Genomic DNA, 57,671 nt, shown 5'->3' with positions numbered 1-57,671 from the left:
GCAGACTGGTCCTTCGCACGTCAGAAAAGAGCATGCGCTGGAGTAAGAAAGGGAGACACTCGATTATCTACGAGGCGCAGTCGGGGTTCATCGGGTACGTGAGTGTCCCGGAGCTGGACATCCAGTCGTCCTACCGGGATCATATCTATGGCGAGTGCGTGCTCGAGGCGCTGGAGTCCTTTAAGCAGAATGATCGTGCACGGCTGGCCGACAGCCCCCTCAGCCGCGCCGTTGAGCGGTTCGTCTCTGAGCAAATACAAGCGTACGCGAAGGAATTCGAAGCGCGGGATCGAAGGCGTTACGATCAGGAGGAGAAATCGGCGCTCAGCAAGATGAATGAGGCTCTGGACCGCTGGAAGAATCGACTCCTCAATGAACTGCTAAGAGGACATTGGGGACCAGGAGACGGAGGGCCTCCCCCGCCTCCACCACCGCTCCCATCCGGAGCACCGGCCAGGATTGAGGTCAGCCTATCCCATCAGATGGCTGGCCTTGGTGTGGCGCTGAGGCCCACGATACGGTTCTTTGACAGAAACGGCGTGCGAATCCGACCCGTTCCATTCAGATGGGTGAGCGATGACACGAATGTGGCAATGGTCGATGAGGATCTGATGATCATTAACACATTCTCATATGGCGCGACCTCGATCTACGCCGAGATACTGAATAGCCGTTTGTGCTCCAACAAGGTCCCGCTGGAGGTAGTGCGCATCATCGGAGTACAGATTGTGCCCGAAGCCGTTGAAATCCCGGCAGGCAGCCGCCAGAAACTGGAGGCGGTTTGTCGGCTCGCGAACGGGCAGGAGACATCGTCGGTCCATTTGGTATGGACAGAGAATAACCCCAATGTGGCACGGGTCAGTTCATCAGGCCTCGTTTACGGTTTCGCCACGGGGGAAACCGAAGTGGTCGCGGGGGACGATTCGTGCACGGCCCTGAATCCCGCAGTCGTTCGCGTTATCCCTGGACGGGGGAAGGGACCGGGCGACCAACAAGGGGAGGGCTATCCCACGGTCAAGATCTCCGAGGTTGATCCCGATCCCGACACAGCCGAGCCTGTCGTCTTTAGTCACGATGACCCGCCCGTTTGGCAGAGACCGCAAGATGTCGATCGGAATATCTGGTGGATAAACAGTGCTGCACCCTTTGCCCGAATGTACTTGGACCAAGGTCGGGGCTACGGGTATGACTCACGGGAGTGGCGTATTTATCACTTGGAACGGTACATCGACATTATGATTCAAATCGCCCTGACGCAGAGCCCCACTGAGAAGGAGTCGCTTTCCGTTGAAGACTGGATCCTTAGGTGGGGAGAACAAGCGTCGGAAATCCAAGCCACTGCAGCGTCCGCCTTAGTGGACTTCATCGCTACCGGAGCACTTCCCGGAGAATAGGGCGAATGGCTATCAGATCAGGCCTGAGCGTCACTGACAAGCTCGTCTTGGCGGCCTCCGACTTGGAGAGGACAACGGGGCGCCCCTTCTCCGCAGAAGACCTTGTCGTTGCGGCTTGGCGCATGTTCCCCGACACATTCGGGCTGGCAGGCTACACAGCCGACAACGGGACTCTAAGCTATCCGGATTCGAACCGGGTGTTTGCGGAGATCATGGGCTCCAAGCCCATCCGCAAACGAGGATTCCTCACAAAGGTCGGCAGCAAGATGTATCAACTCACCGAATCTGGACAGATGCACGGCCGCCTGCTGCAAGGAGGTTCCGCAGTCGAGGGAGCACAGAAGGCTGGTCTATCACGGTCCCTCCAGCACGAGCTTCTGAGACTTCTTAACACTAAGGTCGTCCTGAAGTACAGGTCGGGGCGACGGGAAGAGATCACCTTCCATGATGCTTGCACGTATTGGGGCATCTCCCCTCGAACCTCGGCGATTGACTACAACGGTCGCATGGAGAACTTCAGAGGGATTGTTGACTCGGTTAGGGCAGCTCTCCAAGGTAGGGAGATGACCATTAAACATGGTGGTGCTACAATCAGTCTTACTGACGTCGACCAGCTCGTGGAAGCACACGAGTATCTTCTCGAGCGCTTTCACCACGAGATCGAGTTCATCTTAAGGCGCACTGACGAGAGACTCTAATGGAACCAATCTACCGCACGAAGCTCGGGAAGGCATATTGTACAGACTGCCTCACCTTCCTGCAAGGGATGCCTCGCAATTCGGTCGATCTGGTGATTACTTCGCCTCCGTTTGCGTTACGACGGAAGAAATCGTATGGAAACGTCTCTGCTGAGAATTACTGCGAGTGGTTTCTGCCGATTGCCCAAGAGATCTTCCGCGTACTCAAGAGGACCGGGAGCTTCGTGCTGGACATCGGCGGGTCCTGGAATAAGGGCGAAGCGACTCGCACCTTGTACCATTTTGATTTGTTGCTCCGACTCTGCGCTCCCCAGGGACCGTTTCGACTGGCTCAAGAGTTTTTCTGGTATAATCCAGCAAAAATGCCCGCGCCAGCTCAGTGGGTGAACATCGAGAGAACCAGAGTGAAGGACGCGGTGAACCCGATCTGGTGGATGTCGAAGACAACGACTCCCAAAGCCTCCAACCGCCGAGTACTGAAGCCGTACTCGAAGAGCATGGAGGACCTGTTGTCGAGGGGTTATAACGAGGGGCCAAGGCCGTCTGGACACGTAGTTTCTGGGAAATGGGGAAGGCGCCAGAATGGGGCGATCCCTTCAAACCTGATCGTCGCTGCGAATACAAAGAGTCATGATCCATACATTACTGCCTGCAAGGAGTTTGGTCTGGAAGTGCACCCGGCACGGTTTGTCAGAGCGGTCCCCGATTTCTTTGTGAGATTCCTTACCCTTCCGGGGGACCTGGTGCTCGATCCCTTCGCCGGAAGTAACGTCGTGGGCGAAGTCGCCGAATCTCTGGGGCGTGGGTGGTTGAGCGTTGAGGTCCGGGAGGAGTACGTCGCTGGATCTGCGTTTCGTTTCAACGGCACTCGCGCATTGCCACACACTCGCCCGCGTCGTACCCGGTTCACACGCTCGTGACTGGCCGATCATCGCTTGGTGAGGGTGGAAGGGATCGAACCTTCGACCACCTGCTTAAAAGGCAGATGCTCTACCACTGAGCTACACCCCCAGCCCCGCCGGATTATATTCCGCCACCCGGAGTGAGTCAAAGGCATTGTACGGGCCCGCCGTGACCGCCGCGCGGACGCCTTGACAACGCGTGCATCCGTCCGGTTCCTTGCGCGCGGGTCGAATCTTCTGGTCGCGACGGAAAGGACCATATGATGGAATACGATATCTGTGTGATCGGGGCGGGGCCGGGGGGATATGTCGCCGCCATCCGCGCCGCCCAACTGGGTCAGAAAACCGCGGTGATCGAACGCGCCAAGGCGGGGGGCATCTGCACGTCGTGGGGGTGCATCCCCTCCAAGACGCTCCTGCACGCCGCCGGACTTGTGACCAGCGCCAAACACGCCAGGGAATTCGGCATCGACTTCGGCGAACCGAAAATCGATCTGGCCAAGCTGCGCGGCAAGAAGGACCGCGTGGTCGACCGTCTGGTCAAAGGCGTCGAGTTCCTGCTCAAGAAGAACGGCGTGGAGTGGTTGCAAGGCGAGGCGCGATTCGTGGGGCCGCAGGAGCTGGTGGTCACCCATCCAGACGGGAAGTCCAATACCATCCGGGCGAAGAAGGTCATTATTGCCACCGGGGCGCGGCCGATTGAGCTGCCGCATCTGAAGCCGGATGGGAAGACGATCATCACCTATGTCGAGGCGCTGGAGATCGACGGGCCGCCGAAGGACTTTGTGGTGATCGGCGGCGGCGCCATCGGCTTGGAGATGGCGGAGGTGTATGCCACCTTCGGGTCGAAGGTCACGGTCGTGGAGATGATGCCGACATTGCTGCCCGGTTTCGACGCCGACCTCTGCAAGGCGGCGGCGGACAATCTGCGCAAATCGGGCGCGAATGTGATCACCGGCGCCAAGGTGTCAGCCGCATCGCAGGGCAAGGATGGACGTTGGACGCTCACGGTCGAGAAGGCCGATGGCGCCAAGGGCGATCCGCTCGTGCCCGACAAGGTGCTGGTCGCAGTCGGTCTGAAGCCGAATTCCGATGGCCTGGTCCTCGAGGCGGCGGGGGTCAAGACCGATCCGCGCGGCTACATCATCGTCGACGAGCAGATGCGGACAAACGTCCCGAACATCTTCGCCATCGGCGATGTGGTCGGCAAGAAACTGTTGGCGCACAAGGCATCGCGTGAGGCGCATGTCGCCGCCGAAGTGGCCGCCGGGCATCATGCGACAATGGACTATCGCGCCGTCCCCGGCACGGTCTTCCTGCATCCGGAAATCGCCACGGTCGGTCTGTCCGAGGAGGCTGCCAGACAGGCCGGGCATGAAGTCGCCATCGGCCGATTCCCCTTCGCCGCGCTGGGACGCGCGGTGGCCACCGGCGCAATGGAGGGCTTGGTGAAGATAGTGGTCGACAAGGCCACCGATCAGATTCTCGGCGTGCACATCGTCGCCCCGACCGCAGGCGACATGATCGGCGAGGCGGCGCTGGCCCTTGAGTTTGAGGCCACCGCCGAGGATTGGGCCTCGGTCATCCACGTGCACCCGACCTTCTCCGAGGCCCTGATGGAATCCGCCGCCGCCGCCCGCGGCGAGGCGGTGCATATTGCGCAGTGACGATGTTGAGCCGATCTTGATCGTTCAGGAGGGCAGACATTCTTGTCTGCCCAGGACAGACATGGCGAACCCGCGCCACAAAGGACACCATATGACGCCCGCTTTGGTGGGCAAACCAGTGGGGACGAGTCCAAGGCCCAAACTCCCCAATTGGGAAGTCGCTGTCTTCGTGGTACACCTCCTAGGAGGGGGGCTCCGCAAGGTCCCCACCGAAGACATCGCGTTGAAGTGCTACGAATTGGCGCCTGATTCATTCTCTTGGGTCAGATACCCGCAATACCCCGACAAGGATGTCGTGCGTTCTGCACTTGTCGACGCACGGAAGAAGAAGAATGGCATCCTGCTTCAAGGGCGGACCGGGAGAGGTAAGGGGCAATCACATAGGACGAACTCCGAGCCGGCATTGGATGGTTGGGCTCTTACTGAGGCGGGAGCGAAATGGGCGCAGGTGAACGAAATCCGGCTGACAACAGAACTGAGATACCATGAAGCAAGTAGCCATCGACAAGACCGACTCCAGAGGCTTACACGCCTTCGCGAGCATAGACTCTTCCGAAGTTATTCTGAGCAACTTGAGACGTTCAGCCCATCGCTGGGAGACCTCGCGGAGTTCTTCCGCTGCCGGGTGGATGCAGACCAGAAGACGTGGGAGAAGAGGTTACAGGCGGCAACGAACCTGGCCCAGTCGGCAAGTGATGAAGGCATGCTTGCATTCCTGAGACGGTGCAGAGTTGCGCTCGAAGCACAAGTTGAATGGCGTGGTGTCCCGAAGGTGTAGCCATGGCACAAGAGACGGGTGAGCCGCTTGATCTAAGTAATCCGCGCTACTGGCGGCAGAACGCCCAGATGGCTATTCGCGATATATACGATGCACTCGTTGAGATCGTCACGAACGCCGACGACCGCTACGTCTTTCTCAAGAGAAGAAGTGGGCGGATAGAGCTTGAAGTCGAGAGAAGAAGAAAGGGGACGCCAAATCTCATCAGAGTACGGGACTTCGCCGATGGGATGACACTGGAGGTAATGCGGACAAAGCTGAGGCGAGTCGGTGATCGCGTGAGCGGAATGGAGAAGGGAGAGAGGGTTCGAGGCACAAACTCGCGTGGTGCCAAGGACGTGGCTTGGCTGGGGGGAGTGGCATTCGAGTCGATTGCGGGTGACGGGATGTACCACAAGTGCGAAATCACTCCGCAGGGGCGCTTCATCCCTGATTCGACGTGCCCATGTGACCCTGACCCACATCGGGCGCGTCTGAAAATCGTCGACGGGACTGGAACAGTTGTAACGGTCCAGGTTGATTCTGAAGTCGTACGGGTTCCCCAACATGATACTCTTCGAGAGGATTTCAGTCGGCTGGTGGCCCTCCGCGACATTCTCAGCTCACCGGACCGGGAGATCGTTCTGTACGATAGCAACAACCCTGGCCGGAGCCATACCATCCGGGCGCCTATGGCCGAGGGCGCAGACAGGGTGAATGAACGATTCAAAGTGCCTGGCCACGGCGACGTCGAAGCCAAGCTCGTCATAAGGCGCGCCAAAGAACGCTTGGAGGATCAGCGCCCGAGATTCCGGCTCGGGGGGATCTTGGTCAAATCCAAGCATGCTATCCATGAAGCGACCCTATTCGCGCCCGATCTCGAGAGCGATCCGTACGCGAAGTGGTTCTACGGGCGGCTCACTTGCGAGCACATAGACGATTTGTGGAATGAGTATGACGACAGATTCGAAAAGGGATTGCCCCCCACGGAGGACAATCCGCGGCCCATTCTGGACCCGTTGCGCAAGGAGGGCTTGTCACGAGAGCACCCCTTTGTGGAAGCGCTATTTAGGGAGGCCCTGAAGCGGCTCAGGCCCCTCGTGGAAGCAGAACGGAAGCAGGCGGAGAGCCAAAGAGCGAGCATCGAGAGTGACGACACCCGCCGCCGGCTCCGCGCTCTTGAAAAAGCCGCAGCCAAGTTCATGAGTGAAAACCGCGAGGTTGACGAGATTGCGCGCGACGCTGACGACACACTGCCCGACAGTAGTTTCCAGAAGAGGGGATTCAGCCTCAACCCACCGTTCGCGCGTGTTCTGGTCGGCCGTAGTGTGCGTTTTTGGCTCAATGTGAGGCAGGACGCATTCCCTGAGCTTGCGCCGGGGGATACGGTGGAGATCGCATCCGCCACAGACGAGGTACGAGTAAGCAGGCCCTTCGTCGCACTGGAGTGCCATCCGAGACGGGAGGGAGTTCTCAGATGTGTTTGGACCGTTAAGGGCGAGCGCCCGTCGAACGCAACCGGAATCAAAGTGCGGGTTGGGAAGATCGTTGCGGACAGCACCATAGAGGTGCTGGAAAGCGAGAAGGATCTGTATCGCGACATCACGCGATTCTGCTTCAGTCGGAAGAGATACTCTGTTCAGGTCGATTCAAGGAGAACAGTCGTGCTCTATGCCCCCATCCCAGGAGTAGTCTCAAGGCCAACTTCGTTCGAAATCACATGCACGGACAAGGGTTTCAAGCTCGAAGGTGATCCCTGTCTGGTACCGAGGCCCAATGTCGGCATCGCCGAATGCCGCCTCAGGGTGTCTGCCAGCCAGGCCGGTCGTATCGCACAATTGAGGGCTGCGTTCGAGGCCCACACATGCGAGGCAGAGCTGGTTTCGGTGGACCCTCTCGGAGCGACGATTGAAATAGTGCTCGATCCGGGGGATTATGGGAATCAGAGGTCGTTTTGGCGCGGGAACGAGCTACACATCGCAACAAGACACCCGTCGGTGCGCCGCTATCTTGGGCCAGGACCGAAGTACCCCGGCCAAGAAGAGGTTTACTTTCGGGTACTGCTTGCCGAGATAGTTGCAGATGCGGTCTGTGCTCGCCTGCTTGGAAGGAATGAGACCATCCGCCCCGAGGAGTACACCGACTCTGATTGGGACGCCTACTACGCGGAATATACAGCGATGATGACGCGGTTCCTCCCCATTGCGCACGAGACCCAGGTCAAGATGTGAGCGGTGTAAGTCATCCGGTTCTTTCCACTGCCGCGCACGCGGCAAGCAATCTCAAGGGTGATGCCTCGGTCTCCCACACTGCCTGATCCGGCTCAATCGCAGAAACGCACCGTCCTCCTCGTCGCCACGCTGGCGGCGTTTGTGACGCCGTTCATGGGGTCGTCGATCAATGTGGCGCTGCCGTCGATTGGGAAGGAGTTCGCGCTCGATGCCATCACGCTCAGTTGGGTGTCGACGTCGTATTTGTTGACCGCGGCGATGTTCCTGGTGCCGTTCGGCAAGCTGGCGGACATCCATGGGCGGCGGCGGGTCTTCACTTACGGCGTCGCCACATATTCGCTGGCATCGCTGCTGTCGGCGTTGGCCCGATCGGATGCAATGCTGATCGGCGCGCGCATCGTGCAGGGAATCGGCGGCGCGATGCTCTTCGGGACCGGCATGGCGATTGTGACCTCGGTCTTCCCGGTCGGCGAACGCGGCAAGGCGCTGGGGATCAATGTCGCGGCCGTCTACCTGGGATTGTCATTGGGTCCGTTCGCCGGCGGCATCCTCACACAGCATCTCGGCTGGCGCAGCATCTTCTGGGTCAACACGCTCCTCGGAGCGGTGCTCGTCGTCCTCACGATGTGGGGACTCAAAGGCGAATGGGCCGAAGCCAAAGGCGAGAAGCTCGACTGGACCGGGTCGGTGATCTATGGCCTGACGTTGGTGGCGATCATGTATGGCCTGTCGCTCCTCCCGCTGTGGAGCGGGGCGGTCTTCATCGTCGTCGGCGTGCTGGCGGCGGTCGCCTTCGTATGGTGGGAGCTGCGCGCGAGACATCCGGTCCTGAACATGTCGCTGTTTCGCGGCAACATCGTCTTCGGCTTTTCCAATCTGGCGGCGCTGATCAACTACAGCGCGACTTTTGCCGTCGGCTTCTTCCTGAGTCTCTATCTGCAATACATCAAGGGGTACACGCCCGAAAGCGCCGGAACGATTCTGGTCTCGCAGCCGATCGTGATGGCGATCCTCTCCCCTTATGCCGGACGGCTGTCCGACCGCGTGGAGTCGCGCATCGTCGCCTCAGCCGGGATGGCGATCACAGTCGTGGGGCTCGTGCTCTTGGTCTTCCTCGGTCCGCAGACGCCAGTGCCGTACATCGTGACCGCGTTGATGGTTCTGGGGCTCGGCTTTGCCCTCTTCTCATCGCCCAACTCCAATGCCGTCATGAGCGCGGTGGAGAAGCGCTACTACGGCGTCGCGTCTGCGACATTGGGGACAATGCGTCTGGTGGGCCAGATGCTCAGCATGGGCGTCGCCATGCTGATCTTCTCGATCTTCGTGGGCAAGGTGGAGATCACCCCCGAGTACTACGGTCCCTTCCTGCACAGCATCAAGGTCGCCTATGGCGTTTTCGCGGCGTGGTGTTTCGTCGGGGTCTTCGTTTCGCTGGCGCGGGGGAACGTGCGGGGGACGCCCAACGCGTCAGGAGCGCGGTTCGACCTTGCTCACCGCAAGCAGGGCTCCTGACCTACGGAATCGACTGGAAGTTGAAGGTCCCGGCCGAAGAGGGAGCCCCCCTGTCCTCGATGTCTGTCGCGATTAACGGCGGGCAGAGCCCGCCCTACATTGTGGGGTAGGGGCACGGCGTGCCGTGCCCACCTGGACCCGCCCTACTTGGCGCCGCGCAGAAACCCCTCCGGCACATTCTCCAACATCGTGCTGACGATCAGGGCGGTGTTGCGGCCGCAGTCTCTCACTAGTCCCGGCAACATCTTCTGGATGACCGGGTCATCAGACTGATCGACCGGCGGCGCGCAGGCACGCAGGACGATGATCGGCAACCCGGCCGAGCGGGCCGTCTGCACCAAGGCGGCCGATTCGGTGTCGGAGATCTCCGCCCCCAACTGTTTGCGCAACTGCTCTCGCCGTGCCTTCGAGGTGACAACCGCGTTCCCGGAGAGGCCTACCCCCCCCAAGTGGAGTTCCGGCATACGGCGGTCGATGGTACGCATGCGGAAGGCCACGGTCTCGGCCGCGCGGCGCAACATGCGAGCCAACGCGGTGTCGACGGGCAGATCGAAGTGCCGCTCAAAGCCGACCGAATCTGTCCGTCCGATCGGAATCGAATCGGGCAAGAGCCCTTCGGCCCCCCAGCGGCCAAAGTCGAAGTTGACCCAGCGGTTGGGGATGACCAGATCGCCGGGCTGGTGGACGGGATTGACCGGTGTGCACAAGCCGGTCACGATGATGGCCACCGGGTCGTAGTGGTCGATCAGATGCTGGGCCGTGGCGACCGCGTTGGCGATGCCGGTCCCCGTCGTCGCAACGATGATCGGCTCGACGATCCACCCTCCCGAAATCGAACGCCCCTGCCACACTGTGTCCTTCTGCATCGAGCCGATCTTTCTCAGTTCGAGCGCATCGGCGGGATTGGCACACAACACCAGCCAGGGACGCGGCGGTTTGGCCGGCGCCGGAGATTGCACCGTTTGCTGGGGTGGCGGCGCCTCGGAACGGCACCCGGAAATGACCATGATCAGCAGGATCAGTGACAGAAAGACCGGGGCGTGGCGAATGTGTCGCGGACAGATTGGCTTCATCGGCATTCTCTGCGTATCAGTGTTGGCTGGATTCCGGACCCCCTGCGGCGGCGTTTGATTTTCGCGCCGCCACCGGGTAAATTGGCACTCCGGTTTCCGACCGGGACTTGGAGTCAGACCAGCGTGCGGGTACCCGCCCCGGGGTGGGGTGCTCACGCTAAGGAGCAGACGATGAACGGGGAAGACAAACGCAAATTTCCCGGCGGCCCAGCGGGGACCGACGAGGACAAGCGGAAGATCAAAATCGGCCTGGCCGAGATGCTCAAGGGCGGCGTCATCATGGATGTCACCACCGCCGAGCAGGCGCGCATCGCCGAGGACGCCGGGGCGGTGGCGGTGATGGCCTTGGAACGGGTCCCCGCCGATATCCGCGCCCAAGGCGGTGTGGCGCGCATGGCCGACCCGGCCCGAATCACCGCGATCAAGAAAGCGGTGTCGATCCCGGTGATGGCCAAATGCCGGATCGGGCATTTCGCCGAGGCGCAGATTCTGCAGGCCCTCGAAGTGGATTTCATCGACGAATCAGAGGTGTTGACCCCGGCCGATGAGGCCCACCACATTGACAAGGACCTATTCCGCATTCCCGTCGTGTGCGGCTGTCGCGACCTCGGCGAGGCGCTGCGGCGCATCGGCGAGGGCGCCGCGATGCTGCGTACCAAGGGCGAAGCGGGAACCGGGAACATCGTCGAAGCGGTTCGTCATATGCGCGCCGTGCAGGGCGGGATTCGCCGACTGACCGTGCTCCCACGCGAAGAACTGATGACCGAGGCCAAGAACCTCGGCGCACCGTATGATCTCGTGCTCTGGGTGGCCGAGCATGGCAAGCTGCCGGTGCCGAATTTTGCCGCCGGCGGCATCGCCACCCCCGCCGATGCCTCACTCATGATGCAACTGGGCGCCGAATCGGTCTTTGTCGGCTCGGGGATTTTCAAGTCGGAGGATCCGGCGGTGCGCGCCCGGGCGATCGTGATCGCCACCACGCACTACAACGACCCGCTGCGCCTCGCCGAGGTGTCGAAGGGACTGGGCGAGCCGATGCGCGGGCTGGAGATCAGCTCGATCCCGGTGGAACAATTGCTTCAGGTGCGGTAGGCACGCCATTGTCATCCCGAACGAAGTGAGGAATCCGCTGTTTGTCTTCCTGCCCGCGGCGATGGGAAAAGCAGATCCCTCCTTTCGCACCGCCCACTGGGCGGTGCTTCACTCGGGATGACAGTGGTTAGGTCCTTCTCCAATGACAAGGGAACGACGCCAACCCCCCATTGTCATCCCGAACGAAGTGAGGGATCTGCTGTTGCTGTTGTCTCTTTCCGCCTACCCGGAGTGATTCGAGCGCGTCGGAATGCACCCCGGTGAATGATGCAATGAACCGCCCCTTGACCGTCGGCCTTCTGGCCATCCAAGGCGACTTCGACCTCCATCGACGGGCGGTCGAACCGCTGGGTCATCGGAGTATGCCGGTGCGCACAGCAAGCGACTTGAACGGGATCGACGCGCTGATCATGCCCGGCGGCGAATCGACCACGATGCGCAAGCTGATGCTACTGGACGGACTGTTCGATGCGATCCTGGAGTTTGCGCGATCTTATCCGATCATGGGGACCTGCGCCGGGCTGATCCTGCTGGGCCGGCGGATTGTCGATGCTCCCGATGAACCGACCCTGAAGTTGATCGATTGCGATGTGGACCGGAACGCCTACGGCAGCCAGTATCATTCCTTTCGCCAGACGGGACACGTCCATCTCGAAAACGGCGCTCGTCCTCTGGAGATGGTGTTCATCCGGGCGCCGCGCCTGGTGCGCGTCGGCGACGGAGTACAGATCCTTGGGTGGTTGGAGGACGAACCGACCATGGTACGGCAGGGGAACATCCTGGCCATGACCTTTCACCCGGAGTTGGCCGGTGACCCGTCGGTGCATCGGTTCTTCCTGACCGAAATGGCGGAGCGCGCGTCGCAAACGGTCCATTGACACAGACTTGCAAGACCACCCGGAGCGAACTCGGACGGGCCCAAAGAACAGTCGCGGAAATCCGACTTATTCCGTACAGTATTTGCGATGGTCGAGCATCCAGCCCCAGAGACCGCGCGACATGCCGGTCCCAAACCGCCGTGGCTGAAGACCAAGGCGACCTTCACCCCCAACTATCTGAAGGTGAAAGGCGCCCTGCGCGCTAATGCCCTGCATTCGGTCTGCGAGGAGGCCAACTGCCCCAACATCCGCGAGTGCTTTTCTCACGGGACGGCGACCTTCATGATTCTGGGGAATGTCTGCACGCGGGGGTGCCGTTTCTGCGATGTGATCAAGGGGAAACCGCTGGGGTATGACACCGATGAGCCGCGTCGGCTGGCCGAAGGTGTCGCCCATCTCGGGCTCAAGCAAGTGGTGATCACCTCCGTGAACCGTGATGATCTTCCCGACGGCGGCGCCTGGGTCTTTGCCGAGACAATCCGACTGCTGCGCGAGCGCGATCCCCACGTCAACATCGAGGTGTTGATTCCGGACTTCGACGGCAACTTCGCGGCTTTGGAAACGGTATTGGCTGCGGCTCCGGATGTCCTCAATCACAATGTTGAGACGGTGCCGCGCCTGTACCGGCGCGTGCGTCCCAAGGCCGAGTTTGACCGGTCGCTGGAAATCCTCCGTCGCTCGTTCGCGCATCCCAACCATCCGATCGTGAAATCGGGACTGATGGTCGGCGTCGGCGAAACAGTGACTGAACTGCACGACTGCATGAGCCAGATCGCGGCCACCGGATGCCAGATTCTCACCATCGGCCAATATCTTTCACCTTCAGCGAACCATTTGCCGATCGAGCGGTACTACACGCCCGACGAGTTCGCGGACTTGGCGCGGGTCGGCCAAAAGATGGGCTTTGCCCATGTCGAATCGGGGCCTCTGGTGCGTTCGTCCTATCACGCCTTCGAGCAAGTGGCGAAGTTGGAGCGGACCACGACCGGAGTCAGGCGTGGCGACACGCCTGTGTAGGGGCATGGCGTGTCGCAAATCCCGAGCGGCGCCGAGGGGCCGTGCCCGCTTTGATGGGATGTGATGGCAGACGACGCAGCGCACATGGCGATGAGGGATTCTCAGGGTGATGGCCATTCCCTTGCCTGGGGGGTTCTTCCGCGTCACGCCACGCGCCGGGTGATGGTCGGTGGAGTCGCCATCGGGGGCGATGCCCCGGTGGCGGTGCAGTCGATGTGCGACACCGACACCCGTGATGTGGGCGCGACCGTGGCGCAAATCCACGCGATGGAACAGGCGGGGTGCGAGATCGTCCGCGTGGCTGTCCCCGACACCGAAGCGGCTTTCGCCCTCGCCCAAATCCGCCCACAGATCAACATCCCGCTGGTCGCCGACATCCACTTCGATTGGCGGCTGGCGATCCTATCGGCGAAACACGGCGCCGACAAGCTGCGGATCAATCCGGGGAACATCGGCGGCAGACAGAAGATCGCCGAAGTGGTGGCCTGCGCGAAAGATCACGGCCTGCCGATCCGCGTCGGCGTCAACCAGGGCTCGATTGAGAAAGACCTCTTGGATAAATACGGCGGCAACAACCCCGACTCGCTGGTCGAATCGGCGCTGCGCAATGCCGCGATTCTCGACGATCTGGGATTCCACAACATCATCCTCTCGCTCAAATCGTCGAGCGCCGGTGAGACGATCGCCGCCTACCGCTCGGTGTCGCAGCAGTGCGACTACCCCCTGCACCTGGGCGTAACCGAGGCCGGGCCGGTCAAGAGCGGCTCGCTGAAATCGGCGGTCGCCATGGGTACGCTGTTGGCCGAAGGGATCGGTGACACGATTCGCGTCTCGCTCACCGGCCCCAAGAACGAAGAAATGGAAGCGTGCTGGGGCATCCTGCAGGCGCTGGGATTGCGGCGCCGCGGCCCTGAGCTGGTCTCCTGTCCGTCGTGCGGACGCATCGAGGTCGACCTGCTCTCACTGGTCGACGAGGTGCAGGAAACACTCAAACAGGTCAAAACGCCGCTCAAAGTGGCGGTGATGGGGTGTGTCGTCAACGGTCCCGGCGAGGCGCGCGATGCCGACTGGGGGATCTTCGGCGGCAAGGGTGTCTACCTGCTCACGCGCAAAGGCGAAATCGTCGAGCGCCACACCGATCGCGACAGCGCCAAGGCGGCATTGACCCGCGCACTTCTGTCAGAGGGAGAAAGCTAATCTCTCCCTCCGGCTTGCCCCGAGCCGAGTCGAGGGGGAGAGGTCGATCCGCCGCCGGCGGATCGGGTGAGGGTGCTCTTCTCATGCGTCCGTCCCCATTAGACGACTTCAGAGTAGAAAGCCCTGAAGGGGCGACAGATGTTAGCCCACGGCATGAGCCGTGGGACGGTCATGAACCAATCGGAGAATCCCACCCTTCGGGTGGGGCACCAGAGCACGGTTGAAGGCGGGAGCAACGGATGGAACTGCTCGGTAGATCGCTGATCATCCTGGCGACGGCAGCAACGATTGCCACGTTACTCTTCTATCTGCGCGGCGACCGCGCTTCGAAACAAGCCCGCTGGGCCTTCCGTGTCGCGGCCGGGTCGTTGGTGGCTGCTTTGGCCCTGCTCTTGGTGCTCATTCTCACGCACCGCTATGAATTCGAGTATGTACGCAACTACTCCTCCTCGGACCTGCCGCTCTACTATCTGATCTCCTGCCTGTGGGGCGGGCAGGAAGGGACGCTTCTGCTTTGGATCTTCTATGTCGGTCTGCTGGGGCTGATCTTGATGCGGATGGCCCGGCGGCTGGAACGATGGGCCATGGCGGTCGTGAGTCTGTTTGTCCTCTCCGTGCTGGTGATCCTGCTGAAGCGCAGTCCCTTTGCGGCGACGCCGACCGGGCCGCCCGACGGCGCCGGTCTCAATCCGCTGTTGCAGGACTTCTGGATGACGATTCATCCGCCGGTGATGTTCCTGGGTTTCGCGCTGGCGCTCTTTCCCTTCGCCATCGCCGTCGCCGGCTGGATTCAGGGTGAATACAAGACCTGGGCGCCGAAGGCGTGGGTCTGGCTGATCGCCACCTGGTGCGTTTTGGGCACTGCCCTGGTCATGGGCGGATACTGGGCCTACAAAGTCCTCGGATGGGGCGGATACTGGGGTTGGGACCCGGTGGAGAACTCCTCGCTGATCCCATGGCTTCTTGCCTCCGGCGGGCTCCATTCGTTGGTGATGTTGCGCAAGAAGAACGCTCTCGGACGCTCGGCCTATTTGTTCTCCATTCTACCGTTCATCGCCGTTCTGTTCGGCTCCTTCCTGACACGCTCCGGTGTTCTGGGCGACTTCTCGGTACACTCCTTTCTCGACTTGGGGATCAACTCCTATCTGGTCGCCTCCCTTGTGGTCTTCACCGCCATCGGCGTCGGCGTTCTCGTGTGGCGGTCCCGCCGTGTCCGTTCCACCGTCGCCTATGGCGCGCTGCCGACGGTCGACTTCTTTATTTCCACCGGGGTGCTCTCGTTTCTGATCGCCGGCGCGTTGGTCGCCATCGGCATGTCGTCGCCGTTGTGGACCCGGCTGTTCGGACCCCCGTCCAATGTGACACTGCGTTACTACTTTCTGGCAACGACGCCCGTGGCGCTCATTCTTCTATTTGCTCTTTCCATCTTCCCGTTCGTACGTTGGATCAAGCCCGTCAAACCGTTCTTCACACGACCGGCCATGATTGTGTTTTCGCTGGCGATGCTGGCTGGAGTCGTCGCGATCCTGGCAGACGTTCTGGAGCCACTGTACATCATCCTGATCATGCTCGGCACGTCGGCGGTCGCCGCCAACTCATGGCTGATCATCTCCGGTGTGCGGAAGAAGCATCGCCTCCCCGGCGCTTATGTCGCCCATGTCGGGCTGGCACTCCTGCTGGTGGGTGCGGCCATCTCATCCGCCTATGAACACAAAGCGCAGGTGGCACTGCCGCTGGGTGAAGCCGTCGATAAGTTCGGCTGGGTGTTCACCTATCAGGGGAAGGACGCGGATGCCCCCGAAGGGAGGACACCGTTCCATGTCCTCGTGGAACGACCCGGCTCGCAGGAGGCCTTCATCGCCTCGCCGCGGCAGTTCGAGCTTCCCTACGGCAAGGGGACCATGCGAAAACCGGCGGTGAAGAAATTCTGGAACAAGGATCTCTACATCTCGCCGATCGATGAGACCGGCGGCAGCAGCGGGCAGGTCGCGACGCTGGTACGCGGCCAGACCATCGCACTCGGCGGATTCAACGCCACCCTTCTCGGGTTCGACATGGTCGGCCACGGCGAAGGCGGCATCGGCCGTGTCGACTGTCTCATCGAAATCCAAGGCGAGATGCTGATGGACACCGTCCGCCCCGCGCTGGCCGGCGTGACCCAGAGACTGACGGAAATCCCCGCGACGTTCGGCGACGGACGCTACACGCTCGCCGTCGAGAAAATGGACGCCTCAACCGGCGCCGTGCAGGTGCGCTTCAGCGATCGCGATGATCCCACCGCCGCCCAACCCGTATTCCATGTTGAGATTTCGGAAAAGCCCCTGATCAACCTCTTCTGGATGGGCACCACGATCATGGTCTTCGGCGGGCTTGTCGTCCTGCGTAAGCGGGTGAAGCAGGCGGCGGAGCCATCGGAGACGCCCATCGCCACGCCGCCTGTACGCGCGACCGCGGTCACCAATTCCTGAGTCCTTAGTAGTAGCGTGGGCTCCGCCCACCATCTTGCTTCCCGCACCCGATCCGACCTCCGGTCGGATCGACCTCTCCCCCTCGACTTCGCTCGGGGCATGCCGGAGGGAGAGGTTATCAATCTCCCCGTCTGTCTTCGGGAGGGCGAGCCGCCGCGGCGGACCGCCGCGCCGCAGTGCTCCAACAATGGCAGAAGGCGGCTCAACCCTCACGCTTCGCTCAGGGTAAACAGGAGCGTCGCCCTCCGGTGCGCACCGTGTCACTCCCACACGCCGGGAATCGCCGTGCCGCAGTCGGGGCATCGACCTGAGCGTAGGCGGTTGGCGAGGATCTGAAACCCCAGCCGGTGGATCAGGCGGGTGCGGCACTGCGGGCAGAAGGTCGACTCGCCGTCATCGCCGGGGATGTTGCCGGTATAGACAAATTTCAGACCGGCCTCGAAACCGATCTTGCGAGCGGTGCGTAGCGACTCCACTGACGTGCGCGGCAAATCGCGCATCTTGTAGTCGGGATGAAAAGCGGTCACATGCCAGGGGATATCGGTGCTGATGTCCGCGATGAATCCCGCCACCTGGCGCAACTCATCCGGGGAATCGTTCTTCGTCGGGACGACCAATGTCGTGACCTCCAGCCAAAAGCCAAGCTGGTGAATCAGCTTGATCGCTTCCAAGACCGGCTCCAGACGCGCCCCCAGCACCTTCTGATAATACTCCGGATTGAATCCCTTCAGATCGACGTTGTAGGCATGCACATAGGGGCGAATCTGCCCGAGCGGCTCCTGGCAGATGAAGCCATTGGACACAAACACACCGCGTATCCCCTCGGCGAAGGCAAGCTTGGCGCAGTCAAAGGCGTATTCATAGAAGATCGTCGGCTCGGAGTATGTGAAGGCAATCGTGCGCGAGCCGCTCTCCTTGGCCAACGCCACCACTTCCCCCGGCGCCACCTGACGACCGATGATGGCGCGCTTCTTCCCCTTGGCGATCTGCGAGATGTCGTGATTCTGGCAGAAGGGGCACTTGAAGCTGCACCCGACCGTGGCGATCGACAGCGAACGACTCGCGGGCAGGAAATGAAACAGCGGCTTCTTCTCGATCGGGTCGACATTGATCGCCGCCGCCAGACCGTAGATCAGCGTGTCGAGACGGCCGCCGTCATTCCGCCGCACGCCGCAGACGCCGTACAATCCCGTTCCAATGTGGCAGCGGTGCGGGCAGAGCGTGCAAACAACCGCCCCGTCCGATCGCGTCTCCCAGAACATCGCCGGGGCGGCGTGCTGCTTTGCCAGTATGTCGACGGCTTCACTCATCGCGTCGTCCAGGGCAGATTCGCGCCGCTCACGCGCCTTCCGTCGCCGGGGCCATCTGACCCAACGTGATACGTGCGACATCGGGGCGGTTGGTGATGATCGCATGCACGCCCAGGGCCGCCAACAAGACCATGCGCGTCGGATCATCGACCGTCCAGACCGCCAGATTCATGTGCGCCCGCGCCATCCGGGCGACCAGCGATGGGGTCACCCAACGCTCCTGCATATGGAGTGCCGCGAGATGGCGACGACGCGCCCAGCGGACCATGGCCCGACCATAGAACTGACGGACAATGGCGCTGCGCGGGTCGTCGAGGATCAGGGCGCGCTTCCAGGTCGGACGACGGCGGCTGATCGCGCGCAGGACCGATTTGCGAAAGGAGGAAAAGACCGGCGCCACCGGCAGCGCCGCCGCCTCGACCGCGGCGATCAGCTCATCGGCACCATCCGTGTCTTTGATGTCGAGTACAAGCGTCTGCCGGATCGTCTTGGCCCAGTCCAGCACCTCGATCAGCATCGGCAGCGGATCACCGTTCGCACCCACCCTGACGACGGCCGCCTCCTGCATCGTCATGTCCGCTATGCGCCGGCGTCTACCGCCGTTCAACACATGGGTATCATGGTGCACAACCCAGTGGCGGTCACCGGTCAAACGGAGGTCCAGTTCGATCCCATCGGCGCCATCGGCGACAGCCCGCGCGAAAGCCGCCATTGTGTTCTCGTGGCAGTCGTGCGAATTGCCGCGGTGGGCAATGATGCGGGGGATCATGATATGTGGAATATGGGCAGCCAGATCGCCGTCCTCGCACTATTCACTGCCTGAGACCGGTCCCGTTGTCCCATGGCGGCAGCAACCGCTTCATCACTGCGATCTGTCCCTTGTGATGCGCCTCATGCTCGATGATGTGATAGAGAATCCACTCGATCGTAAAACGGTGATCGGGGCTGCTCGAAGGGCCGGGGTCCAGCGGCGCGACCAGACGGCCAAGATCGTCGTCCGTCAACGACGCCAGATCGGCCTTGGTTTGCTCGCGCACGGCCCGTAACGTATTCAGGAAGAACGCCAATGGCTGGCCGGTCACTTGCGGAATGCCCAAGCGGATCGGCAGCGCGATCTTCCACTCATCCCCCATCGTGCGCCGCATGATGTCCTCACCGATCCAGGAGCATTCCACCGCGGCGATATGCAACAGCAGCGTGCCGATCGATTCCACGTTCGGTTGCGGATACCACGACAACTGCTCGGGCGTCAATCCCTCGACGTATTTCAGCGTTCGGCGACGGACATCCTCCATCTGGGCGAGGTACGATCCGATGCGCGGTGGGAATCCGGCGATGGGGTCGATGGTGAATGCACCTGCCATTCACGCCTCAGCGTACGGGATGCATCTGGCGATTCAAGACATTCATGCATACTCAAGAGATCATTGCGGACAGGGGGCTTTCAGCCCCCTGATGGTGGGTGCAAAGCACCCACCCTACGATTCCACCGTCGCCAGCAGCGCCCGCATGAATGCGGGTAGATCATCGGGCATCCGCGCCGTGATCAGATTTCCATCAACCACGCACTCGGCGTCGACCCACTGCGCCCCGGCGGCGATCATGTCGTCCTGGATCGCGACATACGAGGTTGCCCGTTTGCCGCGCAGAATCCCCGCGGAAACCAAAACCCACCCCGCATGGCAGATCGCTGCGACCGGTTTGCCGGCGGCATGCATCTGGCGCACGAGTTCAACAACCCCAGGGTATCGTCGCAGATGATCCGGCGCCCAGCCGCCGGGGATGACGATCGCATCAAGGTCTGAGGTATTCACTTCGTCGGCCACGCGCTCGGCCTTGATGGGGTAACCATTCTTGCTCAGGTAACTGCTCGCCGAGCCGGTGCCGATGACTACGACCCGATGGCCCGCTTCCCGCAGTCGATAAAGTGGGTACCAGACTTCCAGAGTCTGATAGTCGCTCTCGACCAATATCCCGACTGTCTTCATCTCATTCGACCCCGAGCCCCAACTCGCCACGCCATACGAAAGATCTTACAACTCACAACCACTCCTGCATGGTCCGGCATACAAGGGGCCTCAGCCCCTGGCCCACAGACAGAATCCCGTCGCGACCATTCTCCGCGAAGCATGCAACAGAATCTGAGTGGCACGTGGACCAATAACGCGAAGCCGAGGAACATCGTCAATCACACGAATCGCCCGAAGGGACAGGCCTTGCGGCGCAAGCCATGGCTGCGGTCGGGCTGCCAAGAGATTGCAAGGTCGACAAGGCGATTTCCTACAACTTTCTGCGGTTCATGGGAGTATCACAGGTGAGGGGGGTTGTACCGGCTTTGCGCAGCAGACGGGGCGGCACGGACCAACCGGGGCGTACGTAAGCGGTTCAGCCCAAAAAAAGATAGCATGATTGTCTCTGGCGTCGCCGCCGGAGGCAGAGGGAGCAGTGTCGCCCGGATGGGCATCATAACTCGCTGATGTAAAGTGAGTAGCGTCGACGTGGAAATCTCAAACAGACTCAGTCCTCGACGGGATTCTTGTTGACATTCATATCTCCTTGTTTGTATGATCGTTAGCCACAGTACTGCGTGATGCCATGCATCAACACCATTACCACTACCGCAGCGTCGTTACTCCACACCGACCGGGGGGACAGATCCCGGCTCACTTCCAGGGAGGTGGACAGTGGGCGATTCGAGGGTTGAGAAGCCAACCGCAAGGAAAGTGAAGGGAGAGAACGGAATAGCAGGCAAGTCAGCGGTCGCACGAAGTGCAACCGGGGTCGGTACCCCGGCAAGAGCGAAGAAGAAGCGAATGACCGAGCCTCTGGGGCAGAAGACAGTCATCAAAGTGGTTGCCACGAGCCGACGGGCTCCAGTCGGACCGGATGATGTTCCGGAAGGACTGCCCAAGAAATACTCGATCAAGAGCACATTCAACACGCATGACATCATGCATTCCCCGGTGGAGAAGACCTTGAAGATGCTCGACAAGATCCTTTCAGGGGAACGCCTCTTCACCATGTGAAGCACGGCACCAGCTTCGGGGCTTCCCAGACCCCGTCGACTTTGCAGACCCCGCTTCGGCGGGGTTTCTGTTCTGCAAAACCACTTGCCCAACGGTCGATCTGCCAGTAACTTACCGTGTGCCGGAGATCGGCGGAGGCGTTAATCGGTTAACTATCAATTAGTTACCCGTCGCCGACAAGGAATCGTGAACGATCGCTGGCTTGTTCTTGGAGGAACGATGGCGAAGAAGGCGGAACCAAGACGAGGCAAGGCGAAGGGCAACAAAGAGACTGTGGCACGTACTCGTGCCAAGTCGAAGGAAAGGTCCCCAAGAACAGCATCACGGATTGCCAAATCGCCAGCCGCTTCGCCCGTTGCGGCACCCGTGGCAGGTCATGCTCAGCCCCGGACTCGTATGACAATAGCAGCGAGAATCGCAGCATCGAAGTCAACGGCGTTGCCCAGCACGCCGTCACGAATTGATGAAAACGCCAAGTTGATCTACTCCTTCGTCCCCGGTGAAGTCGAAGCCGATGCCACGATGCGGGACCTGTTGGGCGGCAAGGGTGCCGGCTTGGCAGGCATGGCCAAGGCCGATCTCCCCGTACCGCCCGGGTTTACGATTACGACCGAGGCCTGCAATGTCTTCTATGCCAACCGCATGCGCATCCCGCCATCGTTGAAGCCGGGGCTCAAGGAGCACATGGCCAAAGTCGAGCGCGCCATGGGACGGCGTTTCGGCGGCGCCGAGAAACCGCTTCTGGTCTCGGTCCGATCCGGCGCCAAATTCTCCATGCCGGGCATGATGGACACCGTCCTCAATCTGGGGTTGAACGACAAAACGGTGAACGCGCTGATTGCCGAGACCGGCAATCCCCGATTCGTGTATGATTCGTACCGTCGCTTCATTCAGATGTTCTCCAATGTCGTCCTCGGCATGGACAAGGACGTCTTCGAGGAGATCATCGAGCAGCGCAAGAAAGCCAGCCGGGTCAAGCGCGATGCCTCTCTGTCGGTGGACAACCTGCGCGAGATCATCGCCGGCTACAAGAAGATCGTCCATCGCCACACGCAGGAGGCATTCCCTGACGAACCGTGGACACAGCTCATAATGGCCATCGAGGCCGTGTTCAAGTCGTGGAACAATCCGCGTGCCATCGCCTACCGTAAGCTGCACGACATACCCTCGGATCTGGGCACCGCCGTCAACATCCAGGCGATGGTCTTCGGCAACACCGGCGAGGAGTCCGCCACCGGCGTCGGTTTCACCCGCAATCCTTCGACCGGGGCGCGCGAGTTCTATGGGGAGTTCCTGACCAACGCGCAGGGTGAAGACGTTGTCGCCGGCATTCGCACCCCGCGACCGATCAGCGAATTGGCCGAGTTGATGCCGGATGTGTACCGGCAACTGAAGGAGATCACCTCCCATCTGGAGGCCCACTACCGCGACGTGCAGGATTTCGAGTTCACAATCCAGAACGGCACCTTGTTCATGTTGCAGACGCGAACCGGCAAGCGCACCGCGCAGGCGGCGGTCAAGATCGCCGTCGACATGGTCAAGGAGAAACTGATTACACAGGAAGAGGCGCTGCAACGCATCCGTCCCGAAGACCTCGACCAGTTGCTGCATCCGCGGCTCGATCCCGCGGCGACGGTGTCCCCGATCGTACGGGGACTGGCGGCATCGCCGGGAGCGGCCGCCGGCAAGGTCGTCTTTACCGCCGAGGATGCGGTGGCGATGGCCGCCAAGGGGGAAAAGGTCATTCTGGTCCGCTCCGAAACCAATCCGGATGATATCCAGGGGATGGCGGCGGCCGTCGGGATCCTGACCACACGGGGCGGCATGACCTCCCATGCCGCCGTCGTCGCCCGCGGCATGGGGAAGTGCTGCGTCGCCGGCGCCGAATCGGTCCGTGTCAACGAGGAACGCAAGACGTTCGCGGTCGGTCCGACCATCGTCCGCGAGAAACAGGTGATTACTCTGGACGGTTCGACCGGCGCAGTCATGCTGGGCGAAGTCCCGACCATCGAACCGGAGCTGTCGCCGGAGTTCGTCACGCTGATGTCATGGGCTGACGCCAAGCGGCATTTGGGCGTGCGCACGAATGCCGACACGCCCGAGGATGCCGAACGCGCGGTCCGGTTCGGCGCCGAGGGAATCGGCCTGTGCCGCACCGAGCATATGTTCTTCGCACCCGACCGTCTGGCGCACATTCAGAGGATGATTCTGGCGGACACGGCCGAGGATCGTCAGTTGGCCCTCAATCGTCTGCTCCCCTTCCAGCGCACGGACTTCAAGGGAATCTTCCGCGCCATGGCGGGGCGGCCGGTGACGATCCGCACGCTCGATCCACCCCTGCATGAGTTTCTGCCCCGGCGGGAGGAGATTCAGGCGGCCATCGCCGCCCTGAAGGCCAAGGAGGAACAGGCCTCCTATGAGGAATCGCTGGCGATCAAAGAGGACATTGCCCTCAAAGAAAAGACCCTGGAGCGCCTCAGCCAGTTGACCGAGGTCAATCCGATGCTGGGGCACCGCGGTTGCCGTCTCGGCATCGCCTATCCGGAGATCACCGAGATGCAGGCGCGGGCGCTCTTCACCGCCGCCTGTGACCTGGCCAAGGAAGGCATCGACGTGCATCCGGAGGTGATGATCCCGCTGGTGGGAACGGTGGCGGAATTGCAGAATCAGCGGGACATCGTCGAGGCGGTCGCCGAGGATGTCTTCAAGAAGCGCAAACAACGCGTCGACTACCGTGTCGGCACGATGATCGAGGTGCCGCGGGCCGCGCTGATGGCCGACAAGATTGCCGCCGCCGCCGACTTCTTCAGCTTCGGCACAAACGACCTGACACAGATGACGATGGGACTTTCGCGCGACGATGCCGGGAAGTTCATGCAGCTTTACCAGGACAAGGGGATCTATCCGGCCGACCCCTTCGTCACCCTCGATCTGGACGGCGTGGGGCAGTTGGTGGAATTGGCCACGGAGAGGGGACGCACCACGAATCCGGAGTTGAAGATCGGGATTTGCGGCGAGCACGGCGGCGACCCCGCGACGATCGCCTTCTGCCATCGTCTGAAGCTGGCGTACGTGAGTTGTTCGCCGTACCGTGTGCCGATCGCGCGGCTGGCAGCGGCACAGGCGGCGCTGGGTGGAGGTACCGACGCCACCAAGTAACGAGTCCCGCGATCACAGGGAACGCGGAGTCGCCGACGGCGGCTCCACTTCGATGGACCAGAGGTCGATGGCGATCAGGCATTGATCGTCGGAATTCAGAGTCAGCCAACCCTACCGGGAATCGGAGGCATTGCATGATGAGACCGCGGCGCAGCCGTAAGACGACGAGCGGCGGCACCATACCGCTCTTTCGCCGACGGGTATCCGAGTCGACGATCCATCGCCTCTCCGTGTACTACCGCACGCTGGTCGCCTTGGAGGCCGAAGGGTACTATACGGTCAACTCACAGGAGTTGGCCGACCGGGAGAAACTGACCCCGGCGCAGGTGCGCAAGGACCTATCGTCCTTCGGATCGTTCGGCACGCGCGGATTGGGCTACCCCGCCTCTGAGCTCAAGGGGCGCATTGCCAAAATCCTCGGCATCGACCACGAATGGAATGTGGGGCTGATCGGTGTCGGACATCTGGGCTCCGCCCTCGTGTCATACAAGGAGTTTCAGAAGCAGGGATTTATCATCCGGGCGCTGTTTGACAACGATCAGCGGAAGATCGGATCGAACCACAAGGGAATCGTCATTGCCGATATCCGCGATCTGGCCTCCGAAGTCCGCAAGCGCAAGCTGTCGATCATGATCATTGCCGTCCCGTCGGCCAATGCCCAGGCCATCTGCGACCTGGTCGTCGCCGCCGGCATCAAGTCGATTCTCAATTTCGCGCCGGTGAGTCTGCGGGTCCCGCCCGACGTCATCGTGCGCGCCGAAAACATGGCCATCGAATTGGAGTTTCTCTCCTTCCACCTCGCCCATCGTCAGGTGCGGACCGCCGCTCTGACATAGAGGAGGAATCGGAGACAAGCTATCGGCAGGATGCACAAAGCCACCCGAGTCTTGCTGGTCGTCGCCTTCGCGATCGGGATCATGCCGATCCTGCAGGGCGGGCTGGGTCCATCGCCACGAAACGCCATGCCGGGTGATCCGACCGGATCCATGCCCGCAAGCGGACTCTCGGCGGCGGACACGGGATCAATCGGCCCCGTTCAGTCCGTGGTCAGTGCCGACTCACTCGAATACCACAAGAGGATGGGCGAGGCATACCTCTCGGTCCGCTCGATCCCGAACCCAGCCGATGTCTCCGATTGGGACAAGCTGCGCATCCTCTTTCGCTAGATCGCGCTGAGTCAGTTCCATGACCCCGGCAAGTGACGCGGCCCGGTGATTCGGTTGGGAGTTCTTCATGAGTTCATTCTGCATGCCCGCGGCACAGCGACTCATCTGAACTGAGCATCCATTCCCGAACACGCCCCGTCGCCTACCCCTCGGACCCCGACCGGTTTGCGGTTGGGTCGACCCATTCGTATATTCGCGGTCATGCAGACAGCGGCCATCCCGGACCGGCTGCTGGAGGTCCTGACCACGGCCGCCAGAGTCGTTGTGCTCACCGGTGCCGGTGTCTCCGCCGAGAGTGGCGTCCCGACGTTTCGTGGCGCCGGAGGTCTCTGGCGGAGTTACCGCCCAGAGGAGCTGGCGACGCCTGAGGCATTCGCCCGCGACCCCCGGATGGTCTGGGACTGGTATATCTACCGGCGAGAGTTGGTGCGCAAAGCCGAGCCCAACCCCGCGCATCGCGCCCTGGCCCGCTGGGAGAGGCACTTTCCCCATTTCACGCTGGTGACGCAGAACGTGGACGGCTTGCACCGCCGTGCCGGCTCAAAGAGGGTCTTGGAGTTGCACGGCAACATCTTCCGATCCCGGTGCCAGCGTTGCGGCACGGTGCTCGATGACTCCCAACTCGCTCCCTTGCCCCAGCAGGAAGTACCACCGACCGTGGTCGGTGATCATGCATCCTCCGAAAGCACTCCTGCAGGCAACGCCAATGCCGTCCCGCGTTGTCCCTGCGGCGGTCGGCAGCGTCCCGATGTTGTCTGGTTCGGGGAACTTTTGCCCACCGACGTCTTAGAACAATCGGGAGAGGCCGCCGCAACTGCAGAAGTGTTCTTCTCCGTCGGCACATCCGGCGTTGTCTATCCCGCTGCGGGGCTGGTACAGGTGGCCCGAAATGCCGGGGCATTCGTCGTCGAGGTCAATCCTGAGCCGACGGAACTGTCCGATATCTTTGATGTGGTCCTGCGGGGACCCGCCGGCGAGTATCTCCCCGCGATCTCGGCGCGAATGGGATTGCCGATGAGCGGATAGCCCAATGCGGAACTCTCAAGCAGCACATGCGGTTCCGGCGTCAGTGACGACGATCCTGTCACCGGACACCGGCGTGTCGGCACCAGTACGCCAACATCGGGAGATGGCCCGCACCATGGATGGCTGGCCCTGGCGCCTCGATCCGTTGTCGGCGGAAGCGGCATCCCGTTCCCGGCAGGCCCACGCGATGCTCGCAAGTTGTGAAGTGTGCCCCCGCCTGTGCGGCGCCGCTCGTCTGGCCGGCGACACGGGTACTTGCCGCAGCGGCGGCAATCTCACGGTCGCGAGTTGGAATCTCCATCATGGCGAGGAACCTCCCATCTCCGGCTTCGGCGGCTCGGGAACGATCTTCTTATCCGGGTGTTCGCTCCGCTGCCTGTACTGCCAGAACTACCCCATCTCGCAATTGGGGGTCGGGGAGACAATGACGGTCGGCCGGATGGTTGCGATCATGCGCGAGTTGGAATCGGCCGGCGCGCACAACATAAACTTCGTGACACCCACGCATCATACTCCGGCGCTGATCGATGCCATCCTGGAGGCGCGTCGATCCGGGCTGCAGATTCCCATCGTCTGGAACACATCCGGTTACGAGCGGGTCGAGACGTTGCGCTTGCTTGAGGGGCTTGTCGACATCTACTTGGCCGACATGCGTTACGCAGAAGCCGGCCCGGCGCGTCGCTATTCCAAGGCGGCCGACTATCCGGCGGTGAACCGGGCCGCGATCATCGAGATGCACCGTCAAGTCGGCACACTCGCATTGGACGCGGGGGGAGTGGCCAGACGCGGCCTCCTGGTGCGCCACCTGGTTCTCCCGGATGGCTTGGCCGGTTCGCGGGCCGTCTTCGAGTTCCTCGCGCGCGAGGTATCCACGGAGACGGCCGTCAGCGTGATGAGCCAGTACTTCCCGGCCTATCGCGCCGAATCAGACCGCAGTCTGGCGCGGCGTTTGACAACGGCGGAATACGATGCGGCGCTTGCCGCCTTCACCGAGGCAGGGCTGGACCATGGCTACTGTCAGGAATACTGAGTCCTGCCCCCCGTGGTCGTTCTCGCGCCCACCAAGGTGGCGGACGCGGGCGCTGGCAGCGCTGTGTGTCGCCATCGGACTGATGGTCGGCTTCCCCGGCTGCGTCTATTTCAACACGTACTACAACGCCCGGAGTCTCTTCAACACCGCGGAAAAGCAGTACCGTAAGGATTCGCACCGGGGCCGGCAATTGTCGCCGAGCACGCAGGCGTATCAGGACGCGATCACCAAGGCCGCGAAGATCGTCCAGAAGCACCCCAAGAGCAAGTACCATGACGATGCGCTGTTTCTCATCGGCGTGTCGTACTTCCGTATGGAATCCTACTCCAAGTCCGAAAACGCGTTTCGTGAATTGCTGGCCACACACCCGAAATCCAATCTGACGGAAGAATCGGAGTTGTACCTGGCGCGTTGCCGCATGCTCATGGACGACGAGCAGTCGGCATTCCGCGCGTTCACACAACTGGCAACCACCGCGCGCAAGCCGGCGTGGCGCGCTGAGGCGATCTTCCAGCGCGGGCTGTATTTCCTGAAGAGCGGTTCGGCCGACTCCGCGGTAGCCGCGTTTCAAGTCGTTCTGGACGAATACTCCGGCACTGACCGCGCCCTGGAGGCCCGGTTGCGCGCGGCCGAGGCGCTGCGTCAGGTCAGACGTCCCCGTGAGGCGATCGCGCTCTATGAGCCGCTCGCGCAGGAAAAGAACGGCGAGCACCGGTATGAAGCTCTGACGGGAATCGGGCTGTCATGGTATGAAGCCGAAATCCCCGATTCGGGGATCGCCATCTTCTCGGACATGGCCGAAGATGACGCCTATGCCGATTCCATCGGCCCGATCCGCCTCAACCTGGCGCGTGGCCTCCGGAACATCGGCGACCGGGAAGGGGCGCAACGGCAATACGAGCAGGTGACGGCCACAAAAGAGACGACCCCGTGGTCGGCCGAGGCGTGTTTCCGACTGGCCGAGATCCTGCAGTTCGAAGAGAACGATCTGCTCGGTGCCAAGGACCTGTACGAGAAATCGCGCCAGGAGTATTCACGCGGCGATCTGGCCAACCTGGCCTTGACCCGCTCGGCGAACATCACCAAGCTCGAACAGTTTCGCAAGGAGCTCGGACGCGCCGAGCTCTCCAAAGGTGGCAGGCAAGGCGGGGGTGCGCAGGAACCATACAATCCCGACGCAGTGCCGAGGCTGGAACGGAATGCCACCTACTCCCCTCTGGCCGCGCGTCCGGTCGACTATGCTCCCCCAGGGGCCTTGGCCACCGCGATAGCCGATCCGACTTCAACGTTTGGCCCTCCGACCCCAACGGATTCGTCAGGGGCCGGCGACAGCGCCGTGGTGCTGGGTCCTCACCCACCTGATCTTGTTCCCGGCGACAGTCTGCTTGGCCCGCCGGCGCCGTCGCTGACCACCGCAGCGGCCGCGTCGGCGGACTCAGCGCAATCGCTCGCGGAAACACAATTCGGACCGCCGATCGATTCGGCGCTCTTCTTCGGCCCGCGCGTCAACCTGGACGACGTGGAATTCAATCGTCGTCGCCTGACGCTGCTCCCGGAAGCGGCATGGTGGAGGATCGCGGCAATTGATTCCGCTTTGGGACCGCCGACGCCTGCTTATCTCTATGCCTTCGGATCCGGTGACTTTCTCGGACCGACCGCTCCCCCGGAATCGCTGCTCGTGCAGGCGGCGGCGGAGACAGACGAGATCGCCAGGCAGGAGCGCGAAGCCCGGGAGGCCGCCCGTTCGCAACGCAAGGAGGCCTACGCCGAGATCGCCGCCTCCGCCACAACTCAGTTGGAATTGGCGGAGCTTTACCGTTTCGATCTTCAGTATCCCGATTCCGCGCTGGTGGAATACCGCGACGTCACCGAGCGATATCCGGGCTCGCCTTATGCTGCCCAAGCGCTCCTCGGCATGGCCGACGTCTACAATGCCGACCTGCACGATTCCATGCAAGCCGACTTGTGCCTGCGACGCATTCTGGCTGAGTACCCATACAGCGACTGCGCCAGCGATGCCATGGTGCGCCTGGGACTGGAGAACACGCCGGCCGACACGGCGCACCCGGCCCATGCCTACAAAGAGGCCGAAGCAGCCTACTTCCAAGATGACAATCCCAAGGTGGCCATCCGGAAGCTCCGGGCGTTCGTGGAGGACTACCCGCAATCCCGACTGGTCCCGCGGGCAGAGTATGCCATTGCGGCGCTGACCGAACGCCACTTCCCTTCCACCGACTCCTCAATCATCTGGGCATACCAGGAGATCGTCGCCAACTATCCGGGCACCGAGTTGGCCAAAGCGGCCACGCAGAAGCTGCAACCAACCATCCACAAGCCCAGGCCACGCGCCCCGATCATGGCCGCCAAAGAAGAAGGGGGAAAAGCCAAGGACGCTGCCATTCAGGGAGAACGTGCGGCCGGAGAGGCCGACACCGACTCGGCGCAGTACGCCGGCCTGCCGCGGGCGCCTCGCACGAAGGTCGTGGGGCAATTCGTCTGGCCCACTTCGATCTCCACCAACGATGTCGGACAGAACTACAGGGACTATGTCGTCTACAGAATCCTGATCGACTTCACCGGGCAAATCGCCCAACATGACATGATCAGGCCGACCAAGTGGCAGGACATCAACGACGCGGCCGAGCGGACGCTCCGGATGACGACCTTCTGGGCCGACTCGATCCCGCCCGATTCCCTGAACATGTGGTACAAGTACGAGATTGAAGTCACCGCCCCTGCCGAGGAACTCGACGAGTTTCGCCGGCTGGGTATCGATCAAACTCGTCCGGACCAGAGCGGCAGACAACCGTGAACCGCCCACGTCGCGCCACGCTCGTCTGGACCCGCCGGGTCGGGCCGAACGTCTACCACCAACGATTCTCAGATTCGCTGATCGCCCGTCGGGCCAAAGCCGGGCAATTCGTCCATCTCCTCCCCGGTTCTGACCACCTCTTTCGCCGCGCTCTATCGGTCTATGCCACCGATCCGCGCGCGGAGACGTTCGATGTCCTCCATCAGGTCTTGGGCGCGGGAACCCGATGCCTGGCCCACCAACCGATCGGCACTGTCATAGATACGTTGGGACCGCTCGGTAATTCGTTCACTCCCCCGGCGCGCGGGACGACGCCGGTCCTGGTCGGAGGCGGACTGGGGATGGCACCGTTGCGCCTGTGGGCGGCCGAGTTGATGGCCGCGCGAAGCACACGCCGCGGCAAGCCAGTCGCCCCCATCATGATTCTCGGAGTTCGTACGCGTGAGTTGGCCGTGGCCCCCTACCAACTGCGCACCCTGCACGTGCACCCACACTGGGCCACTGACGATGGCTCACTCGGCTTTCATGGCACCGCCGTCGATCTGTTTGCCGACATGCTGCGGCGAAATGACTGGGGTCCCGGCCACGCGATGGTCTACGGCTGCGGCCCCGAGCCGATGATGAAGGCGCTGGCGGAGTTGTGTATCGCGCAACAGGTTCCCTGCGAGGTCTCCCTGGAGCGCAGCATGCCATGCGGATATGGTGTCTGCATGGGGTGTGTCGTCACGAGCCGGGGCGCATCGGGATATGAAACCTATCGCCGTGTTTGCCGCGACGGCCCGGTCTTTGATGCCGCGGCAATTGTGTTCTGAATGAACCGATGATCTCACTTCCGTAATGAGAGAGACCTGTGGGCACGGCGTGCCGTGCCCGCTGAGAGTCCTCCACGATGACCACTCGAGCTTCCCGCCCCGATCTATCCGTGACCCTCGCCGGTGTGCATTTCGCCACGCCGATCTGGACCGCCTCCGGAACCGCCGGGACCGGGGAGGAGATCGCCGCCTGGTGCGACACCGGTAAGCTGGGCGGCATGGTCACGAAATCCGTCTCGCTGGAGCCGCGGCCCGGCCATCCCTATCCGCGGACAGTGGAGACCGCCTCCGGGATGCTCAACGCGATCGGCCTGCAAAACAAGGGCATCGAGGCCTTCATCGCCGAGGAACTACCTCGACTGCGGCAGATGCCGACCCGTGTCATCGTGAACGTCGTCGGATGGGCGATCGATGAGTACGCTGCTCTGGCGCACCGATTGACACGGGAAGAGGGCATCGACGCCTTGGAGGTCAATCTCTCGTGCCCGAATGTGTCACGGGGGATCGACAACGGTGCCGATCCGGGCTGGGTGGGCGAGTGCACCGCCGCTGTCCGCGCCGCGACGACGACGCCGATCATCATCAAGCTGACTCCCAACACGCACGACATCGCCTCGCTGGCGCGTGCGGCCGCCGACCATGGCGCCGATGCCATTTCGGCGATCAACACGCTGGTCGGCATGGCCGTCAACCACAACACCTTCAAGCCCCGTCTGGCAAACATCACCGGCGGTCTTTCCGGCCCGGCGATCAAACCGGTGGCCCTGGCAGCGGTCTACAAGATCAAGAAGGCCGTTGACATCCCGGTGATCGGGATCGGCGGCATCATGTCAGGGACCGACGCCGCCGAGTTCCTCATTGTCGGCGCTTCCGCCGTGCAGGTCGGCACGGCGAACTTCCGCCATCCCGATGCCACGACCCGCATCGCCGACGAGTTGGGTGCCTACCTCCAGTCCAAAGGGATGACCCGTGTCACCGATCTGATCGGCCGGTTGGAAGTCTGATCTTCCATACAACGTGGGATTGCGGACAAGGGGCTTCAGCCCCTTGTGCGGGCACGGCACGCCGTGCCCCTACAGGCGTAGGGTGCGTGCTTTGCACGCACCGCTGCGATCTGGGCGTAGTATCTGCGCCCGAGCCACAGCGCGACATTCACCAGCCCAATCAGCACCGGGACCTCGACCAGCGGGCCGATGACGGCCGCAAACGCCGCGCCATGGTTGATGCCGAAGGTCGCAATCGCCACCGCGATCGCCAGCTCAAAGTTGTTCGAGGCGGCCGTGAAACTGAGCGTGGCTGTCTGGCCATACGAGGCATGGATCTTCCGGCTCATGAAGAACGAAATGAAGAACATCAGGACGAAGTAGATCAGAAGCGGTATCGCGATCCGGACGACATCGAGGGGAAGCTGCACGATGTATTCGCCCTTGAGCGAGAACATTACAATGATGGTGAAGAGCAAGGCAATGAGGGTGATGGGACTGATCCTGGGGATGAATTTCTCGTGATACCAGCGCTTGTCCCTTGCCTTGATCAGCGTGAAGCGTGTAATGATGCCTGCCAGGAACGGAATGCCGAGGTAGATGAAGACGCTCTTGGCGATTTCGCCAATCGTAATGTCCACCGCCACACCGGACAGACCAAACCAGGTCGGCAGCACGGTGATGAAGACATAGGCATAGACGGAATAGAATAAGACCTGGAAGATCGAATTGAAGGCGACCAGACCGGCGCAGTATTCGGTGTCCCCACACGCCAGGTCATTCCAGACGATGACCATGGCGATGCACCGTGCCAGACCGATCAGAATCAAGCCGACCATGTACTCCGGCCGGTCGCGCAGGAACAGAACCGCCAGTCCAAACATCAGAATCGGTCCGACGACCCAATTCTGAACCAGCGACAGACCGAGCACTTTGACGTTGCGGAAGACCGGTCCCATCTCTTCGTACCGGACCTTGGCCAACGGCGGATACATCATCAGGATCAGACCGATCGCGATCGGGATCGAGGTCGTGCCGACATTGAACCGGTTCAGCGCCGGAACGATGCCGGGGAACAGGTAACCGGAAGCGACACCCACGGCCATGGCCAGGAAGATCCAAACCGTCAGATAGCGGTCGAGGAAGGACAGATTCCGCCGTCCTGCGGGTGCGTGCGGGTCAGTGATCGCCATGAGTTCCCGGCTCCGGTTTCAGGAGAGCATCCGGCAGAGACTGCACGAATTCGCGAATCTCATCGCGCACGCGCCGGTAGTGAGCGAGCGCCTCATCTTCCGTGCGCGCGCCGGCGGCCAATAGCGGCGGGTCATCGAAGCCATGGTGGATCGTCTTGACCCGGCCGGGGAATACCGGGCAAGATTCGTGGGCATGGTCGCACAGCGTGATCACGCCATCGAAGCGAATTCCCGCAAGCCCGCTCAACGGCTTGGAGCGGTGATGGGATATGTCCACGCCGACCTCCGCCATGACCCTAACGGCGATGGGATTGAGCCCATGGGCCACGACACCGGCCGAGTGTGGTTCGATCACATCGCCCTTCAGATGACGGGCCCACCCCTCGGCCATCTGGCTGCGGCAGGAGTTGCCCGTACAGAGAAAGAGGATTCTTAAAGGGGACGGGGACGCTGACGACGGCACAAGGCCTCCTGATCCGCTCGGGTAATCTCTCGCAGGCGCCGGGTGTCTTCTCGCACCGTAGAGTCCTTCGCCGCGTTCTCACGGACCCACACAAGTGCCATTTGCACCACCTGCGGCGCCTCATCGCCGGGAAGACGGAAATACGCCCATCGCCCGACCTTGCGGCGATGCACCAGCCCGGTTTGCTGCAGCACCGCCATGTGCTTGGACACCGTCGATGTGGCCAGCCCCAGCAGTTCGATCAATTGACAGAGGCACAACTCGCGACCCTGCAACGCCAGCAAGGCGCGAATCCGGGTCTCATCGGCCAGCGCCCGGGCGATGGCGGCAAGATTACGCATGGACTATTCCTACATTCCACCACATGACGAAATATCCGCCTTCCCTCGTCCCGTGTCAACTCCTCCGGCGTGATTTTCCTTCATACCGTCCCTCCCGGCGATTTTCCCCTTGCGGCTTCTTGTGCTTTTGTGCACCCATGGTCCTGCGGCCGGTCCGCCATGGGGCTGTGACCGCGGGATTCTGGCCGGGGCATATGGACTATCCCATCTTCGACTTGGGACCCTTCGGACCGTCGACGTTGATCGCGGTCGTGGCGATCATCCATGTCGTCATTGCCCAGTTCGCCGTCGGCTTCGGCATTGCGACCCCGTGGCTGGAGGCACGGGCGCTCCGCCGCAACGACACCATCCTGTTGGACTTCCTGCGTCGGTATGCCCGCTTTTTGATCCTCTTTTCGTTTGTCGCCGGGGCGATCACCGGTGTCGGGATCTGGTTCGTCGTCGGGCTGATCTCACCCGAGACGATCGCTTTGCTCTTGCGTCAATTCGTCTGGGGTTGGGCGACCGAGTGGGTCTTCTTTATCGTGGAGATTCTCTCGGGTTACATCTACTACTTCTACTGGGATCGGATGGACCCGAAGACACACGTGAGGATCGGGGTCATTTATGGGATCGCCGCCTGGGGCTCGCTGCTTATCATCAATGGGATCCTGGCCTTCATGCTGACGCCGGGCGATTGGCTGACAACCCGTTCATTCTGGGATGGCTGGCTCAATCCGGGAGTCTGGCCGTCGCTGGTTCTCCGCACGATCTCGTCTTTGGCGCTGGCCGGGCTGTTCATCGCCGTCGTGGCCAACATCAAGCCGGGCGACGAGGTCGAAAAGCGGCGTCATGTCATCAACGAGGGCTCGATCTTCCTCGTGCCGCTGGCGCTGATGCTGCCCGTCTCGATCTGGTTCTTCGCCGTTTCTCCCGCTCCGGCGACTCGTCTGGTCTTGGGCGGGGCGGTGGCGATGACGATGTTCTTCATGTTCGGCTTGGTGGCTTCGACCCTGATCGGTCTATACGCGTACTGGGGCCTGCTCAAGAACCGCCGCTCGGTGCATCTGGAAACAGCGCTTCTCCTCACCGCGATTGCCCTGATTGCGACCGGGGCGATGGAGTACATGCGCGAGGGAATGCGCAAACCGTATGTCGTGTACGGCTACATGTACGCCAACGGCCTGACCCAGGCGCAGATGCAGACCATCAACCAATCCGGCTTCTTTGCCACGCAGCCGGTGATCGCGCAGGGGATCAATCCCGACCGTCTGTCCCCGGTGGAGCGCGGGCGTCTGATCTTCCGCGGCCAGTGTGGGCGTTGCCACACGATCGACGGGTACAATGCGATTCGTCCGCTGGTCGAGTCGTGGACGCCGGAGATGATCCGCGACAACACGCGCCAATTGCAGCGGCTGCGCGGCTTCATGCCGCCTTTCGCCGGAACTGACGCCGATCTGGAGGATCTGGTCGCCTATTTGTCGACGCTGCGGTCGGCGCAGTGGTCGGCGACGGTGAGTCAGAGGGAGGCGGGGCAATGACTCCTCCTGATCCGATGGCGCTGCCGGCGCCGGTCGAACTTCTGCAGTTCCTGTTCGGGCTGACGTTTGTTCTGCACATCGGATTCCTCGGACTCCTGGTGGCGGCGCTGTGGGCAAAGGCGGGTGCCGAGTGGGGGCGACGGCCGTCGTATGATCCCGAGCGTCTGCACCGCGCCGGCGTGCTCGGTTTCTCGATGACGATCACGGCAGGAGTCGCACCGCTCTTGTTTGTGCAAGTGTTGTACGGGAAATCCTTCTACTCGTCGTCGATCAAGATCGGTTTCCCCTGGCTGGCCATCATCGCCTACCTCCTGATCGGTTTCTATGCCCTCTATCTGTCGCGCTTCCGCTGGGACAAGGCCGGTGGACCCTCGGCCTCCGGGAAGGGATACCTCATCCTGGCCATGCTGATGGTGTTCGCCATCGGCTTCACCTATTCCTGGAACCATCTGCAATCATTGACCGCCCGTCCCTGGGCCGATCGCATCTCCCACGCGCTGGCGGCGCGACGACTATCGGGATATGGCGGCGTCGCGTTCATCGCATCTGCCGCGTGGGCGACATGGTTCGGCCGCCTGTGGCGACGCGACGGCGCAACCCCATCGGGCGCGAAGTGGGCCTCCCTGGCGGGAGCTGCGTTCGTGTTGATCTGGGCGCTGGTCTCCGATTTCACATCCGACGGTTGGGGCCAAAACGGCAAACGACTACTTCTCACGTCCGGCCTGCTGTCGATCATCGGCTTTGCGCTGTTGTGGGCACGGCAGTCGGTCACCGCGAGATTCATCCCATGGGTCCGCTGGACGTCTCTGGTCGCCGCGCTGGCCGGTGCGCTCGGTCTGGTGCTGCAGCGCGAAAGCTGGCGCCTGCACACGCTGTCGGCCAACTCCGGTGCATCAGTCGAGCCGGTGCGCATGCAATGGGGACCATTCGTGATGTTCGCATTAGCCCTCGTGGTCGGATTGCTCGTCCTCGCCTGGATGCTCATGCAGGTGCGACGGCCGCCGGGGACATCGTCCCAGACATACTGAAATCACCCGATACCTCCTGCAGAGATCAACGGCCAGATGACGGCGGCGTGTCCATTCGCTATCATGCGGCATGTCGCGCCCTGGCACGGTTGACAGCGATGCCCTTCGGACGGTGGACGCAGCAGCCGACGCCTCTCTCCTGGTGCAAGGATCGAAGTTCATCGCCCATCTGGCGCCGGTGGCGACAACCGCCGATGCCGATTCCATCCTGACGCTGCGGCAGCGTCGTTACCCCGATGCCACTCATCACTGCTGGGCCTACCGGTTGGGTCGACCGGAGCCGTTGATCGAACGCTCATCCGATGCCGGAGAGCCATCGGGGACAGCCGGGAGACCGATTGCCGATGAACTCCGCCGGGCGGAATTGGAGAATGTCGTCTGTGTGGTGACCCGCTATTTCGGCGGGACGAAACTCGGCACCGGGGGATTGGTGCGCGCCTATGCCGCCGCCGCCCGTGGCGCCATCGATGCGGCCACGATCACCACGCGCACGGTCGTGCAGAATGTGACGATCGACTTCGACTTTGACCGCACAGGGGTTGTCTTCCACACATTGGGACAATTCGGTGTGCATCTGGTCCCCGGCGCGTATGATTCCCGTGCACACGGGACCGCAAAGGTGCCGTTGTCGAAAGTCACGACCCTCTGCCAACGCTTGGCCGAACTGGCACCGAGCGGCGTCGAGTTGAGCTTGGGCGAACGGGAAATTCTCTGAGGTGAAATGATTCGCCAGATTCTTGTGGCCCTGACCTTGGTCAGGGTGTACTTGAACGTCACCCCTGACGAACGTCAGGGCCACATCGCGCATCCGGTCACACCATGATCCACACCCTCACCGACATTGACACCTGGCTATTCCTGAAGCTCAACGCCGGCGCCGCCAATCCGGTTCTGGATTGGCTGATGCCGATTGCGACCGAGCTGCGCTATTATCTGCCCGTCATCGTGGTCGGTCTGCTGGCGCTGGCGATCTTCGGCGGCGGCAAAGGGCGCAGCGCTGTGCTGATCGCCATTCTGCTCATCATCACGACCGACCAGCTCGCCTCACACCTGATCAAGCCGTTGGTCGGTCGCGTGCGTCCCTGCCATGTCGTGGCGGGGGCACGCGTGCTCTACCGCTGCGGTAAAACGCTCGCGTTCCCGTCCGGCCATGCCACCAGCACGATGGCGGCCGCCATCTTCTTCGGCCTTTTATATCGCCGTTGGCTCTGGCCGCTGGTGGCGTTGTCGGTGTTGATATCGTATTCGCGGGTCTATCTCGGCATCCACTATCCGCTCGACATGCTCGGTGGCTGGGTTCTCGGGGGCGGATTGGCGTTGGGAGCCGCGTGGCTCTACCGGGCTCATCTGGCGCGGCAGCTCAATCGCTGGCGGCTATTCCGCACCGACCCGGTTGCTGGTGGCGCTTCACCTTGAGCACGATCCGCAGTCGAGCGACGCCGGTCAACTGCCGAAAGGAGTAGTGTGCGGCAATTGGATGGCATTCGTGTACTGGTCACCGGCGCGGGCGGATTCATCGGCTCGCATTTGGTCGAGCGGCTGCTTGCCGAGGGCGCACACGTGCGCGCCTTTCTGCGCTATGATTCGCAGAATCGCCTCGGACATCTGGCCGAACTGTCCCCGGATCAGGCCGCGAAGATCGAAATCGCCCGAGGCGATCTCAAAGATCCGGAGGCGGTGCGTCGGGCGGTCGACGGCTGCGAAATCGTCTTCCACCTCGGCGCCCTGATTGCGATTCCCTTCTCGTACCAGAATCCGACCGACTACGTGCAGACCAACATTCTGGGGACGCTGCATGTTCTCAATGCCTGCCGCGATCTGGGTGTGCGGCGTCTGATTCACACCTCGACCTCCGAAGTCTACGGCACCGCGCGCACGATCCCGATCACGCTCGATCATCCCCGCCAGGCGCAATCGCCCTATTCGGCCTCGAAGATCGCCGCCGATGCGCTGGCCAAATCGTACGCCTGTTCCTTTGATCTGCCGGTCGTGATTCTGCGTCCCTTCAACACATTCGGGCCGCGTCAATCGCCCCGCGCGGTCATTCCCACGATTGTCTGTCAGGCGTTGGCGGGAGACGAAGTCAGGCTCGGCTCCACCCATCCGACCCGCGACTTCCTCTATGTGAGCGACACAGTCAACGGCTTCCTCGCCGCCGCCACCGCGCCCGATCTGCCGCCGGGAATCGAATTGCAGATCGGCACCGGAATCGAAACGTCGATTGCCGATATAGTGAAGACGACCGGCGAACTGGTCGGACGGTCGTTGAAGATCGTCAGCGAAGATCAGCGCGTCCGCCCCTCCGCCTCCGAAGTCGAACGCCTCCTGTGTGACCCCTCCGAGGCCCAGCGACTTCTGCACTGGTCGCCGTCGGTGCCATTCCGCGACGGCCTGCGTTGTGTCGTCGATTCCATGCGTACCCAATCGTCGGCAACCGACGCGGTGCATCGTGACGCCGGATCGTATGTCGTGTGATCCTCCCAACCGAGGTCCACAAAAACCCAATGTCATCCTGAGCGAATTCCGCGCTCTCTGAGCGCGGAAAGCAGCGAAGGATCTGCTGTTGCTGCTTTGAAGGGAAAGCAGATTCTTCGCGTCACCCCCGCTCTGCGAGCGGGGCTTCGCTCAGAATGACAGGGGGAGTTGCTTGCGAAAAGGGCGAGCGTGATGCGGCCGTTGGCATGGGAGCTGACCGGCACATTGGGACCCGAAGAATCCAAGGCCCGAAAACCACCGGAACACAACCTCTTGTCATTCCGAGCGCAGCGAGGAATCTGCTTTTTCTTTCTCGGAGGGGAATAAGAAACAGCAGATTCTACGCCTCACCCCCGCTCTGCGAGCGAGGCTTCGCTGAGAATGACCGGGGAGGGCTGCGTGCGGGTCAGCCCGCCAGCGATGCGTGGAGGCAAGACGGCACATCGCCGTCACCCGCACACAATCGTCTCCTCCCGGCCGGCGCCGGTGGAAACCATGAGCGGTTCGACGCCGAGCGTGTCGCAGATGAAATGCAGGTACTGCTTCGCGTGGTCAGGGAGACGGTCGCAGTTGGTCAGACCGACACTCGGAGATTGCCAGCCGGGGAGGCGCTGGTAGATCGGTGTGATTTGATCGAGGCGGGACAGATCCATCGGCACTTCCGGCGAGATCGTGCCGTTGTCATCATATGCAACACAGACCGAAATCTCGGCGAGCGTGTCGAGGACATCGAGCTTGGTGAGCGCGATGTGGGTGATGCCGCTGATCCGCACCGCGTACTTGAGCGCGACCAGATCGAGCCATCCACAACGACGTTTGCGCCCAGTGGTCGTGCCATACTCCAGCCCGCGTTCCTGGAGCAACGCGCCGACCGAATCGGTCAACTCGGTCGGAAACGGCCCGCGGCCGACCCGCGTGGTGTACGCCTTCACGACGCCGATCACCTGATCGATCGCGCGCGGCGGAATCCCCAGCCCGGTGAACGCGCCGCCGATGGTCGTGTTCGACGAGGTGACATAGGGATAGGTGCCGAAGTCGATGTCGAGCAGTGTCCCCTGCGCCCCTTCGAACAGAATCGACTTTCCACCGTGCATCGCGCTCTGCACCGCCAGCGAGGCATCGGTCAGCATCGGGACCAGACGCGCCTGATGCGGACGCAGCTCGGCCAGAACACTTTCGACGTTACATCCCTTCTGCGACAGCCAGCCATGGCTGACCCGATCCCAGTATCCAATGGCCGCATCGAGACGCTGGCGTAGACGGTCGGTGTCGGCCAGGTCGGCGGCGCGGATGCCGCGTCGCGCGATCTTATCGGCATAGGCCGGGCCGATCCCGCGCATCGTGGTGCCGATCCGGGCGGCATCGTCGCACAGTTCCTCGGCCTGGGCTTCCAGCAACTTGTGATGGGGAAGCACCAGATGCGCATTGGCCGCCACTTGCAGACGCCCTGCGATCTTGATTCCTTCGCCGGCCAGTTGATCCAGTTCCGCGAACAGGCAGGGCAGATCGATCACGACGCCGTTGCCGATCAGGCAATGAACCGACGGTATCAACATCCCAGTGGGGACCAGATGCAACGCAAAGCGATGATCGTCGATCTTGACCGTGTGCCCCGCATTGGCGCCGCCCGAGTAGCGCACGACCCAGTCGGCCTGCGCCGCCAATATGTCGACGATCTTCCCTTTGCCTTCATCGCCCCACTGGGCACCCAGCACCACGCGATTCGGCATCACTGCGCTCCTTGGGTCGGTCCCACAACCCAACTCGGTCTCGGCACGAACGGGCAGACAAGGGGCTTAAGCCCCTTGTTCACCGATACAATGACCGGTGTTCTCGATCTGCGTGATGTCATGCGATGCGCTCCATCGGCTGCTTCCATGATTCACCTGCGTCAGGAGCACGGTTCGGCCTTGCTCACCGCAGGCAGGGCTCCTGACCTACCCAGGTCGTCTCCGGCGCACGCCGTCCATCCATTGCCAGATCTTGTCGGTCCCCTCGCCGGTCAAGGCCGAGGCGGTCACCGGCGCGATCGCCCCCGCCGGTCCGGCGAGCGTCCAACGCCGGATCGCCTGGGCACGGGCGTTACCCGATACCTTGTCCGACTTGGTCAGCACAACCAGGAATGGCCGCCCCCAGAGACCCAGCCACGCCAGCCAGTCCTCGTCGACCGACGTCGGTTCGCGCCGCGCATCGAAAAGAGCGATCAGCCCCGCCGGACGGTCGGGTTCATTCAGATACGCTTCGATCAATCCCGCCCAGTCCTTGCGCATCGTCTGCGACACTTTTGCATAGCCGTATCCCGGCAGGTCCACGAGATAGAACGACGCGCTCTTGTCCGGCTCGACGACGAAGTAGTTCAGGCATCGGGTCTTCCCCGGTGTCTGCGATGTTTTGGCCAGGCCGCGCCGTTTGACCAGCCGATTCAGCAGCGATGATTTCCCCACGTTCGACTTCCCGGCGACCGCGATCTCGACTTTGCGGTCGCGGGGCAGATCGGCGGCGTTGTAGACGCTCGTCAGATAGCGGGCTTCCATGGTCAGACGCGCACGAGGTCCCGTCCGTACCTAACAGGTTGATGAAGACGGGCGTCCCATGTCATTCTGAGCCCCGCCGTTCCTTGGCGGGCTTGTCCGCCAAAGGCGGGCGAGAATCCGCTGTTACCTTCAGGGGAAGAAACAGCAGATCCTTCGCTTCGCTCAGGATGACATTGGTGGCCACGATACGCGGTTCTCGTATTTCTTCCGCAACCTGCTACGCCGACTTCCGTTTCCCGGCGGTAAACTCCAAGACCGGCTTGGCGGTACCCCGGATCGCCTCGGCGGTCACCACGACACGTTTCAGATTGGGAATCGAGGGGAGCTCATACATGATGTCAAGCAAGGCACCCTCGAGAAACGAGCGTAGCCCGCGGGCGCCGGTCTTGCGTTTGAGCGCGCGCGTTACCACTTCGTCCAATGCCCCCGGCTCGATGGCCAGCTCGATGCCTTCCATCTCGAAGAGCGCCTGATACTGTCGGACCAGCGCATTCTTCGGCGCCGTGAGGATGCGCAACAGCGCCTCGCGGTCCAACTCCTCAAAGGCCGCCGCCACCGGCAGCCGCCCGATCAACTCCGGAATCAGACCATACTGCAGCAGATCTTCCGCCTCGACCCGTGCCAGCACGTCGGAAGTCGTTAACGCCGCCAGCGAGGCCGGGTCGGTGTGGAACCCGACATTCTTCTTGCCGATGCGCCTGTTGATGATCTCTTCGAGACCGTGGAAGGCGCCGCCGCAGATGAACAGAATGTTCTGCGTGTCGACCTTGACGAACGCCTGCTCCGGGTGCTTGCGTCCACCCTTGGGCGGGACATTGGCGACCGTGCCTTCGAGGATCTTCAGCAGCCCCTGCTGCACCCCTTCGCCGGAGACATCGCGCGTGATCGAGGGATTGGCATCCTTGCGGGCGATCTTGTCGATTTCGTCGATGTAAACGATCCCCCGTTCGGCGCGGCGCGGATTGTAGTCGGCGGCCTGCAGCAGCCGGACCAGGATATTCTCGACGTCCTCACCGACATACCCCGCCTCGGTGAGGACGGTGGCATCGGCGATGCAGAACGGCACCTCCAGCCGTCGCGCCAGCGTGCGCGCCAGCAGCGTCTTGCCGGTCCCGGTCGGACCGAGCAGGAGGATGTTGGACTTCTCCAGCTCAACCGATTCCTGCCACTCGGGATAGAAGACGCGCTTGTAATGATTGTAGACCGCCACGGAGACGATCTTCTTGGCGCGTTCCTGGCCGATGATGTACTGGTCGAGGAATTCCTTGATCTCGACCGGACGCGGCAGCTCCTCGCGCAAAGGCGCATCACCGGCATCCTCTGCCTGACCCTCGGTCAGCAGGTGGTAGCATGTGCGCACGCACTCTTCGCAGATCAGTGCCTGAAAGCCGGAGAACAACTTCCGGGCGCGCGCCGGTTCCCGCCCACAGAACGAGCAGCGATCGCGCCAGTCTGCCTTTCTGTCCGGCGATGATGGATCTTGTGGGCCGCTTCCGGCGGGGGGCTTGGAGCCACGTGATCGCGGTTTTCTCGGGGGCATTGTTGTCACCCTCCATCTGGACGCACGACACCACCCATCACGGTCGCGTCGGCCAGCGACCATGGAAGGGGAGAATGCGCCGTTGCCCAATATACCATGATCCACGCGACAACCGACAATGGGAAATCGCGCCCGGTGTCACGCAGAAACCCCTCGGGTCGCGATCCAAGGGGCCTGTGTGCGCCGGATGGTGCCGGGACGCTACGACGACTTCGGCTTCGATGCCTTCTTCACATAGACGTCGTCGATGATACCGTAGGTCTTCGCCTCTTCGGCCGACATGAAGAAATTGCGGTCGGTGTCGTGCTCGATCTTTTCCAGCGGCTGACCGGTGTGCTTGACCAGAATCTGGTTGAGCCGCTCCTTGAGCTTCAACAGCTCCTTGGCGTGGATTTCGATGTCGGAGACCTGGCCCTGCACGCCGCCCCATGGCTGGTGGATCATCACGCGCGCATTCGGAAGTGCCGCGCGTTTACCCGGCGCCCCGGCCGCCAATAGGACCGCGCCCATCGAGGCCGCCATGCCGACACAGGTCGTGGCGACATCCGGCTTGATGAACTGCATCGTGTCATAAATCGCCAACCCGGAAGAGACGATCCCGCCGGGGGAGTTCACATACAGGAAGATGTCCTTTTCCGGGTCCTCGGCTTCGAGGAACAGCATCTGGGCGATCACGAGGTTGGCGATCTGATCGTCGATCGGCGTGCCGATGAAGACGATGCGGTCCTTGAGCAGCCGCGAGTAGATGTCATAGGCGCGTTCGCCGCGCCCGGTCTGTTCGACCACGATGGGAATCAAGGTCATGGTGTTGAGTCTCCTTGCGGATTGGTATCCGGCATCCAGGCCGGATGGGTCGCGGAAACGTCTGCCTCCCCCTGTCTTGATATCATCGGCACAGGCAGACGTTCGTTTGAATCACCAATGGTACGGGATAACCTCTCCCATTGGGAGAGGTCGATCCGCCGTAGGCGGATCGGGTGAGGGAATTCATGAAACAGCAGATCCCTCGCTTCGGGATGACATGTGCGGGTATCTGATCGCGGCCATGTATACCCAGTCACTTGGGAGGGACCTAAAACACCCCTCTACGGCCGGATGATCTGCGCCGCCGGATTGAAACGGCTCTCGCTGATCTCGGCGTTGGTCAACAGGAAGTCGTAGATCTTCATCTCCAGAAGCGACCAGTGCACCTTCGCCGAGTCAGGTCGGTCCTGGGCCTGCGGCGGCCAGGCCTCGACAATCGCGTTGACCTCGGCCTTGGTAACATTGATGTTTTCGCGCTTGGCGATGTCGGAGACGGCATAATCCCAACGGAACTGCTCCACCGCCAGCGGCTCGAACCGGGTGCGGACGGTCTCGGGCGTGATGGACGGATCCTGCGCCTTCAAACGGTTGGCCACGTCGTCGAGGTATTCCTGCAGGAAGTTGCCGGGGATCGGGAACGCATTGGCCTCGACCACGCCGCGCCGTGCCTGGGCGCGCAGGTCCTTCATCGCCGCGCCTTCCATGCGGCGTTCCAGATCCTTGCGAATGACATCCCGCAGTTGGGCCAGCGTCTCGACCTTGTCGCCAGGCAGCGAACGGGCGAACTCATCATCGAGCACCGGCAGATTCTTCTGCGCCACCGATTTCAGCCAGACCCGGTAGAGCAAGGTGTTCCCCGCCAAGTCGAGATCGGGCTCATCGGCCGGATACGTGACTTCGATCTCCTTGCCTTCGCCGACTGCCATGCCATTGAGCCCCGCGTACAACTGCGGCCGGGTGCGGTCGTTGCGTAATTCGATCTTGACGTCGTTGAACTGAGTCCGTTTCACCCGGTTGAGCCGATCATAGATCTTCTGCAGGTCGCAGGTGACGACATCCCCTTCACGTGCCGGCCGTTGCACTTCGGTCGTTGTCGCGGCCCCGTCGCGAACCGATTCCAAGGCCGAATCGACATCTTGGTCGGTGACCTCATAGATCTGTTTGGTGAGCTTCAGGCCCTTGTAGCCGACGATCTCAACCTGTGGTCGTATCTCGATTTCGGCCTCGAACGTCAGGTCGCTGCCGCGTTCGAGATTGACCGCCGACAACGTCGGGGAGCCGATCGGGTCGAGCGCCAACTGCTTGAGCGCTCCGTCGAAGGCCTCCGGGACGACTGTCTCGAGGACTTCCTGACGGATCTCGTCGGCATACCGCTGGGTGACCATCTTCTCCGGCGCCTTGCCGGGACGGAAGCCGGGGATCTTCGCCTTCTGGCGGTACTTCGCGGTCGTGGCGACATAGACCGTCTCGACTTCATTCGCCGGGACGACGATCGTGATCGTTCGTTTCCAGCCCTCTTCGTTGCTGATCGTGGCCTGCAGTTGCATGATCAATCCCCTGTCTCCGCGAGGCGAAACGGCGCCGGACGGAAGCAAGCATGATACGAACCATCCTGGGGCAGTCCCAGCCTTTTCGCGCATGCCGAGCACGCCTGAACTCGGGAGCTGCACGCGGACAAGTTCCCCATTGCACCGCTCCGCAGGTTCACCTAAATTAAAGATTCCAATGGACTTGGGTCCCTCCGCCGGGGGCCTTCGGTCCATTGCCAACGGGTGTTTTGGAGGACCACATGGCTTTGGAACGCGAGAAGATCGTCCCCGTCTTCCTCGAAGAGGAAATGAAGGGGTCATACCTCGACTACTCGATGTCGGTGATCACGCAACGGGCGCTGCCGAATGTGGCGGATGGCCTCAAGCCGTCGAATCGGCGCATTCTGGTGGCGATGAACGATCTCAACCTCAATCCCGGCGCCGCCCATCGCAAATGCGCGAAAATCTGCGGCGACACCTCGGGGAATTACCATCCCCACGGCGAGCAGGTGGTCTATCCGACCTTGGTGCGCATGGCGCAGGACTTCAACATGCGCTACACCTTGGTCGACGGGCAGGGGAACTTCGGCTCGGTCGATGGCGATGCCGCCGCGGCGATGCGGTACACCGAGGCACGGCTGTCGCCGTTCGCCATGGAGATGATTGCTGACATGGAGAAGGAGACGGTCGGCTTTGTTCGCAACTACGACAATACGCTCGATGAGCCGACGGTCCTGCCCTCACGTTTCCCCAATCTCCTGTGCAACGGCTCCTCCGGTATCGCGGTGGGCATGGCGACCAACATCCCGCCGCACAATCTCGGCGAGATCACAGATGCGCTCTGCGCCCTGATCGATGATCCGGAGATCGACGACGATGCACTGCTGACGCACATCCAAGGGCCCGATTTCCCCACCGGAGGATTGATTGTCGGCCGTGCCGGAATCGCCGCCGCCAACCGTACCGGACGCGGCCAACTCACCGTCCGCGCACGCGCCAACATCGAGACACTCCCGAACGGCAAACAGAACATCATCGTCTCGGAGATTCCCTATCAAGTCAACAAGTCCAATCTCCTGGAACGCACCGCTGAGCTGGTGCGCAACAAGAAGATCGAAGGGCTTTCCGACCTACGCGATGAGTCCGACCGCGACGGCATGCGGATTGTCTTCGAGCTCAAGCGCGACGCCATCCCCGAGACCGTGCTGAACAATCTGTTCAAGCATACGCAGATGCAGGTCACCTTCGGCGTCATCAACCTCGCCCTGGTCGACGGCGTGCCGCGTGTGCTGACCATGCGTCGGCTGTTGGAGGAGTTCCTCAAACATCGCCACGAGATCATCCGCAAGCGCACCGAATACGATCTGAAGAAGGCCGAGGAACGCGCCCATATCCTCGAGGGACTGAAGATCGCGCTCGACCATCTCGATGCCATCATCAAGCTGATCCGCGCTTCGGCAACACCCGCCGAGGCCAAGGCCGGGTTGATCGAGCAGTTCAAGCTCTCGGAGATTCAGGCGCAGGCGATCCTGGACATGCGCCTGCAACGGCTGACGGGACTCGAACGCCAGAAGATCGAGGATGAGTATCTGGCCCTGATCAAGGCGATCGAGGAATATCGGGGGATTCTGGCTTCCCATGCCCGGCGGATGGCGATCGTGCATGCCGAACTGGTGGAGCTCAAAGAGCAGTTCGCCGATGCGCGTCGCACCGAGATCATCGAGGCGGTGGAGGATTTCTCGATCGAAGACCTGATCGCCGAAGAAGATGTGGTGATCACGATCTCGCATGAGGGTTACATCAAGCGCCTGACGGTCTCGGCCTATCGGCGCCAGGGACGCGGCGGCCGTGGCGTGCGCGGGATGGACACCAAAGAATCCGACTTCGTGGAGCACCTGTTCATCGCCTCGACCCACGACTACATTCTCTTCTTCACCACCGCCGGACGTTGCTACTGGCTGAAGGTCCATGAGGTCCCTCAGGGTGGCAAGCTGGCTCGCGGGAAGAACATCGCCAACATGCTCGAACTGGGCCCCCAGGAGAAGATCACCGCCTTCGTCCCAGTGAAGAAGTTCGACGATGAGCACTTCATCGTCATGGCCACGCGCAAGGGGACGATCAAGAAGACCGTGCTCTCCGCCTTCGGCAACCCGCGCAAGGGCGGTATCGCGGCGATCGATCTTCCCGAAGAAGAACACGACGAGTTGATCGAGGCCGGAATCACCGATGGAACCAATGAAATCATCCTCGCCACCCGCGCCGGGCTGGCCGTGCGTTTCCACGAGGAGCATGTCCGCGGGATGGGACGCACCGCCTATGGTGTGCGCGGCGTCTCACTGCAGGAAGACGACTCGGTCATCGGCATGGTCGTGGTCAAACGCGCCTCAACGCTGCTCTCCGTCACCGAGAACGGGTATGGAAAACGCTCCGAGATTGCCGAGTACCGCCTCACCAACCGCGGCGGCAAGGGCGTCATCAACATCAAGACCACCGAACGCAACGGCATGGTGATCGCCATCAAGGAAGTCGTCGACGATGATGAACTGATGATCATCACGCAAAACGGCATCGTGATCCGCCTGCCGTTGTCGACCGTGCGCGTCATGGGCCGCGCCACCCAGGGCGTCCGCCTCATCCACCTCGATTCCGGCGACAAGGTGATCGACGTCGCCCGCGTGGTGACGTCCGAAGAGGAGAACGGAAACGGGAATGGCAATGGGGGGAACGGCAATGGCGGAGAGGCGTGACCGCGAACGAAGAACTCCACCGTCGTTCTCTCCGCCTGCCTGAATACGATTATTCCCAAGCCGGCGCCTATTTCGTCACGATCTGTACGCAAGACAAGCGGTGTCTGTTCGGTGAGATCGTTGACGGTGCGATGCGCTCGAATGATGCCGGGCGGATGGTCGAACGGTGATGGTCGGAATTGCCGGCGAAGTTCCCCCAAATGGCGCCAGATGAATTCGTGGTGATGCCGAATCACGTCCACGGGATTGTGACGATCGTAGGGGCGGACCTGTGTGTCCGCCCTCATGACACTCCCCACGAACATGGGCGCCCACACAGGGGCGCCCCTACGGATCTAACGTGACGAACAAGACGAAGGAAAGTCCAGCCGTTAGGCGTCGTCGGTCGGTACGCCTCCGCGAGTATGACTATTCCCAATCCGGCGCATACTTCGTCACAATCTGCACGCAGGACCGGCGATGCCTATTCGGGGAGATCGTTGATGGGACAATGCGGTTGAATGATACGGGACGGATCGTGGAGGACGAATGGCTTCACACACCTACGCTCCGTCCGCAGGTCGCGCCGGACACGTTTGTTGTCATGCCCAATCACTTCCACGCGATTGTCTTCATCACCGACCGTAGGGGCGTATTGCAATACGCCCCTACGCCGCGCCTTGCGTCGCCGTCGCAAACCATCGGCGCGATCGTGCGCGGTTTCAAAGGGGCAACAACCAAACGGATCAACGCCTTCCGCGGAACACCTGGCCAACCTGTCTGGCAACGCAACTACTACGAACACGTCATCCGTAATGACGACGATCTGCACGCCACGCGCGAATACGTCCTCAACAATCGCCTGGCCTGGGCATTGGATCGGGAAAACCCGACACTGACCTGTCCATGACCACATCCCGCCGCGATTCGTGGCTCGGCGTGCTCTATTCGCTGGCGGCGATCACCGCCTGGGGCGTCTATTTTCCGCTGGCCAAGATTGTCCTGCGGACGTTGTCGCCGGTCGTCTTCCTCACCCTGCGATTGGGAATCGGTGCAGCGATCCTACTCGCTCTTTGCCTCATGGGTCGGGTGCGATTGTCGCTGGCGCGGCGTGACCTCGGCATTGTCCTCGGCGCTGGCGCCGTCGGCATCATCGCCCACCAGTTGATCCAGGTCAACAGTCTGCGCTTCACCTCGGCGACCAACACCGGGTGGATTCTGACGTTGATTCCACCGGTCACGGGACTGCTCGGCTGGGTGTTTCTGCGGGAACGGGTGTCATGGCGCCAGGTGATCGGACTGTTGATCGCCGTCATCGGCGTCCTGTTTCTGGCGACCCGGGGGAATCCGGCACGGTTGTCGTTCGTACACAACTGGGGCGACATATTGGCACTGTGTAGTGTGCTGACCTGGTCGCTGTACACGATCATGACCAAGTCGCGCCTGATCCGCTACTCGCCGCTGGCCATCGCGACCATCCACATGACGATGGGTTTTGTCTTCTTCCTCGGACTCGGCGCCGGACGTTTGGGACGCGAGGCGGGCGCGATGTCGGCTCAGGCGTGGTGGCTGACGATCCTGATCGGCATCGTGCCGTCGGGGCTGGCTTACTACTGGTGGGCGGCGGGGCTGAAGCGCCTCTCCGCGATGAACACGAGCATGTTTCTCTTCCTCGAGGCGATCGTCGCCACGTTGGCGGGGTACGCGCTCTTGGGAGAGGAACTGACGATCGCGGTCGCCGGATACGCGGCGATCATCATCGCAGGCGTGTACTATGCACAAACCCGACCGGTCACAAGGCAATAGGCAGCGCTCGCCCGCGCCCGATCGGGTGATTGATGTCGAACGTGATCAGCCGCCGTGGCCTTCTTCTTCGACGTGCGGCTGCTGGATCTGTCCGGCGACGGCTGAATCCAAGCGGGCCAGATAGCGCGCCGGCTCGCGTTCAAAGTCCTTGATGCATCCCTTGCAGCAGAACTTGAGCTCGCGCCCCTGATGCTGATAGCTCACCGGGGCGCCCATCCCGCCCAGTTTCTCACCCGAAACGATGCACCAATCAATGGCGTACGGCTGCGCGGCCTGATTGGCCTGCGTCCCCGATTTTGGTGCGGCAGTCTCAGACTCCTTCTTCTCTGCACCGCAGCCAAGGACGAGTACACTGGCCGCCGTTAGTGCAATCGTGATCGTCAAAGCGCGATATCGTCCCATGTCCGTGCTCCTTTCGTTTTGGTCACTCCACGCAACATCAGCAGCGCATACTCGAAAGCAAGACCGGTGCCAGTGGGACAATCCCGGCTAACCCATTGAACCACAAGATAGAATCAGGTGCTACTGTGGTTTGGGACAAGAGAACTGTCTCAGATGCATCAACAGCCGCTGGATTTGACGACCATATGGAGTCGGTCAAGGGACCGAAAGCTCCTGGCGGAACTCCTGCTGGAGTGCCTTCTGGGCGGATGCGAGAAATCGCTCGTCGATCACGCATGTCACAGCGGCGTCGGCGGCCGTGATCATGTCGATGTTGATACCATGAGCCGACAACGCCCGAAACATCCGCCCCGCCACTCCGGGCAGACGACGCATCTCTTGGGAAATCAAACTGATCGCGGCGACATCATGACGCTCGCTCACGCTCTGGGCCGAAAGCTCGGCCCGGGCTGATTCCAAGAGGCGGGCCAGCCGCACCGCATCGTCGGCGCCGACGGTCACGGATACGTCGCTGCGACCCACGGCTGATCCGGCCGAAGCCAAGAGCAGGATATTGATCCCCGCGGCACCGAAGCGGCCGAACAGATCCGCCGCGACGCCGGGTCGATCCGGTACATTATGGATCGTGAATTTGCAGATATGTGGATCGGTCGTGATCGCCAGTCTGGTCATGGGCACAATCTCCCGCGCGGGTCGACTGCGGCAGGATAGCGCGATCGCGATCCGAACACAAGCAGGCAGAAGGGCGAATGATGTGAATGTGATGGGGCATCAGCGCACCGTGATGGAGTACGGCAGTTCATACCGCACATTGGCATCACTCGCAATCCACGAGGTCAGCGGGAACGAGCCGAGCGCAGACCGCAGGAACCCGCCCATCGACCCAAGCCCATTGGTCTGCGCGAGCGGACCGGCATCAAACAGACGCCATTCGGGCCGAGGCAGCAGTTGGATGCCGATCGCGTCACCAGACTCGATTCTTCCCATACGGGCCGCCACCGCGATGACCTCACGCAGGTCGGCATGGCGATCCACCAGTCCCCGGCCACACGCCGCGGTTCCGGACCAGACCCGTCCCTGCCCGATCGCGTCCACCGAGTCCTCGGCGAGATGTCTCCCGGCAGCCACGATGGAGACGAAGCGCCCATACGCCCTCAGCATCTGATCGCGGACGACGACGCGTTCGGTCGAGTCGAACGCGCGACCGGCGCTGTACATCGCGGCGTAAGGCCCCCGCGTCAGGACCTCACGATCCAGACCCGCCTTGTCGTACAGCCCCGAGAGATCCAGTTTGCCGGCGATCACACCGATCGATCCGGTGATGGTGTTCGGCTGCGCGAAGATCGAATCGGCGGCACAGGCGATGTAGTATCCCCCGGAGGCTGCCACGTCGGCCAATGACACCACCACCGGTTTCTTCGCTCTGGCCTGCGCCACTTCACGCCAGATGGCATCGGCGGCAAAGATCGACCCGCCGCCCGAATCGATGCGCAGCACGATCGCCTTGACGCGGCGGTCGGCGGCGGCACGGCGAATCGCCTGAACGATCGTCCGTTCCCCCATGACATCGCCCCAGAGCGGCGCGGTGCCGTCGACCCCTTCGACCATGGAGCCGGAGGCGAAAACCACCGCAACCCGCGGATGGGTCCACGCTGACGTCGCATAATGTCGGCCCGCCAACTGTGCCTGCGTAACGTGCCCCCAGACCGGACCGGCGCATGCGCGCACGAGGCTGTCCAGACGGTCGGCATAGATCACCTCGTCGATCAGCCCCGCGCCACGGGCATCGACCGAGACGTACGGTCCGTGATCGATCCACGCGCGCACCCGTTCGCTGCTCACACCGCGCGACTGTGCCATCTCCGCGACCCAGCACGAATCGAGATCGTCCAGCAGTGCATTGAGTGCCTCACGGTGGGCCGGGGACATGTCCGTCCGCGTCAACAGGTCGGATGCGGTCTTGTACTCGCCGACGTGTTCCAGGTCGGCGACGATACCAAGCTTGCCGAGCAGACGCGTCGCAAAGACCACTTCGGACTTGAGCCCGACCAGATCGACCGTGGAGACCGGAGGAACGACGATGCGGTCCGCGGCCGTCGCCAGATAGTATTCACTGTTCGTGATGTTGCCGTCACAATAGGCCACCGTGAATTTCCCCGCGGCGCGCACACGGGCCAGCGCCTGACGCAACTCCCGCCGGCGTGCCCAACCCAGTTCGGGATCCTGGATGCGAAGAACAACAGCGCGGATGGATGGATCGGTCTCCGCCTTGCCCAGCATATCGATCCAATCCCATGTCGTATACGGGGTCCGACCAAAGAGGAGTCGGGGCGGTCGGCGATCGGGAATCGCGCCGGTCAGATCCAGATGGACGACTTCGCGGCGGACGTGGACCAGCGGGCGCTGCCGCTGGGAACGGATTCCCGCACAGGCCACACCACCGCGCCAGCCATCGTGACGGTCAAAGGTCGCGTGCGATCCGGTGAGGAAACTCGTCAGGTTCAGACGTCCGCCCAGCGAGTAGCTCCGATCCCGGCCGACATCGGCATAGAGCGTCAGGCCATCGGTCACCTCCCAGGCGGCGCCGACACGATAGGTGCCGTCAAACAACGCCTCCGACGTCTGCTGATACCAATCGCCGCCCACGGTCAACCGTCGGTCCAGAAACCGCCATGCCGCTGAATAGGCAAACCGCGCATCGGAGCGTTCGCCGTGCACCTTCATGCGATTGTAGTTGTCGACCACGACCGCGAGGGCCAAGCGGTTGTTCGGCCGCCACCAGAGGCCGTGCGACCAGAAATGCGACTTGTCCTGGACCGGATCGTCCGATGACCGCCACTGGTACGACGATCCCAGGGCCAGCGCCCGCTCGGCGGATGTCGCCAACCCGATGGTGTAGGAATGCCCGGCCGGGGTCCGGTCGGCGCCATACCATTCGATCGCCACGCCGATGCCGCGCAGCGCGGCATAGAGCGCGTCATTGCCATGGAATGAGGAATCTGAATATGTATGATAGTAATCCAGGGCGAACTCGGGATCTGACCCCAGCGCCGACGGATTGAATCGCAAAGCCGAAGGTCCCTGTGCCATCGCCGCCGGCGTGAACGGCAACAGCACGCGGTCGCGGGGGAAGAGCTCACCGGCCATCGCACAACATCCCGGCCAAAGGACCACGGCCGCGAAGCACCAACACACGAGGCGCCGCGACCGCCGCGCCTCGGTCATGGTACCGTGCCCACCGACATTCATCTTCTCCCCTCCTGCTGGGGGCGGGTGAAGGCAAAAGTGCAACCACGCCCGACCGCCACCGACAGTCGCAATATCAGATCAGTGCCCCGATCGCGCGACCCAAAAACCGCTGACAGGAAATGGGAGGGGAGACAAGAGGCGAGCTGGCTGATGTACCTATCGCCCGGTCAGGTCGATCCGGCCGAAGCCACTGACGTCGACGTCGATTAGGCCCTGACCGGAGCCACAGACACCTTCCAAGCGACCCGTCCGCAATTGATTGGGGTGAGTCTGGACAATCAGCCCCTCGGTGTGGATTCGCCCCCCGATGCCGACCACAAGATTCAGCCGCGCCGACAGTGAGCGCGGCACCTTCAGACTGACCGGCGCGTTGCCGTTGCGGACTTCCAACTGGGCATCACCGAATTCGATGATCTCGGCCTCGATTGGGGCATTGGACCCGCGCAGCGAGGACTCCGATCCCACCAGCACCAGATCGGACAGCGTAACGGGGGCATTCTCGGTCTCAACGTCGACGGCGCCGGCCAGACCACGCACCGAAATCGACCCCGACGTGTTGACGAGGCGCGCGGCCCTTTCGGCGGCGGAAATCGCGCCACGGACTTCCAAATCGGCATAGCTGGTCTGGGCGCTGATTTCACCGCGTACCTCGGCCAGCTCGATGGCGGTGTACGACCCGGTCACCGATGTTCGTCGGGTCACTCTCTGCAACTTGACACGGCCGAACTCGGTGTCGACAACGGCGGCGCCGAACGGTCCGGCCAGATCAAATTCGAAGAACCGGGCGCCGACATTGATGTCCCAGTCCGGTGGAATGGTGACCGTCACTTCCGCACGCGCGGACCACTCGCTCCCCTGCCAGGGGGCATTGCTTTGGGCCTTCAGGTCGATCGTCAGAATCGAATCCGAGAGCACGAGATCGCAGGCGATCAGACGCTCCCAATCGTATGCCATGTCGGCCGAGGGAACGCGGAAGACCTTGACCAGCTCCACGCGAACCGAATCCACCGGCCGCGTAGTCAGAGTGACCGTTCCGCCGAGATTGGACGACCCAATCAGGTGCAGCTTGGATATCCCCGGCACGGGAATCTGCTGGACGCTTTCGGACATGAATCGTCCGCCCCCCAGCTTCTGAATCTTGACGACTTGGGCCGACGGTTCTGTCGCGCCTGCACCCAGGACGATTGTTGCCCACGCGATACCCAGGAAGGCGGCCGATAGGTTGTGGCGATGAGGTGTCATCACGGTCCGATCCATCCCCCGGACAAGTTACGCAATACCGCCTCTGCGGTTGCAGGACATTGTCTCATCGCTCCCTTACCCCTCCATGTCCTGCTTGGTGACGGGTCAGGCGGTCGATGAGAAGGGCCCCCGCCACAGCGACGTTCAGTGATTCGACCCCATGCCGAAGCGGCACATGCAGTCTGTCGGCGGGAATCGTGCCCCAAACCGGATCGTGGGGAATCGTCTCGCCGCCCAATACGAGTGCCCACCGAGAGACGGGCCGTCCGGAATCGGGAATCTTGCCCCGATGCGCGTCGGCGATCAGGATCGCCAACCCACTGTCGCGGCACCAACTGGCGGCCTCCGGGGCGTCGACTCCATCGTGCACCGGAAGATGAAACAGAGCGCCGGCCGTGGCACGGACTGTCTTGGGGTTGGTCAGTTCGACCGAGCCAGCCGTGATGATGATCCGGTCGATGCCCAGTCCGGCCGCAGCCCGAATGAGTGTGCCGAGGTTGCCGGGGTCGGCAATGTGATCACAGATCAACACGCGACAATCGCGTTCGGGCGGTACGCGCACCCCCGTGAGAGATTGGGGATGCCATCGCAGCAAGGCGGCGACACCGGCGGCGTGCCGCGTGTCCGCCAGCTTCTCGAAATCGCGCCTCGCCACCCGCAGCACGGACTTTGGCAGTTGCCCGACTTGAAAGGCCAGATGACGCATTCCGGCAAGACCTTGATCGTCATCCGCTGCCATCACACATTCGACGTCCTGACCGGACAGCATCGCCTCGCCGACAAGACGCACGCCTTCAATCAACAGTAGCCCGGTCTGTGCCCGCCCCTTACGCGTGCCGAGCTTGTGCCATTCGGACAGCCGACGGTGCGAGACAACCGGCCACTGTTGGGGATCCAAACGGCGAACCATGGACTTACGAAGCCATGGCCGCTCCTGACCGCGCAAGCGCTTTTGTGCGGACGTCGCAAGCGATGCACGCTTCGGGGCATTGTGCTGTCGGCTGTCCATTGCTTACTTGGCACGTCATGTCCGACGGGCCGTCGACAAAGGAGCGATTCCACCGCGAAGTTTGGGCGCTCGCCTGGCCGATGGCGGCGACCAATCTCCTATCGCGCGGCGCGGCCATTGTCGACACGGCGATGGTCGGTCGTCTCTCGGAGATCGCGCTGGCCGGTCTGGGCATGGCACAGATTCCGGTCTTCTTCGCGATGGCCATCCAGCGCGGACTGGGTATCGGCGGACAGGTCTTGATCGCCTATCACACCGGCGCCGACGAGCCGGAGCGCCGTCTGAAAGTGGCACGAGCCGTGGTCGTGCTCGCCGGTCTGGTCTCGTTGGGCTTGGCGGCGATCCTGTGGTTGGCCTCGCCCCAGATGTGCCGTTGGATGGGCGCCGACGAGGCGATGTTGGCGGAATCACTGCGGTTCCTCCATGTCTACTACATTGCGCTCGTGTTCTCGGGGGCGTTCTATGTCTTCTCGGCGATCTTCCAGGGGGCGGGTGATGCGAAGACCCCTCTCTACGTGACACTGGGCGTAAACCTGCTCCACGTGCTGGTCGCCTACGCGACGATCTTCGGCAAGTTCGGCATCCCGGCACTCGGCGTGGCAGGCTCCGCGTGGGGAATCGGCGTCTCGGAGGCCATCGGAACCCTGGTCTTGGCGGTGATCGCGACGCGTCGCGGCCTGTGGGCCCCGGGGATCAGGAACCTGTCTCTGGGCGCGGCCAAGGCCGTCTGGCGGCTGGGTGCCCCCACGGCAGGTGAGCGCCTCTTGGTCAACACCATGCAGGGGATCTACTACCGCTTTCTGGCTGGTTTTGGCGCCGCCGCCATCGCCGCCCATCGCATCGGCATCGACATGGAGGCGATCTCGTTTCTCCCGGCACTCGGATTCGGGCAGGCCGCCACCACCATGGTGGGACAACGGCTCGGTGCCAAAGACCCCGATGGAGCCCGCAAGGCCGGGTGGGTAGCGACGCAGATTTCGGCGCTCTTCATGGCCATCTTGGGCGCCTCGTTCTATCTGTTCTCCGAACAATGGATGCGCCTCTTCACCGACGAATCTGAGATCATCGCGCTCGGCGTGCAGTTCTGCGCCGTCGCGGCATTGATCCAGGTGCCGCTGGCGTTCGCCATGGTCGTCGCCGGCGCCCTGCGTGGCGCCGGTGAGACACGTTGGGTGATGTTGACCCCGATCGTCGGCGGGTGGCTGGTGCGGCTCCCGCTCTCGTATGTGTTCGGGTATACGCTGGGATACGGCCTGGTGGGCGTTTGGTGGACGATGCTGGCCGACTGGGTGGTGCGCGGGGTCATGGTCTCGATCAAGTTCCGCTTCTTGCGGTTCCGATTGGCCGAACAGGTCTCTGTCCCACCGAAACCGGCACCGGGCTCTGACACGCGCGACCTCGCGGGATGAGTGCGCGGTCGACCGACACGCACCGATATGACTCGCCACCTCTCCTGCTGATTCTGGGTATCTGTTGTGCCACGGGTCTTCAGACCCGTGCCGCCAGCCTTCTCGCGACGGGGATTCACGGGTCTAAAGACCCGTGGCACCGGGCTCTCGTGGCCCAGCCGAACTTGTAAGACCGGTTGTAGGCCCGGTCG

Annotated in this window: 47 protein-coding genes, 1 tRNA gene and 1 pseudogene (1 of these 49 running past the window's edge); 30 read left to right on the top strand and 19 right to left on the bottom strand. The window is 62.1% G+C overall.

All coding sequences use genetic code 11. The annotated features are described in order from the left end of the window. The 3 genes in view from AB1792_08660 to AB1792_08650 are tightly spaced (at most 5 nt apart) and all read left to right on the top strand, a layout consistent with a single transcriptional unit that may run on beyond the window. Window positions 1–1,394, top strand: partial view of an Ig-like domain-containing protein gene (locus AB1792_08660; GenBank protein MEW5702284.1) — the 3' portion only. 883 nt of this gene lie to the left of the window's left edge; 1,394 of the gene's 2,277 nt are visible here — the last part of the coding sequence; its start codon lies beyond the left edge, outside the window; its stop codon occupies window positions 1,392–1,394. A 5-nt stretch (window positions 1,395–1,399) separates the two neighbouring features. Further along, complete coding sequence (locus AB1792_08655) at window positions 1,400–2,092, top strand: hypothetical protein (protein MEW5702283.1); 693 nt, start codon at window positions 1,400–1,402, stop codon at window positions 2,090–2,092. Beyond that, complete coding sequence (locus AB1792_08650; protein ID MEW5702282.1) at window positions 2,092–3,012, top strand: site-specific DNA-methyltransferase; 921 nt, start codon at window positions 2,092–2,094, stop codon at window positions 3,010–3,012. Before AB1792_08655 ends, AB1792_08650 begins: the two co-directional genes overlap by 1 nt. A 16-nt stretch (window positions 3,013–3,028) precedes the next feature. On the opposite strand, the gene AB1792_08645 is transcribed toward AB1792_08650, so the two are convergent. Next, window positions 3,029–3,103 (bottom strand) — tRNA-Lys (locus tag AB1792_08645). Between the two features lie 151 nt (window positions 3,104–3,254). Here AB1792_08645 and lpdA point away from each other — a divergent pair. From lpdA to AB1792_08630, 3 genes are all read left to right on the top strand, one after another. Then, window positions 3,255–4,661, top strand: a complete 1,407-nt coding sequence (gene lpdA / locus AB1792_08640; GenBank protein MEW5702281.1) for a dihydrolipoyl dehydrogenase — start codon at window positions 3,255–3,257, stop codon at window positions 4,659–4,661. A gap of 780 nt (window positions 4,662–5,441) precedes the next feature. Continuing rightward, on the top strand, window positions 5,442–7,649 hold the full coding sequence (locus AB1792_08635) for a hypothetical protein (GenBank protein MEW5702280.1): 2,208 nt from the start codon (window positions 5,442–5,444) through the stop codon (window positions 7,647–7,649). A gap of 60 nt (window positions 7,650–7,709) precedes the next feature. Further along, the gene (locus tag AB1792_08630; protein ID MEW5702279.1) at window positions 7,710–9,161 is read left to right on the top strand and encodes an MFS transporter; all 1,452 of its coding nucleotides are present in this window, start codon (window positions 7,710–7,712) and stop codon (window positions 9,159–9,161) included. 143 nt (window positions 9,162–9,304) lie between these two features. On the opposite strand, the gene AB1792_08625 is transcribed toward AB1792_08630, so the two are convergent. Next, complete coding sequence (locus AB1792_08625) at window positions 9,305–10,240, bottom strand: 5'-methylthioadenosine/S-adenosylhomocysteine nucleosidase (GenBank protein ID MEW5702278.1); 936 nt, start codon at window positions 10,238–10,240, stop codon at window positions 9,305–9,307. Window positions 10,241–10,405: 165 nt separating this feature from the next. On the opposite strand from AB1792_08625, the gene pdxS reads away from it, so the two are divergent. The 5 genes from pdxS to ccsA all read left to right on the top strand — a co-directional run bounded on the left by pdxS (window position 10,406) and on the right by ccsA (window position 16,886). Then, window positions 10,406–11,326 (top strand): pyridoxal 5'-phosphate synthase lyase subunit PdxS, encoded by a 921-nt coding sequence (gene pdxS, locus AB1792_08620; GenBank protein ID MEW5702277.1) that lies wholly within the window; start codon window positions 10,406–10,408, stop codon window positions 11,324–11,326. A 272-nt stretch (window positions 11,327–11,598) separates the two neighbouring features. Continuing rightward, entirely contained in the window at window positions 11,599–12,204 is a 606-nt protein-coding gene (pdxT, locus tag AB1792_08615; GenBank protein ID MEW5702276.1) for a pyridoxal 5'-phosphate synthase glutaminase subunit PdxT, read from the top strand. A gap of 87 nt (window positions 12,205–12,291) precedes the next feature. Continuing rightward, on the top strand, window positions 12,292–13,221 hold the full coding sequence (gene lipA, locus AB1792_08610) for a lipoyl synthase (GenBank protein MEW5702275.1): 930 nt from the start codon (window positions 12,292–12,294) through the stop codon (window positions 13,219–13,221). Window positions 13,222–13,284: 63 nt separating this feature from the next. Beyond that, entirely contained in the window at window positions 13,285–14,418 is a 1,134-nt protein-coding gene (gene ispG / locus AB1792_08605) for a flavodoxin-dependent (E)-4-hydroxy-3-methylbut-2-enyl-diphosphate synthase (protein ID MEW5702274.1), read from the top strand. Between the two features lie 239 nt (window positions 14,419–14,657). Continuing rightward, complete coding sequence (gene ccsA / locus AB1792_08600; GenBank protein MEW5702273.1) at window positions 14,658–16,886, top strand: cytochrome c biogenesis protein CcsA; 2,229 nt, start codon at window positions 14,658–14,660, stop codon at window positions 16,884–16,886. 260 nt (window positions 16,887–17,146) lie between these two features. On the opposite strand, the gene amrS is transcribed toward ccsA, so the two are convergent. From amrS to AB1792_08580, 4 genes are all read right to left on the bottom strand, one after another. After that, window positions 17,147–18,196, bottom strand: a complete 1,050-nt coding sequence (amrS, locus tag AB1792_08595) for an AmmeMemoRadiSam system radical SAM enzyme (protein MEW5702272.1) — start codon at window positions 18,194–18,196, stop codon at window positions 17,147–17,149. A 28-nt stretch (window positions 18,197–18,224) separates the two neighbouring features. Continuing rightward, window positions 18,225–18,965 (bottom strand): glycerophosphodiester phosphodiesterase, encoded by a 741-nt coding sequence (locus AB1792_08590; GenBank protein ID MEW5702271.1) that lies wholly within the window; start codon window positions 18,963–18,965, stop codon window positions 18,225–18,227. 43 nt (window positions 18,966–19,008) lie between these two features. After that, window positions 19,009–19,560, bottom strand: coding sequence for a DinB family protein (locus AB1792_08585; protein ID MEW5702270.1), 552 nt, complete (start codon window positions 19,558–19,560; stop codon window positions 19,009–19,011). A 114-nt stretch (window positions 19,561–19,674) separates the two neighbouring features. Next, window positions 19,675–20,184 carry a type 1 glutamine amidotransferase domain-containing protein gene (locus AB1792_08580; GenBank protein MEW5702269.1) on the bottom strand — a complete coding sequence of 170 codons (510 nt, stop codon included), beginning with the start codon at window positions 20,182–20,184 and terminating at the stop codon, window positions 19,675–19,677. A gap of 825 nt (window positions 20,185–21,009) precedes the next feature. On the opposite strand from AB1792_08580, the gene AB1792_08575 reads away from it, so the two are divergent. From AB1792_08575 to AB1792_08535, 9 genes are all read left to right on the top strand, one after another. Continuing rightward, window positions 21,010–21,222: a hypothetical protein gene (locus AB1792_08575; protein MEW5702268.1), complete on the top strand. Its 213-nt coding sequence runs from the start codon at window positions 21,010–21,012 to the stop codon at window positions 21,220–21,222. 396 nt (window positions 21,223–21,618) lie between these two features. Then, window positions 21,619–24,381 (top strand): pyruvate, phosphate dikinase, encoded by a 2,763-nt coding sequence (gene ppdK / locus AB1792_08570; GenBank protein MEW5702267.1) that lies wholly within the window; start codon window positions 21,619–21,621, stop codon window positions 24,379–24,381. A 134-nt stretch (window positions 24,382–24,515) separates the two neighbouring features. Continuing rightward, window positions 24,516–25,217 carry a redox-sensing transcriptional repressor Rex gene (locus AB1792_08565; GenBank protein ID MEW5702266.1) on the top strand — a complete coding sequence of 234 codons (702 nt, stop codon included), beginning with the start codon at window positions 24,516–24,518 and terminating at the stop codon, window positions 25,215–25,217. A gap of 30 nt (window positions 25,218–25,247) precedes the next feature. Then, complete coding sequence (locus AB1792_08560) at window positions 25,248–25,547, top strand: hypothetical protein (GenBank protein MEW5702265.1); 300 nt, start codon at window positions 25,248–25,250, stop codon at window positions 25,545–25,547. 201 nt (window positions 25,548–25,748) lie between these two features. Further along, entirely contained in the window at window positions 25,749–26,573 is an 825-nt protein-coding gene (locus AB1792_08555) for an NAD-dependent deacylase (GenBank protein ID MEW5702264.1), read from the top strand. Window positions 26,574–26,688: 115 nt separating this feature from the next. Further along, on the top strand, window positions 26,689–27,603 hold the full coding sequence (locus AB1792_08550; protein MEW5702263.1) for a radical SAM protein: 915 nt from the start codon (window positions 26,689–26,691) through the stop codon (window positions 27,601–27,603). Beyond that, entirely contained in the window at window positions 27,581–30,415 is a 2,835-nt protein-coding gene (locus AB1792_08545) for a tetratricopeptide repeat protein (protein ID MEW5702262.1), read from the top strand. The genes AB1792_08550 and AB1792_08545 overlap by 23 nt, the downstream gene beginning before the upstream one ends. Beyond that, window positions 30,412–31,227 (top strand): dihydroorotate dehydrogenase electron transfer subunit, encoded by an 816-nt coding sequence (locus AB1792_08540; protein MEW5702261.1) that lies wholly within the window; start codon window positions 30,412–30,414, stop codon window positions 31,225–31,227. The genes AB1792_08545 and AB1792_08540 overlap by 4 nt, the downstream gene beginning before the upstream one ends. Window positions 31,228–31,304: 77 nt before the next feature. After that, a complete protein-coding gene (locus tag AB1792_08535) occupies window positions 31,305–32,231 on the top strand; it encodes a dihydroorotate dehydrogenase (protein MEW5702260.1) in 927 nt (308 codons plus the stop codon). A 35-nt stretch (window positions 32,232–32,266) separates the two neighbouring features. Here AB1792_08535 and arsB read toward each other — a convergent pair whose 3' ends face one another. From arsB to AB1792_08520, 3 genes are read right to left on the bottom strand one after another with little or no spacing between them, the layout of a single operon-like run. Next, a complete protein-coding gene (arsB, locus tag AB1792_08530; protein ID MEW5702259.1) occupies window positions 32,267–33,403 on the bottom strand; it encodes an ACR3 family arsenite efflux transporter in 1,137 nt (378 codons plus the stop codon). After that, window positions 33,390–33,866, bottom strand: a complete 477-nt coding sequence (locus AB1792_08525; GenBank protein ID MEW5702258.1) for an arsenate reductase ArsC — start codon at window positions 33,864–33,866, stop codon at window positions 33,390–33,392. The genes arsB and AB1792_08525 overlap by 14 nt, the downstream gene beginning before the upstream one ends. Continuing rightward, the gene (locus tag AB1792_08520; GenBank protein ID MEW5702257.1) at window positions 33,836–34,207 is read right to left on the bottom strand and encodes a metalloregulator ArsR/SmtB family transcription factor; all 372 of its coding nucleotides are present in this window, start codon (window positions 34,205–34,207) and stop codon (window positions 33,836–33,838) included. Before AB1792_08520 ends, AB1792_08525 begins: the two co-directional genes overlap by 31 nt. A gap of 137 nt (window positions 34,208–34,344) precedes the next feature. On the opposite strand from AB1792_08520, the gene AB1792_08515 reads away from it, so the two are divergent. The 5 genes from AB1792_08515 to AB1792_08495 all read left to right on the top strand — a co-directional run bounded on the left by AB1792_08515 (window position 34,345) and on the right by AB1792_08495 (window position 39,230). Then, complete coding sequence (locus AB1792_08515) at window positions 34,345–35,727, top strand: cytochrome ubiquinol oxidase subunit I (GenBank protein MEW5702256.1); 1,383 nt, start codon at window positions 34,345–34,347, stop codon at window positions 35,725–35,727. Continuing rightward, window positions 35,724–36,755: a hypothetical protein gene (locus AB1792_08510; protein ID MEW5702255.1), complete on the top strand. Its 1,032-nt coding sequence runs from the start codon at window positions 35,724–35,726 to the stop codon at window positions 36,753–36,755. Before AB1792_08515 ends, AB1792_08510 begins: the two co-directional genes overlap by 4 nt. A gap of 70 nt (window positions 36,756–36,825) precedes the next feature. Beyond that, entirely contained in the window at window positions 36,826–37,470 is a 645-nt protein-coding gene (locus AB1792_08505; protein ID MEW5702254.1) for a YigZ family protein, read from the top strand. Window positions 37,471–37,574: 104 nt separating this feature from the next. Then, window positions 37,575–38,171: a phosphatase PAP2 family protein gene (locus AB1792_08500; GenBank protein MEW5702253.1), complete on the top strand. Its 597-nt coding sequence runs from the start codon at window positions 37,575–37,577 to the stop codon at window positions 38,169–38,171. A gap of 48 nt (window positions 38,172–38,219) precedes the next feature. Beyond that, window positions 38,220–39,230, top strand: coding sequence for an SDR family NAD(P)-dependent oxidoreductase (locus tag AB1792_08495; protein ID MEW5702252.1), 1,011 nt, complete (start codon window positions 38,220–38,222; stop codon window positions 39,228–39,230). A 449-nt stretch (window positions 39,231–39,679) separates the two neighbouring features. Here AB1792_08495 and AB1792_08490 read toward each other — a convergent pair whose 3' ends face one another. From AB1792_08490 to tig, 5 genes are all read right to left on the bottom strand, one after another. Beyond that, the gene (locus tag AB1792_08490) at window positions 39,680–40,960 is read right to left on the bottom strand and encodes an adenylosuccinate synthase (protein ID MEW5702251.1); all 1,281 of its coding nucleotides are present in this window, start codon (window positions 40,958–40,960) and stop codon (window positions 39,680–39,682) included. 207 nt (window positions 40,961–41,167) lie between these two features. Beyond that, window positions 41,168–41,764, bottom strand: a complete 597-nt coding sequence (yihA, locus tag AB1792_08485; protein ID MEW5702250.1) for a ribosome biogenesis GTP-binding protein YihA/YsxC — start codon at window positions 41,762–41,764, stop codon at window positions 41,168–41,170. A gap of 217 nt (window positions 41,765–41,981) precedes the next feature. Then, window positions 41,982–43,304: an ATP-dependent Clp protease ATP-binding subunit ClpX gene (gene clpX, locus AB1792_08480; protein MEW5702249.1), complete on the bottom strand. Its 1,323-nt coding sequence runs from the start codon at window positions 43,302–43,304 to the stop codon at window positions 41,982–41,984. Window positions 43,305–43,505: 201 nt separating this feature from the next. Beyond that, window positions 43,506–44,108: an ATP-dependent Clp endopeptidase proteolytic subunit ClpP gene (gene clpP, locus AB1792_08475; protein MEW5702248.1), complete on the bottom strand. Its 603-nt coding sequence runs from the start codon at window positions 44,106–44,108 to the stop codon at window positions 43,506–43,508. A 281-nt stretch (window positions 44,109–44,389) separates the two neighbouring features. Continuing rightward, the gene (gene tig, locus AB1792_08470) at window positions 44,390–45,655 is read right to left on the bottom strand and encodes a trigger factor (protein MEW5702247.1); all 1,266 of its coding nucleotides are present in this window, start codon (window positions 45,653–45,655) and stop codon (window positions 44,390–44,392) included. A gap of 242 nt (window positions 45,656–45,897) precedes the next feature. On the opposite strand from tig, the gene gyrA reads away from it, so the two are divergent. From gyrA to AB1792_08450, 4 genes and pseudogenes are all read left to right on the top strand, one after another. Then, window positions 45,898–48,384 (top strand): DNA gyrase subunit A, encoded by a 2,487-nt coding sequence (gene gyrA / locus AB1792_08465; GenBank protein ID MEW5702246.1) that lies wholly within the window; start codon window positions 45,898–45,900, stop codon window positions 48,382–48,384. After that, window positions 48,381–48,650: pseudogene (locus AB1792_08460) on the top strand (hypothetical protein). The gene gyrA and the pseudogene AB1792_08460 overlap by 4 nt, the downstream one beginning before the upstream one ends. 74 nt (window positions 48,651–48,724) lie before the next feature. Further along, window positions 48,725–49,273, top strand: a complete 549-nt coding sequence (locus AB1792_08455; protein MEW5702245.1) for a transposase — start codon at window positions 48,725–48,727, stop codon at window positions 49,271–49,273. Further along, a complete protein-coding gene (locus AB1792_08450; GenBank protein ID MEW5702244.1) occupies window positions 49,270–50,169 on the top strand; it encodes a DMT family transporter in 900 nt (299 codons plus the stop codon). The genes AB1792_08455 and AB1792_08450 overlap by 4 nt, the downstream gene beginning before the upstream one ends. Before the next feature lie 45 nt (window positions 50,170–50,214). Here the strand turns inward: AB1792_08450 and AB1792_08445 are convergent, their stop codons facing one another. The 5 genes from AB1792_08445 to AB1792_08425 all read right to left on the bottom strand — a co-directional run bounded on the left by AB1792_08445 (window position 50,215) and on the right by AB1792_08425 (window position 55,960). Then, the gene (locus AB1792_08445; protein MEW5702243.1) at window positions 50,215–50,571 is read right to left on the bottom strand and encodes a hypothetical protein; all 357 of its coding nucleotides are present in this window, start codon (window positions 50,569–50,571) and stop codon (window positions 50,215–50,217) included. A 195-nt stretch (window positions 50,572–50,766) separates the two neighbouring features. Beyond that, complete coding sequence (locus AB1792_08440; GenBank protein ID MEW5702242.1) at window positions 50,767–51,243, bottom strand: ACT domain-containing protein; 477 nt, start codon at window positions 51,241–51,243, stop codon at window positions 50,767–50,769. 99 nt (window positions 51,244–51,342) lie between these two features. Continuing rightward, a complete protein-coding gene (gene sppA / locus AB1792_08435; GenBank protein MEW5702241.1) occupies window positions 51,343–53,820 on the bottom strand; it encodes a signal peptide peptidase SppA in 2,478 nt (825 codons plus the stop codon). A gap of 156 nt (window positions 53,821–53,976) precedes the next feature. Beyond that, window positions 53,977–55,062, bottom strand: coding sequence for a hypothetical protein (locus tag AB1792_08430; protein ID MEW5702240.1), 1,086 nt, complete (start codon window positions 55,060–55,062; stop codon window positions 53,977–53,979). 64 nt (window positions 55,063–55,126) lie between these two features. Beyond that, a complete protein-coding gene (locus AB1792_08425; protein ID MEW5702239.1) occupies window positions 55,127–55,960 on the bottom strand; it encodes an RNA methyltransferase in 834 nt (277 codons plus the stop codon). A 128-nt stretch (window positions 55,961–56,088) separates the two neighbouring features. Between AB1792_08425 and AB1792_08420 the strand changes: the two genes are divergently transcribed. After that, window positions 56,089–57,480, top strand: coding sequence for an MATE family efflux transporter (locus tag AB1792_08420; protein MEW5702238.1), 1,392 nt, complete (start codon window positions 56,089–56,091; stop codon window positions 57,478–57,480). Window positions 57,481–57,671 lie beyond the last annotated feature (191 nt).

The organism is Candidatus Zixiibacteriota bacterium, assembly GCA_040752595.1.
GTDB lineage: Bacteria > Zixibacteria > MSB-5A5 > WJJR01 > WJJR01 > JACQFV01.
The sequence above is the reverse complement of the archived record's forward strand: the minus strand, read 5'-3'. Positions and strand labels throughout refer to the sequence as shown.

Coding starts and splice junctions, on each gene's coding strand:
- AB1792_08655 (MEW5702283.1), top strand. CDS start 1,400: ATGGCTATCAGATCAGGCCTGAGCGTCACTGACAAGCTCGTCTTGGCG.
- AB1792_08650 (MEW5702282.1), top strand. CDS start 2,092: ATGGAACCAATCTACCGCACGAAGCTCGGGAAGGCATATTGTACAGAC.
- lpdA (MEW5702281.1), top strand. CDS start 3,255: ATGATGGAATACGATATCTGTGTGATCGGGGCGGGGCCGGGGGGATAT.
- AB1792_08635 (MEW5702280.1), top strand. CDS start 5,442: ATGGCACAAGAGACGGGTGAGCCGCTTGATCTAAGTAATCCGCGCTAC.
- AB1792_08630 (MEW5702279.1), top strand. CDS start 7,710: ATGCCTCGGTCTCCCACACTGCCTGATCCGGCTCAATCGCAGAAACGC.
- AB1792_08625 (MEW5702278.1), bottom strand. CDS start 10,240: ATGCCGATGAAGCCAATCTGTCCGCGACACATTCGCCACGCCCCGGTC.
- pdxS (MEW5702277.1), top strand. CDS start 10,406: ATGAACGGGGAAGACAAACGCAAATTTCCCGGCGGCCCAGCGGGGACC.
- pdxT (MEW5702276.1), top strand. CDS start 11,599: ATGAACCGCCCCTTGACCGTCGGCCTTCTGGCCATCCAAGGCGACTTC.
- lipA (MEW5702275.1), top strand. CDS start 12,292: ATGGTCGAGCATCCAGCCCCAGAGACCGCGCGACATGCCGGTCCCAAA.
- ispG (MEW5702274.1), top strand. CDS start 13,285: ATGGCAGACGACGCAGCGCACATGGCGATGAGGGATTCTCAGGGTGAT.
- ccsA (MEW5702273.1), top strand. CDS start 14,658: ATGGAACTGCTCGGTAGATCGCTGATCATCCTGGCGACGGCAGCAACG.
- amrS (MEW5702272.1), bottom strand. CDS start 18,196: ATGAGTGAAGCCGTCGACATACTGGCAAAGCAGCACGCCGCCCCGGCG.
- AB1792_08590 (MEW5702271.1), bottom strand. CDS start 18,965: ATGATCCCCCGCATCATTGCCCACCGCGGCAATTCGCACGACTGCCAC.
- AB1792_08585 (MEW5702270.1), bottom strand. CDS start 19,560: ATGGCAGGTGCATTCACCATCGACCCCATCGCCGGATTCCCACCGCGC.
- AB1792_08580 (MEW5702269.1), bottom strand. CDS start 20,184: ATGAAGACAGTCGGGATATTGGTCGAGAGCGACTATCAGACTCTGGAA.
- AB1792_08575 (MEW5702268.1), top strand. CDS start 21,010: ATGACCGAGCCTCTGGGGCAGAAGACAGTCATCAAAGTGGTTGCCACG.
- ppdK (MEW5702267.1), top strand. CDS start 21,619: ATGACAATAGCAGCGAGAATCGCAGCATCGAAGTCAACGGCGTTGCCC.
- AB1792_08565 (MEW5702266.1), top strand. CDS start 24,516: ATGATGAGACCGCGGCGCAGCCGTAAGACGACGAGCGGCGGCACCATA.
- AB1792_08560 (MEW5702265.1), top strand. CDS start 25,248: ATGCACAAAGCCACCCGAGTCTTGCTGGTCGTCGCCTTCGCGATCGGG.
- AB1792_08555 (MEW5702264.1), top strand. CDS start 25,749: ATGCAGACAGCGGCCATCCCGGACCGGCTGCTGGAGGTCCTGACCACG.
- AB1792_08550 (MEW5702263.1), top strand. CDS start 26,689: ATGGATGGCTGGCCCTGGCGCCTCGATCCGTTGTCGGCGGAAGCGGCA.
- AB1792_08545 (MEW5702262.1), top strand. CDS start 27,581: ATGGCTACTGTCAGGAATACTGAGTCCTGCCCCCCGTGGTCGTTCTCG.
- AB1792_08535 (MEW5702260.1), top strand. CDS start 31,305: ATGACCACTCGAGCTTCCCGCCCCGATCTATCCGTGACCCTCGCCGGT.
- arsB (MEW5702259.1), bottom strand. CDS start 33,403: ATGGCGATCACTGACCCGCACGCACCCGCAGGACGGCGGAATCTGTCC.
- AB1792_08520 (MEW5702257.1), bottom strand. CDS start 34,207: ATGCGTAATCTTGCCGCCATCGCCCGGGCGCTGGCCGATGAGACCCGG.
- AB1792_08515 (MEW5702256.1), top strand. CDS start 34,345: ATGGTCCTGCGGCCGGTCCGCCATGGGGCTGTGACCGCGGGATTCTGG.
- AB1792_08510 (MEW5702255.1), top strand. CDS start 35,724: ATGACTCCTCCTGATCCGATGGCGCTGCCGGCGCCGGTCGAACTTCTG.
- AB1792_08505 (MEW5702254.1), top strand. CDS start 36,826: ATGTCGCGCCCTGGCACGGTTGACAGCGATGCCCTTCGGACGGTGGAC.
- AB1792_08500 (MEW5702253.1), top strand. CDS start 37,575: ATGATCCACACCCTCACCGACATTGACACCTGGCTATTCCTGAAGCTC.
- AB1792_08490 (MEW5702251.1), bottom strand. CDS start 40,960: ATGCCGAATCGCGTGGTGCTGGGTGCCCAGTGGGGCGATGAAGGCAAA.
- yihA (MEW5702250.1), bottom strand. CDS start 41,764: ATGGAAGCCCGCTATCTGACGAGCGTCTACAACGCCGCCGATCTGCCC.
- clpX (MEW5702249.1), bottom strand. CDS start 43,304: ATGCCCCCGAGAAAACCGCGATCACGTGGCTCCAAGCCCCCCGCCGGA.
- clpP (MEW5702248.1), bottom strand. CDS start 44,108: ATGACCTTGATTCCCATCGTGGTCGAACAGACCGGGCGCGGCGAACGC.
- tig (MEW5702247.1), bottom strand. CDS start 45,655: ATGCAACTGCAGGCCACGATCAGCAACGAAGAGGGCTGGAAACGAACG.
- gyrA (MEW5702246.1), top strand. CDS start 45,898: ATGGCTTTGGAACGCGAGAAGATCGTCCCCGTCTTCCTCGAAGAGGAA.
- AB1792_08450 (MEW5702244.1), top strand. CDS start 49,270: ATGACCACATCCCGCCGCGATTCGTGGCTCGGCGTGCTCTATTCGCTG.
- AB1792_08445 (MEW5702243.1), bottom strand. CDS start 50,571: ATGGGACGATATCGCGCTTTGACGATCACGATTGCACTAACGGCGGCC.
- AB1792_08440 (MEW5702242.1), bottom strand. CDS start 51,243: ATGACCAGACTGGCGATCACGACCGATCCACATATCTGCAAATTCACG.
- sppA (MEW5702241.1), bottom strand. CDS start 53,820: ATGAATGTCGGTGGGCACGGTACCATGACCGAGGCGCGGCGGTCGCGG.
- AB1792_08430 (MEW5702240.1), bottom strand. CDS start 55,062: ATGACACCTCATCGCCACAACCTATCGGCCGCCTTCCTGGGTATCGCG.
- AB1792_08420 (MEW5702238.1), top strand. CDS start 56,089: ATGTCCGACGGGCCGTCGACAAAGGAGCGATTCCACCGCGAAGTTTGG.